Here is a 57,671-nt window from a genome sequence, read left to right as displayed (position 1 = left end):
CATATGGGTATATCATTGTCAAAACGCTGATTACTAAGGTTGAACCTGATGCTGAAGTAAAACAATCAATGAATGAAATTAACGCGGCTCAACGTAAGAGAGTTGCGGCGCAAGAGCTTGCTGAAGCAGATAAGATTAAAATCGTGACCGCAGCAGAAGCTGAAGCAGAAAAAGATCGCCTACATGGTGTAGGGATTGCAGAGCAGCGTAAAGCAATTGTTGACGGACTAGCTGATTCTATCCAAGAGTTAAAGGGAGCCAATGTTGAGCTAACTGAAGAACAAATCATGTCTATCCTATTAACGAACCAGTATTTAGATACGTTGAATAATTTTGCAGATAAAGAGGGTAATAATACAATCTTCCTACCAGCAAATCCTAATGGAGTCGAGGACATAAGAACTCATATATTATCGGCTTTAAAAGCCAAATAAAAATATGCAGAATAATATAGTTGCAACGAATATATGTTTTTTTATTGACAAACGAAATAAAAACGTATACAATTAAGTATTGTAAAGAATAATTTAGGAGAAGAACATGGCTAAGTCGAACTTTGAAAAAGTAGAAGCAGTTGTTGGCTGGGTTCGTGATAAGAAAATCACAGGCTACCGTATCTCTAAAGAAACGAATGCGCGTGAAATGTCTATCATTGCTCTAGCACAAGGACGCGCAAAAGTTAAAAATATTTCATTTGAAACAGCTCTTGGTTTAATCGATTTCTATGAAAAAAATCATGAAAAATTTGAAGATTAAACTGTGGTCACAGGCAGATTCCTGAATCGAGTCTGCCTTTTCTTTACAATTACAAATTAAAAAGACTGCATTCTTTATGCAGTCTTTGTTTATTAGCTGAGATAGCGTTGAAGAAATTCTTTTGTCCGGTCTTCTTTAGGATTTGTAAAGAGTTCTTCAGGCCTGCCTTCTTCAGCAATGACACCCTTATCCATAAAGATGACACGGTGAGAGACATCGCGAGCGAATTCCATTTCGTGGGTTACGACGATCATGGTCAAGCCTTCTTGAGCCAAATCCTGCATAATTTTGAGGACTTCTCCAACCATTTCAGGGTCAAGAGCAGATGTTGGTTCGTCGAAGAGAATGGCATCAGGATTCATGGAGAGCGCGCGGGCGATAGCCACGCGTTGTTTCTGACCACCTGATAGTTGCTTCGGCTTGGCTTGCCAGTAACGTTCTCCCATGCCAACTTTTTCGAGATTCTCTTTGGCAATTTTTTCAGCTTCAGAGTGGTCGCGTTTGAGTACAGTCGTTTGGGCAACAATCGTATTTTCAAGGACATTCAGATTTTCAAAGAGATTGAAAGATTGGAAAACCATACCGAGTTTTTCACGATAATGGGTGAGGTTATAGCCTTTTTCTAAGACATTTTCTCCTCGATAGAGAATCTCTCCCTCTGTAGGTGTTTCGAGTAAATTAATTGAACGAAGGAAGGTTGATTTTCCACTTCCTGAGCTACCGATGATGGAAATAACCTCTCCTTTATGGACGGTGAGAGAAATGTCTTTTAGCACTTCGTTTTGCCCATATGATTTTTTGAGGTGTTTGATTTCAAGAATTGGTTGTGTCATTTTTTCAAATCCTCCGTTTGCATTTGGTTAGCACCTGTAGTGTAAGTATCCATGTCCATACGACGCTCGATGAAGCGTAGGATACGGGTCACAGTAAAGGTAAGGACAAAGTAAATCACGGCGATGATGGTAAAGGTCTGGAAGTATTGATAGGTTTGTGTTGCTACAGTATTTCCTGAGAAATAAAGCTCAACAACTGAAATAACGTTCAATACAGAGGTATCTTTGATATTGATGACAAACTCATTACCAGTAGCAGGTAGAATATTACGGACAACCTGAGGTAGGACAATCTTACGCATGGTTTGATTGTGGGTCATACCAAGAGCAGTTGCGGCTTCAAATTGTCCCTTGTCAACTGCTAGAATACCACCACGAACGATCTCTGTCATGTAGGCACCCGTGTTGATTGAGACGATGAAGATAGCGGCTAGTGTGCGGTCAAGGTTAATACCGAAAGCTTGGGCAGTTCCATAGTAGATAACCATGGATTGAACAATCATTGGTGTACCACGGAAGATTTCGATATAGACATTGAGAATCCAACCGACTAGTTTCTGTAGGGCGTACATTGCCTTGTTCTCAGATAGTGGAGCGGTACGGAAGACCCCAATCGCAAGTCCGATAAGGAGACCTGTGATGGTTCCGATAATGGAGATTAAGAGTGTGATACCAGCACCACGCAAGAGTTGTTGCCAGTTTTCAGAAAGGATCTTAGCGACTTGGCTAAAGAAACTACTTTCTTCCTCCGTTGTTGTAGACTCCACAGGTTGCTCTTTGATCATACGATCCATGAGGGCTACTTGCTCATCCTTTGAGATGGTTTCGATACTCGCATTGATTTGGCTGATACGGCTGTCATCTTTACGAAGTCCAATAGCAATAGCTGTATCTTCTTCGCCAGTTTTGAAACCTGGTTGAGGTTGGATCATTTTGAACTTAGCGTTAGCAGACTCAGCGGTCATTGCTTCAGGTCGTTCAGAAACATAGGCATCAATAACACCAGCCTCCAGAGCTTGACGCATTTGGGCGAAGTCACCCATAGCTGTTTCTTTTTTGGCACCTGGAATTTGGGAAATCAGGTCATAAAGATAAACACCTTGTTGAGACGTGATTTTTGCTCCGCTGAAATCCTCCAAAGAGTTGGCATTCGCGTAGGCAGAGTCCTTTTTTACCAATAGAACGGGTTCGCTTGTATAGTAACTGCTTGAAAAAGCAATTTGTTGTTTGCGTTCAGCGGTTGGGCTCATACCGGCAATGATCATATCGATTTTGCCAGAAGTAAGGGCTGGAACAAGTCCTTCCCATTTGGTTTTCACAACCAAAGGTTCCTTACCAAGGTCTTTGGCAATCTTTTTAGCGATTTGAATATCGTAGCCGTTGGCATATTGGTTGGTACCGTCGATTTTGACGGCGCCGTTACTATCGTCGTCTTGAGTCCAGTTGAAGGGAGCGTAAGCTGCCTCCATCCCGATGCGTAAATATTCGTCGGCTTGGACTTGGCTAACTAGTCCTAAGGTAAGGGCTAGGCTAGCAAGGATAGATAAGCATAATTTTTTCATGTTTTCTCCTATTTCTAGTCTAAAAATGACTCCCTCTATTGTATCTAAAAATAGTGAGATTTTCAATACAAGTAAGCCTTTACTTATAAAAAATGATATAATGGTAAAAAGATTGAAAGGGAACCGATTATGAAAAAAAGATGGCTGTTGGCTTTGGTATTTACTTATTTATTATTTATACCGAACCTGGTTTTTGCAGTAGACTTTGATATCTTATCCTATCAGGGTGATTTGAATATTCATGCAGATAATACTGCAATTTTTAAGGAAACAATTACCTACCGCTTTGGAGATGATTATAATGGTCAGTTAGTTGGACTCGGGAAAGCTGGGAAAATGCCAGAAGGATTTGACATTGATCCCGATCCGACCGTTCAGGTCTCTAAAAATGGAAGAATTGTTCAAAATGCTTCCTTCTATACTATGGAGGAAGAGGACGGTTACAAGGTAAAAATTTACAATGCTGGATATGCTGGAGATACTGTTCGGGTAACGGTTACCTGGAAACTAACAAACCTTCTCTTCTTATATAAGGATATCGCAGAGCTAAATTGGCAACCCTTGACCGATAGTACTGGAGACATCAAAGAGATTGAGTTTAAGGTCAGCTCTGATACTCCAGCAGAGAAACTCTATTTTCATGCAGGCCAACTCCTAAGGGACTCGAGTATTGAAAAAGTAAATAATCTCTATCATGTCAAAATGAAAGACCTTCCTAGAAAACGACAGATCGAATTACATGCTTACTGGCCGAGAAGTGCTTTTGCAGAAGCTCCAGATCAAGGATTAGAGGAAGAACGTTTAACCGATTTTAACCGGATTGAAAGCAATATAGCAACAGAAAAAGCGCAAAGTGAGATTTTGATGAAATGGGTATTTCCCGTCATTTTTATGAGTCTCTTACTTCTAGTTCCTCTCTTCTATAGGAAGTTCCGTCAGAGTACAAGCATTAAAAAGGTCTTTCCAAAAGATCATCGACTCTACGAACCACCGATGGATTTGCCTCCAATGGTTTTAGCAGAAGCAGTGTATTCAACCTCCTTAGAGGAAGTCAATCCCCTAAACAAATCAGGGTTTGGTAAATTTACTTTTGAACGTTTGATTCAGGCAACCTTGTTGGATTTAGTAGATCGAGGCCATTTATCTATTTTCCAAGGGGATGAGGAACCTTATGTGCGCATTATCAGTGAAAAGGGTTTGTCCAATTTTGAGAAGGAATGCCTGCGCATGACTTTGTCAAATAAGAAAGAATTGGCTATTTCAGAGCTCTTCCCTGATTACCAAGTTTCATCTTCCCTTTACCGTGGTGCCAAAGAGTCAGATGAAAAACATATCCGAGAAACAGGCTCGCGTCTTAAACGCTCTTTTGAAGGAAGACTTCAACGCATTCAGTCTTGTGTCAAGGATAAGGTCCATGTACTTCGTATCCCAAGCTATTATCGTCCTTTGACAGGTGAGGAACGCCGCCTTGCTCTCGGGATGCGGGTCTGTTCAGCTATAACAGCTCTAGGTGGATTGCTTTTCTTTTATTATAGTTGGCAAACACATGGCTTCTTTTCGATCCCGTTTCTACTTTTAGGATTGACAGGATTAGGGGCTAGTTTCTGGGTTTATCTTGCCACGCGAGGAGCCTATCGCGATGGAGTTCTAACAGAGGAAGGAGCGGAGATCTTCTATCTCTGGACGAGTTTTGAAAATATGCTTCGGGATATCGCTCATCTGGATCAGGCCGAGCTAGAGAGCATCGTCCTTTGGAACCGTCTACTGGTCTATGCGACTCTCTTTGGTTATGCCAAGAAGGTGAGCAAGTTAATGAAAGTCCGCCATATTCAGCTTGAAAATCCAGATTTGAATCTTTATGTAGCCTATGGTTGGCACTCACAGTTCTACACCTCAACTGCACAAATCAAGCAATATACTGCTGTCGCAAATACAGCTAGCAATTACTCTGTATCTTCTGGAAGTGGAAGTTCAGGTGGAGGATTCTCAGGAGGAGGTGGCGGTGGTAGCATCGGCGCCTTCTAAAAAACCTATCGCAACATCCGAAATTATGCTATAATAGAGGACAGAAAAAGGAGTAATGTATGTATTTTATTGAAATTTTGAAGTCAATCTTTTTTGGGATTGTTGAAGGAATTACAGAATGGTTGCCCATTTCAAGTACTGGCCACTTGATCTTGGTTGAAGAATTTGTACAATACAAGGACCAAAATGAAGCCTTCATGTCCATGTTTAATGTTGTCATTCAGCTTGGTGCCATTTTAGCAGTTATGGTCATTTACTTTAATAAGCTTAATCCCTTCAAACCTGGTAAAACTAAGGTAGAAGTTCGTAGAACTTGGCAATTGTGGTCAAAAGTCTTCGTTGCGACCTTGCCTTTGCTATTGGTTTTTAAATTAGATGATTGGTTTGATGCCAACTTCCATAACATGGTTTCAGTTGCAATCATGTTGATTATCTATGGTGTTGCCTTTATCTACCTTGAAAAACGAAATAAGGCGCAAGCCATTGAACCAACAGTAACAGAGCTTGACAAGCTGCCTTATAAAACAGCCCTTTACATTGGGCTCTTCCAAGTCCTCGCTCTTTTCTCAGGAACGAGCCGTTCAGGTGCGACGATTGTTGGTGGTTTGTTAAATGGAACGAGCCGCTCTGTCGTAACAGAGTTTACCTTCTATCTCGGAATTCCTGTTATGTTCGGAGCTAGTGCTTTAAAGATTTTCAAATTTATCAAAGCAGGTCAACTCTTGAGTTTTGGACAACTGTTCTTGCTCTTGGTTGCTATGGGTGTTGCCTTTGCGGTCAGCATGGTTGCCATTCGTTTCTTGACCAGCTATGTGAAGAAGCACGACTTTACACTCTTTGGTAAATACCGTATCGTACTCGGTAGTGTCTTGTTGCTCTATAGTTTTGTGCGTTTATTTGTATAAGTTAAAAATAAAATAGGATAGTTCGCCAAAAAAACATTTGGGGAACTATCCTATTTTTTTATAATCGTTTAGTTTATTTTTTATTACATCATTATATCGTCTTGTCCTACGTTTATCCACGGCTTTAAAAGTAAACGAAAAGATTGTATTTAATTTGATTGACTTAAAATTTCTTGGATCAAAGATTCATCAAAAATATCTAGTCCGAGGGATTGAAGCATAAATTGTAAAAAATAGATACGATCAACTATTTTTTCGGAAGAATTTTCAAAAATACTTCCTTCTACCCAAAAGTTAGTCAAAAGCAAGATTGTCTCGGCCGCTTCATTAGGGAAGGGGATGGGTTGAATGGACTGATCTTCTATTCCTTTTTTTATAATATCTGCAATAAGGGGAGTTCCTATACGCAGATTGTAACGGATAATAGTCAGCATGAACTCTGCATCAAGAGGCGCGTGATTCAACATTTCGTAGTTAGTTTTCTGACTTTTTAAACTAAACTGAAAGATTTCTTTGAGCTGTTCTCTTCCAGTTAAATGACTGGTGGATTCAAGCCAGTCTAGCAATTCCTTTTCCATCAATTGATAACGCTGTTTTAAAACTGCAAAAAAAATGTCATCTTTTGATTGAAAATGGTGATAAATGGCTCCTTTTGAAATACTAGCTGTTTGCGCTATGTTTTGTACACTTGTTTTTTCATAGCCGTTGTGAATAAAAAGCTGTGAAGCTGTTGATAAAATTTTTTCAATCATTGCTTGAGATTTTTCTGTTTTTGCGACCATTGAGTTCCTTCTCTCTGTTTTATTAAATTTATTTTATCAAAAAAAGAAGAAAAGGTAATATTTGAGCGTCTAACAAGCCTCCTTCTTAAGAAAACCACTCTACTTTTTTAATTTTGCTTCTATACGTTTGATGTGATACAAGTTTGAGAGAACTGAAATCCCACCGATGGTCATTATTCCTAAACCATTCCAAGGACTAAACAAAGTAGTGATGAGCCCACCAGTGATTGTAGCATACCCACATTTCACTCCCAAACGAGAAAGTCGGATACCACTCTCTCCTTGTGATAATCGATCAAACAGTTTTATTTGCAGTTTTATTTGCTTTTTTATTTGCTTTTGAATGGTTTCGTGATGACGTATTTGTTGTTGACGTACTCGTTGATTTTGTTTTTCAATAGAATCGATTGTTTTTTCTAGCATAGTTTTTTTCATGTTAAGTCCTTTCTTTTAAAAAAACCGACCAGATGGTATTTTTTATATTTTCTAGTTTAACAAATAAAAATGAAGGCGTCAACAGCTAACACTTATGAGAAAAAGTTTTTTAACTAGGAACTATTTGAAATCTATCTCACATTTTTAGTTTTAAGTGTTGGAGTTAATACTTAATTAAAACCAACTGTTCCTTTTCATTAATAAATTGTCAAATAATATTGTAGTCCAAGTATATATCCTTGTACAAATGCGGTAGGACATCAAACTAAACTATAACTCCTAAAAGCATTCAGTTTTCTAATAAAAGAGAGAGGGAATAAGAGGAAGAGGCTTTCTTGAATTAGGAATTATTAGAGTCTAAAAGGGGAATAATACTGATACAGTCTGCTGAATGTTGGTCAGCAATTTAAGATAGTACCTCAGACTGTCTTAGTGGTTAGCTATCACGATCTAAGAATTATTTTTAAAACAGAATGAGGCTGAAACACTTTTGTTCCAACCTCATTTGATTAAACCAATGCTCCCTCCGAGGATTTAAAATCCTGTCACCGTAATTCCTAGTAAACGGACACCTTTTTCTTTTTCAGCTAGCTCTTCGTAGAGTTGAAGGGCAGTTTGAGAAATCTGACTAGCGTCCTGTGTTGTTTGTGGAAGGCTTTTTCGTCTAGTCAGAGTGGAGAAGTCAGCATATCGTATTTTTAGGATAATGATTTTTCCAGCTTTGTCCTGCTTACTGAGATTGTGAGCTACTTTTTCAGAGAGAAGAGTCAGCTCTTTTTTGATATCTTCTTCATCCTGGAGAATTTTACCATAGGTTTTCTCCTTCCCGATTGATTTGCGGATGCGATTGGACTTGACTGGAGAATTGTGAATACCACGAGCTTTTCTATAAAGGTCAAAACCGAGTCTGCCAAAGCGATCGATTAAAGTAACTTCTGAGACGTCCAATAAGTCTGCACCAGTATAAATGCCCATTTCATGAAGCTTTTCTACTGTTTTCTTACCTACACCATGAAATTTAGCAATATCCATTTGTTTGAGAAAGTCTTGGGCTTGGTCAGGTAAAATCACTGTCAAACCATGTGGTTTTTTATAGTCACTAGCCATTTTAGCTAAGAATTTGTTATAAGAGACGCCTGCAGAAGCAGTCAGATGTAGCTCCTGCCAGATATCTTGTTGGATGAGGCGAGCTATTTTAACAGCTGACTTGATACCGAGTTTATTATCTGTCACATCCAAGTAGGCTTCGTCAATACTCATGGGTTCAATCAAATCAGTGTAGCGTTTAAAAATAGCTCGAATCTCAAGTCCAACTGCCTTATACTTTTCATAATTCCCGGAGATAAAGACGGCTTGGGGGCAACGCTCATAAGCTTCTTTAGAACTCATGGCAGAGTGAATACCAAAGGCTCGTGCCTCGTAGCTACAAGTAGAAACAACTCCTCGTCCGCCAGTTTGTCTAGGGTCGCTTCCAATGATGACAGGTTTTCCTTTTAATTTAGGATTGTCTCGCATTTCCACTGCAGCAAAAAAGGCATCCATGTCGATATGGATGATTTTTCTTGACAGATCATTAATCAATGGAAATATGAGCATTCCAATCCCTTTCTAGTGTCGTTTTCTATTTATTATACCCTTTTTTCTGAAAAAGTGGAAAAGTCTAACCTGACTTTCAAAAATATAATACAGATAAGGACGAAAAAGAGACTGTATTATAAAAGAAAGCGTCTAAAATGCCGGTTTTCTCTTGTTGAAATCGGTTACTGTATGGTATACTTGACTCATGAATGTAACAGATGGCTGTTACTAGAAAGAAAAATGAGGACATTAACATGGTTGTTAAGACAGTTGTTGAAGCACAAGACATTTTTGATAAAGCTTGGGAAGGCTTCAAAGGCGTAGATTGGAAAGAAAAAGCAAGTATTTCTCGCTTTGTTCAAGCTAACTACACACCTTATGATGGAGATGAAAGCTTCCTTGCTGGACCAACAGAACGTTCACTTCACATCAAAAAAATTGTAGAAGAAACTAAGGCTCACTACGAAGAAACTCGTTTCCCAATGGACACTCGTCCAACATCTATTGCTGATATTCCTGCCGGATTTATCGACAAAGAAAACGAATTGATCTTCGGTATCCAAAATGATGAACTCTTCAAATTGAACTTCATGCCAAAAGGTGGTATCCGTATGGCTGAAACTACTTTGAAAGAAAATGGATACGAACCAGATCCAGCTGTTCACGAAATCTTTACTAAATATGTAACAACAGTTAACGACGGTATCTTCCGTGCCTACACTTCAAACATCCGTCGTGCTCGCCACGCTCACACTGTAACTGGTCTTCCAGATGCATACTCACGTGGACGTATCATCGGTGTTTACGCACGTCTTGCTCTTTATGGTGCAGACTACTTGATGCAAGAAAAAGTAAACGACTGGAACTCAATCGAAGAAATCGATGAAGAGACAATCCGTCTTCGTGAAGAAATCAACCTTCAATACCAAGCATTGCAACAAGTTGTTCGCTTAGGTGACCTTTACGGGGTTGATGTTCGCAAACCAGCGATGAACGTGAAAGAAGCAATCCAATGGGTTAACATCGCTTTCATGGCTGTCTGCCGTGTGATTAATGGTGCCGCTACATCTCTAGGTCGTGTTCCAATCGTATTGGACATCTTTGCAGAACGTGACCTTGCTCGTGGTACATTTACTGAATCAGAAATCCAAGAGTTTGTTGATGATTTCGTTATGAAACTTCGTACAGTTAAATTTGCTCGTACAAAAGCTTATGACCAATTGTACTCAGGTGACCCAACCTTCATCACAACTTCTATGGCTGGTATGGGTAACGACGGTCGTCACCGTGTTACTAAGATGGACTACCGTTTCTTGAACACTCTTGACAACATCGGTAACTCACCAGAACCAAACTTGACAGTTCTTTGGACTGACAAATTGCCTTACAACTTCCGTCGCTACTGTATGCACATGAGCCACAAACACTCTTCTATCCAATACGAAGGTGTAACAACAATGGCTAAAGACGGATATGGTGAAATGAGCTGTATCTCATGCTGTGTGTCACCACTTGACCCAGAAAACGAAGATCAACGTCACAACATCCAGTACTTCGGTGCTCGTGTAAACGTTCTTAAAGCCCTTCTTACTGGTTTGAACGGTGGTTACGACGATGTTCACAAAGACTACAAGGTATTTGACATCGATCCTATCCGTGACGAAGTTCTTGAATTCGAATCAGTTAAAGCCAACTTCGAAAAATCTCTTGACTGGTTGACTGACACTTACGTAGATGCTTTGAACATCATCCACTACATGACTGACAAGTACAACTACGAAGCTGTTCAAATGGCCTTCTTGCCAACTAAACAACGTGCTAACATGGGATTCGGTATCTGTGGATTTGCTAACACTGTTGATACATTGTCAGCTATCAAATACGCTACCGTTAAACCAATCCGTGACGAAAATGGATACATCTACGATTACGAAACAATCGGTGAATACCCACGTTGGGGTGAAGATGACCCACGTTCAAACGAATTGGCAGAATGGTTGATCGAAGCTTATACAACTCGTCTACGTAGCCACAAACTTTACAAGAACGCTGAAGCTACAGTATCACTCTTGACAATCACATCTAACGTTGCTTACTCTAAACAAACTGGTAACTCACCAGTCCACAAAGGTGTGTACCTCAACGAAGATGGTTCTGTGAACTTGTCTAAACTTGAATTCTTCTCACCAGGTGCTAACCCATCTAACAAAGCTAAAGGTGGATGGTTGCAAAACTTGAACTCACTTGCTAGCCTTGACTTTGGTTACGCAGCTGACGGTATCTCATTGACAACTCAAGTTTCTCCACGTGCTCTTGGTAAGACTCGCGACGAACAAGTTGATAACTTGGTAACAATCCTTGATGGTTACTTCGAAAACGGTGGACAACACGTTAACTTGAACGTTATGGACTTGAACGATGTTTACGAAAAGATCATGTCAGGTGAAGACGTTATCGTACGTATCTCTGGATACTGTGTAAACACTAAATACCTCACTCCAGAACAAAAAACTGAATTGACACAACGTGTCTTCCACGAAGTTCTTTCAATGGATGACGCATTGAGCTAAGATTCAATTAGAATAATAAGAAAGCCAGTCTATAGGATTGGCTTTTTTCTACATATCATATGAAAAATACTGAGATATTTTGTTCATTATGGTGACAATGTGTTGAAATTTAAAAGTAAAATATTATAAAAACCCTATTTTCTGGTTATTAAACTTGAATAGATTGTATTGAAATGTTATAATATAATAGATAAACTCTAGTTAGTGATGGGGATTGTCAAAATGGTATGATGTAATCTCTTAGGGAGATTAGAAATAAAAATTTCATATAGAAAAGAGGAGAAGAAATGTCGAAAAGCAAAGTGTTAAAAATGCTTTCTAAATTTTCTGCGTTAGCTTTTGCTATTTTAGGGCTAGCATCTGTTTTGGTAGGCATTGTTAAAGCAGATAATCCTGTTTCAAAAGAATTAACACAAGTAATTACAGGCATTGATCTGTTAGATGCTTCAGATACTAAGCAAAATGTGAGTTCAGAAGGAGATTTCTCGCTTCGTACGAATTTAGCATATAAGCTTCGCGTGACCTTTGATCTCAAACAGTATAATGAACATCTGAATAATGGAGATTATTTTACCTTTGATATACCTGCTCCTATGGCAGTTTATGAGGGGAGTCAGGATTTAATTGATCCAACAACAAAAGTTACTATTGGAGAAGCTGAAGTGACTTCAAATGGTACTGATCAAGGTGGGAAAGCAAAAATCACCTTGAAAAATTTGGATAAATACCTAGAGAAAACTGGTGGAGATAAGGTAAAGGATGTGTCAGGGAATTTTTCTGTTACTTTTAGATTCTTAAAGGATCAGAATAAAACCCGCATAAACTTTAATTCATCCTCATTGAAGCAAGAAGTGACTCACATTTATTCCTCAAAAACAATCGATGGTCCCAAAGTTGGTACTGAAAATTATGCTAAAATTGGGGGTCGTGCTGCCCTTGAAAGTTGGAACTCTCCAAAACTGGCTGAGATTGGTTCGGTTAGCAAGGGAGATGCATGGTCTACCTGGCGTGTACGTGTAAATACAGAGAAACAAGACTTAGGACAAAATATTGTATTACATGATACTATACCAAATGATGATACTAGTTACACTCCTGCACAGTATATTCCTGAGACTCTAAAAGTGTATAAGGCAAATATCACTGTTGGGACTTCTGCTGTTCCAGATGATGCAGTTTTGTTAACTGAGGGACAAGACTATACCGTTTCGTGGAACGAAAACTATACTTCATTTGATATCATTTTTAAAGATGGAACGACCTCTTATATAGTCTCTTATAACACAACAACTCCTAATGATGGAAGTAAAGTAGGAAATAGGGTTGCTCTGTCATTGGCTGACGGGACTAAATTAGCACAGAATACAAGTCGTCCGGGAGCACTTGATATGACAGCTGAGGCGACATCTTTGATTTCTGGTACGATTGTAGCATCTACTGCTTATCAAATTAAGATTCATAAGACTGATGCCTTCACTCTTGCTCCAGTTTCGGGTGCGGTATATACTGTGACAGCAGCAGATGATGCAAGTGAAACAACAGAAGTGACTACGAATGAAAAAGGAGTAGCGCTTACGAAAACTTATGACCAGAAGTGGGAAGGTAAAACGTTTAAGATCAAAGAGAAGATTGCTCCAGCAGGTTATAAACTAGATGAAAAAGAGTATACAGTCAAACTCGGTGCTGCGGGTTCTACTATTCATCTTAAAGACGAACCTGTTCCAGCTGTATTCAATGTGACGGCTAAGAAAGTAGTAGAAGGACGTGCAGATAAGCTTCCAAAAGCAGATGAGTTTACCTTTAACTTGTTTACTGCAGAGAACTTGAAGGATCCAGTAGCCACAGCAAAATCAAAAGCTGATGGGACGATTACCTTTGAGAATCTCCAAGTAAAAGGCGCGGGAACTTATCACTACATCATCAAAGAGGACACTTCAACAGCAGTTGCAGGCGTTACATTTGATACAGAAGCCAAGGAAGTTACTGTAGCAGCAACTTTCCAAAGTGGAGTTTTAACAGCAACTGTCACATCTGCAGAACCAACTTTCACTAACACCTATAAAGCAACTCCAGCAAAAGAAATTATCAAAGCTACTAAAGTCTTGAACGGTAAAGAGCTTGAAGCTGATAAATACGAATTCGAGCTTAAAGAAGGTGACAAAGTCGTTGCGACAGCTAAAAACGCTACAGACGGTACTGTTACTTTCAAAGAAATCGAATACAATGAAGCAGGCGACCACACTTACACTATCTCAGAAAAAGCAGGTAGCGAAGCAGGTGTGACATACGACACTGCTACACATGAAGTGACAGTAAACGTTACAGATGACGGGCAAGGAAAACTTGTTGCAACTGTTACAGGTAACAACCCAACCTTCACCAACACATATAAAGCAGCTCCAGCAAAAATTGCTATTGAAGCTAAAAAAGTTTTGAACGGTAAAGAGCTAGAGATAGATGAGTTTGAGTTTGAACTGAAAGAGGGTGATAAGGTTGTTGCGACAGCAAAGAATGCTGCTGGTGGATTGATTCGTTTTTCTGAAATTAGCTATTCAACAGCAGGAGTATATAACTATACTATTACAGAAAAGGCTGGCAATAAACTTGGTGTAACTTATGATAAAACAGAACACTCAGCAACTGTAGAAGTCAAAGATAATGGCTCAGGTCAACTTGTCGCGACAGTTACAAGTGAAACACCAGTTTTCGTTAATGACTATAAAGCGGAACCTGCGCAGGCTACAATCAAGGCTAAGAAAGTCTTGAAAGGTAAAGCGCTTGAAGCTGATGCTTACACATTTGAACTGAAAGAAGGTTCAGACCTTGTAGCTACGGCTAAGAATACTGCCTCAGGAGAAGTTGTCTTCAACGTCACTTTCTCAGCAGCAGGCGATTGCGCTTACACTATTACTGAAAAAGCTGGTGACGATAAAACAATCACTTATGATCAAAATGCGTATGAAGTGTTCGTCACTGTTGCGGATAACGGTCAAGGTCAATTGGTTGCGACTGTAGAAGATGCGGATACAGAACGTGTCTTCACTAACACTTATACAGCACCAGTTCCACCGGCTCCAACAGCTACATCAGCAACACTTGAGTTTACGAAAGAATTGACTGGTCGTGCTTTGGTTGATGGTGAATTCCAATTTGAATTGTATGAAGGTACAGAATTACTTGATACAAAATCAAACCAAGCTGGAAAAGTAACATTTAAAGCAATCAACTATGATGCAGAAGGTGTTCATACTTATACTGTAAAAGAAGTGAATGCTGGAGCAACTGGTATTACTTACGACACAGAAAAGACTGCGGTGGTAAAAGTAACCAAAGATGCAGCAACCAACGCCTTGAAGGCAGCTGTTGAATATCCAGCAGGTAATGTCTTCAAGAATAGCTTCAAAGCACCAGCGGTAGAAGCTACGATTGAAGCAACTAAGAAACTTGAGGGTAAAGAACTTGTGGCTGACGCTTATACTTTCGAATTGAAAGAGAAAGGCGCCGTTGTAGCTACAGCTAAGAATACTGCCGAAGGTAAAGTAGCCTTTGTTCGTTCATTCGAAGAAGCAGGTACTCATACTTATACCTTGGTTGAAAAAGTTGGTACTGAAGAGGGTATTGAATACGATAAGACTGAGTACACTGTAACAGTCACTGTAGTTGCGGATGGTCAAGGTCTCTTGACTGCAAAGGTTTCGTATGCCGATGGTAAAGAAGTTGTATTTACAAATAAATACACTGTTCCAACACCAACACCAGAACCAAATCCAAATCCAGCTCCAAATAATCCAGGAACAACGCCAGATCCAGCACCAACACCAGATCCAACGCCAAATAATCCAGGAACAAATCCAACTCCAGGAACAGAACCAACTGATCCAGGACAAAAAGAGGATCCAAAACCAGCACCTCCAGCTACTGAGAATAAAGGTAAAGCTGAACTTCCAAACACAGGTGAAGCAACATCTATCTTCTCAGCAATTGGATTTGTAGTATTGGCATTGAGTGGATGGGTATTCTTCGTAAAACGTAAAGCTTAAGCTTTTGTAGAAGAAACATGAAACTTGGTCAGTGAGAATTCTACTTCTCTCTTAAACTTGATAGAGAAAGTCTCTAGAAAATTCGTTTTCTAGGGGCTTTTTTGTACTTCAAAAAATTTTTTAAAAAATAGTCAAATTTGGTCAAAAAACTATTGACTTTTACTGACCAATGTGATATAGTAGGAGCATAAGGAAAATGAATTCCTTAGAAAACTTCATTTTCAATGATTCTATTTCTTGAAAATGTACGATAGATACCCTAGAAAGGGGTGAGGCCTATGTTAAATCTAACAGATTTTGAAAAGAAGATGATAAAAGGCTTATTTAAGAAAGAAAAACCAGAAATTATACGTAGGGTAGCTAGTTAGCTAGTCTAAAATTTTTAAAATAAAGGTCAAAGATAGTCAATATCAGAGATCGCATATAATTAAGAATAAACGAGGTAAAGAATATGAACAACAACTTTAACAACATGGATGATTTATTTAACCAATTGATGGGTGGTATGCGAGGATATAGTTCTGAAAATCGTCGCTACTTGATTAATGGACGTGAAGTGACACCTGAGGAATTTGCTCACTATCGTGCAACTGGTCAATTGCCAGGAAATGCAGAAGTTGATGGACAAATGCAACAACACGCTTCAGGTATGAAACAAGACGGTATCCTTGCTAAACTAGGTCGTAACTTGACAGCGGAAGCTCGTGAGGGCAAGTTGGATCCTGTTATCGGACGAAACAAGGAAATTCAAGAAACATCTGAAATCCTCTCACGTCGTACGAAAAATAATCCTGTTCTAGTCGGAGATGCAGGTGTTGGTAAGACAGCCGTTGTCGAAGGTCTAGCACAAGCGATTGTGAATGGAGATGTTCCGGCTGCCATTAAGAACAAGGAAATTATTTCTATTGATATCTCAGGTCTTGAGGCTGGTACTCAATACCGTGGTAGCTTTGAAGAAAACGTTCAAAATCTAATCAATGAAGTAAAAGAAGCAGGGAATATTATCCTCTTCTTTGATGAAATTCACCAAATCCTTGGCGCTGGCTCAATCGGAGGTGATAGTGGTTCTAAAGGTCTTGCGGATATTCTCAAGCCAGCTCTCTCTCGTGGTGAGTTGACAGTGATTGGGGCAACGACTCAAGATGAATACCGTAACACCATCTTGAAAAATGCAGCTCTTGCTCGTCGTTTCAACGAAGTGAAGGTCAATGCTCCTTCAGCAGAGGATACCTTTAAAATCCTTCAAGGGATTCGTGACCTCTATCAACAACATCACAATGTTATCTTGCCAGACGAGGTCTTGAAGGCAGCAGTGGATTATTCGATCCAATACATTCCTCAACGTAGCTTGCCAGATAAGGCTATCGACCTTGTCGATGTAACGGCAGCTCACTTGGCAGCTCAACATCCTGTAACAGATGTGCATGCTGTTGAACGGGAAATTGAGGCAGAAAAAGACAAGCAAGAAAAAGCAGTTGAGGCAGAAGACTTTGAAGCAGCTCTCAATGCCAAAACACGCATTGCTGAATTAGAGAAAAAAGTCGCAAACCACACAGAAGACATGAAAGTGACTGCAAGCATCAACGATGTGGCTGAATCTGTGGAACGAATGACAGGTATTCCAGTGTCACAAATGGGAGCATCAGATATCGAACGTTTGAAAGATATGGCTCATCGCTTGGAACACAAGGTAATTGGCCAAGATAAGGCAGTAGAAGCAGTAGCTCGTGCTATCCGTCGTAACCGTGCTGGTTTTGATGAAGGAAATCGCCCAATCGGTAGCTTCCTCTTTGTAGGTCCAACTGGGGTTGGTAAGACCGAGCTTGCTAAGCAATTGGCACTGGATATGTTTGGAACTAAGGATGCTATCATTCGTTTGGATATGTCTGAATACAGTGACCGCACAGCTGTATCTAAGTTGATCGGTACAACAGCTGGTTATGTGGGGTATGATGACAATAGCAATACCTTGACAGAACGTGTTCGTCGTAATCCTTACTCTATCATTCTCTTGGATGAGATTGAAAAGGCTGATCCTCAAGTCATTACCCTTCTCCTCCAAGTCTTGGATGATGGTCGTTTAACTGATGGTCAAGGAAATACAGTGAACTTCAAGAACACTGTCATTATCGCAACATCAAATGCTGGATTTGGCTATGAAGCCAACTTGACTGAAGATGCGGATAAACCAGAGTTGATGGATCGTTTGAAACCATTCTTCCGTCCAGAGTTCCTTAACCGCTTTAACGCAGTTATCGAGTTCTCACACTTGAATAAGGAAGACCTTTCTAAGATTGTGGACTTAATGTTGGAGGAAGTCAACCAAACCTTGGCTAAGAAAGACATTGATTTGGAAGTTAGTCAAGCAGCTAAGGACTTTATCACAGAAGAAGGTTATGACGAAGTTATGGGTGTTCGTCCTCTCCGTCGCGTGGTTGAACAACAAATTCGTGATAAGGTGACAGATTTCCACTTGGATCATCTAGATGCCAAACATCTGGAAGCAGATATGGAAGATGGCGTTTTGGTCATTCGTGAAAAAGCCTAACTCAAGATTTTGAGAATAAAAAAAGAAGGAACTAGCTAAAAGCTGGTTCCTTTTGTGTTTAGATGACATGGCGTTCAAAGGCATCATCTGAGATTCCTTGTTCCAGGATGAGTTTTGCCCATTCTTTAGCAGAAAAGAGGCTGTGGTCCTTGTAGTTTCCGCAAGATTCGATGGTTGTTCCAGGAACATCTTCCCAAGTAGTGGTTTCAGCAATTTCCTTGAGCGAATCCTTAATAACAGCAGCAATTTCAGCACTGGTATGGCGTCCCCACATAATCATGTGGAAGCCTGTACGGCAACCAAATGGGGAACAATCAATCATCCCGTCGATTCGAGTACGGATGAGTTTGGCCAAGAGGTGCTCGATAGTGTGAAGGCCAGCGGTAGGGATTGAGTCTTCGTTCGGTTGCACCAAGCGAATATCAAAGTTGGAGATGACATCTCCCTTTGGCCCCGTTTCTTCCCCAATCAAGCGAACATAGGGTGCTTTAACAATGGTGTGGTCAAGTTCAAAACTTTCAACAATAACTTCTTTTGACATGGTAGTTCCTTTCAGTTTTCTTCTTTCATTATATCATAAAGGGTGCTGTTGATGGAGTTTGATAAATGACTTTTTGGTACTAGAATGATAATAAAGTCTCTATACATAAACCTCAGAATTATAAAGAAAGAATGGAGAGAAGAATACCTTGTGAAAGAAAAGTTTAGTTTTTCTAGTGGAACTAAGGTGACTTTTGAAAAGTGGATCAACTTTTTCTGAAATTTCTGTTTAATCTCTGAACTAATTCTGAACTAGATTGGGTATACTGGAGAAAATAAAGATAAAGGAGTTCAGTATGGAACATATTGTAAAAATTGATCGTGTTTCTAAAAAATATGGAGACAAGCAAATTTTAAAGGATATTTCTTTTACAGCTAGGAGTGGTCGCATTACGGCTTTTCTAGGACATAATGGTGCAGGAAAAAGCTCGACCTTGAGGATTCTCTTGGGCTTAGATCGGGCGACAGCGGGAACTGCGACTTTTGATGGACAAACCTATCAGTCAATGATTTATCCTCTCAAAACAGTAGGTGCAGCTTTTGACGGTATTGGAGGTCTGCCAAATAGAAAGGTTTACGACCATCTGCATATTATTGCTGCAAGTAATGCTATTCCGAAGTTTCGGATTGATGAGGTATTGGATATGACTGGGATCGCTCATAAGAAAAAGGATTTCTTATCAAGCCTGTCTCTAGGAGAGGGGCAGCGCCTGGGGTTGGCAGTAGCTTTACTAGGTGATCCCCAGTTTTTAATATTAGATGAGCCGACCAATGGACTGGATCCAAGTGGGATTAAGTGGTTTAGAAGGTTCATTCGCCAGCAGGCTGATTTTGGGAAAACCGTCCTTCTATCCTCTCATATCCTGTCTGAGGTACAAATGGTAACAGATGATGTAGTCTTGATTCATCATGGGCAAATTATCGAACAGGGGACGCTAGAAGATGTATTACAAGGAACAGATAGTTTAGAAGAGCTCTTCTTCGAATTAACAGAGGAGGTTTAAGATGAAAGAGACGATGTCTTTATTGCATTCAGAGTGGTTGAAAATCCAATCAACCAAGGCTTTCAGGGTAAGTGTGGTCTTTATGCTGTTATTGGTACCTGTTGTGTCATGGCTAGAGGGACGTCAGTATCTGTCTATCGGTTTAGATGCGACCCCTGAGACGGTTCCCGGTCTGGCAGAAGCTATTGATCCGCTTGAATATCTAGGTCTTAATGGCGCTTCTATGGGTGGTATGGTTTTAGTCATCTTAGCTGGAATTTTGGGAGCAACGGAATTTCAGTCTCATAGCTTGCGAACCAGTCTATTGGCTTGTAATAACCGCTTGAAGCTACTTATGGGGAAAATATTGACCTTTGGTTTGTTTTCACTCATCATTAGCTTGTTATCCATTTATTTGAGCTATATTGTCATGCACTTGGCTTTAGGAAAAGAAGGGCTACATCCAATTTTACTTAATCAAGCTGCTTGGAGTCATCTTTTATGGAAGGCACTAGCTACTGCATTGCTAGGTCTCTTGTCCTTTTTATTGGGATTGCTTGGGCGGACGATGTTGCTTCCCTTACTCTTTCTTGTGCCCCAGCTCTATAATCTGGGAAACTACTTGGCAGCTCATACGAGTTGGGGTGCTTATCTGCCACAGCCCGCAGGAGAGTTATTTGTTGCAACGCCGACTTCCCAATATGCCAACAATCCCTTGCAAGGACTCTTGATACTAAGCGTATGGTTGCTAATCATCGGCGTCATGGCCTCTCTGCGCTTTTTGAAGACGGATTTAGGAGGGCGATACTGATGATAATAGCTCTGCTTAAAAGTGAATGGATTAAGTTCCGTTCTTACTATCTCGCTCTTGGTGCAGCCTTGGTGGCTCTGGTAGTTGTTCCATTTTTTCTAATGAATCTTGACTACAGTCAGACAGCAGTTGGTCAGACGAAGGCTCTGAGCGAGGTTTTGCATGCCCTCTATCTGGCGCAGCCTGTCATCGTCATCTTTACTTCCCTCTATTTTGCCCAGGAGTTTGTCAAGTCTGGGATGCGAACGAATTTTCTAACCGTATCAAATAGAAAGGCTTGATTGGCTGGGAAATTCCTTTTTCTGGCCGTTCTGCTCTTGGTTCTCTACAGTGTCATGATAGGCAGCTGTTTCTTTGTTATGCTGGCTCGATTTGACCTAGACTTTAGCTGGCCCTTACTGGGGAAATTCCTCTATTACAGCTCTTTTGGTCTTCTCAGCAATCTTTTTCTGGCTCTTTTAGCTGCTGGTCTCGCTTTGCTCTTTCAATCTTGGGTTGTGCCGGTGTCGGTGCTATTTCCTCTCTTGATTGGTCTTAGCCGTTTATTGGCAACTTTTATCAAAGAAGCAAAGTACCTGCCCGATCTGGCTACGCTAAATCTTTTTGAGTATGAAGGGCTTCAGCATTCAATAGATCTATCAGGGTTGGGAATACAGCTGTTCTGGCTAGCTTTGATTTGGAGCTCTGTTATATTCTTGACCTTGAAACGAGATGTTCGCTAGAGGTATGCTATAATGGAAATCATGAGACAGTATCGTATTTTGGTGGTTGATGACGACCGGAGCATTTTAAAGCTGGTGAAAAACGTCCTAGAGCTCGATGCTTATGACGTGACGACGCTTGATCGGATAGAAGAGCTAGAACTGACGGATTTTGTAGGATATGATTTGATTCTGCTAGATGTGATGATGGAGCCTGTTAATGGTTTTGAGCTGTGTTCCTACATTCGTCCACATCTTTCGTGTCCAATTATCTTTCTGACAGCTAAGGAGTTAGAGGCGGACAAGGTGGAAGGACTCTTTCGCGGAGCAGATGACTATATTGTCAAGCCTTTTGGGACCAAAGAATTGCTGGCGCGTGTCAGAGCCCATCTTCGGCGGGAGGAAAGACGGGAGGAGCGATATTCTGAAATTGCTTCTTGTCAATTTTATCCAGAGCGCTATGAAGTTTCCTATTTTGGTAAAGTCTTGAAATTTTCAGAGCGAGAGTTTAAGTTGCTGCATTTACTAGCTAGCAATCCCAAGCAGACCTTTTCAGCTGAACGCCTGCATACCTTGCTTTATCCAGAAAGCTCAGAAACACAGCTTCGCTCCATCTCAGAATACGTATATCAGATTCGTCAAAAATGCAAACAAGAAGGGCTGCAAGCAATCGCAACAGTGAGAGGAGTAGGCTATAGATGGCAATTAGAACCCGAAATTTCAAAAGCCTAGTCTGGACAACCAGTTTAAAAATCGTCTTTTTTCATGTTTTGATTTTTGTGCTTATAGGCTATGAATTTACGCAAGGAAGTGATTACGTTCTTTTCACCTTGTTCTTTTGGGCGGGGAGCTTGCTGCTGATTACTTTTTATCATATTTTGAAATTGCTCCGAAAAATCGACAGGGAAATAAAAATGCTAAAGAGCGAGAAGCTTTTAGAAGAAAATCAAAGTCAGCTTTTTCGGATTGAGGAAATGCTAGAAGTTTATAGCGATTTACGGAGCAGCCACCAAGAAAATGCTCGTCTTCTAGAAAGAGAGCAGCAGCATAATCAGGAGTTGATTTTACAGCTATCAGCGACATCGCACGATTTGAAGACGCCCCTAACTGTGATTAAAGGGAACGCTGAGCTCTTGGAATTGGCGCAGTTGGGCCATCCACAGGCAGACTATGCTGCTGAGATTTTGCAGGCTAGTCACAAGATGGAAGAGTATTGTGGCTCTTTGATTGATTACGCTAAGACTTTTCAGATTGATTCTAATCAGTTCATTCAGCTTTCCTTAGGGGACTTTTTGGCTTATCTACAGGATGATTGGGCACTGTTCAGCAAACAGGAAAGCCATCGTTTCTACCTCCAAGAAGATTGTGAGCTTAGTCTGATTTTGTCAATTCATTTGGACTATCTCAAGCGAGCTTTGCTCAATATTTTACTGAATGCGCTTGAACATGCTAATCAGGACCAAAAGGAAGTGAAGCTGATGGTATCAGTGCAACAGGACCAGTTGGTTTTTGCTATCTGGAACAACGGCCCTGCATTTTCAGAGGAGATGCTGCTAGGAGCGGAACGGCTCTTTTATCAGAGTGACCAAAGCCGCAATTCAGCTAATCCCCATCATGGAATCGGCTTAGCCTTTTCTAAACAGGTAGCTCTCTTGCACGGTGGTCGTCTGACCCTGCTCAATCTAGACCAAGGAGGAGCCTCTGTCGAGTTGACAATTTCATTGAAATAAATGAGAATGGAAAATCATAAAAACGCATAATATCAAGTCTTTTGGACACTTGGTATTATGCGTTTGATTTTTTTATTATGTAAAGATTTACTGGATTTTTATCTCAAATTGAGTTTTTGTCCAGCCTTGTTTATTTATTTGCGATACAAGCGATCGTATTGGTAGAATGGGTCAAAGGTTACGTTGATACCTAGTTTGCGAAGGACGTTCTTGTCTTCATCGGTCAAGATGATGGTTGAATGAGCTTCGCTTCCTTTGAGATTCCCAAGTTCTTCCATGGCACGCGCAGCATCAGGATTTTCCATAGCTGTGATGGCAAGTGCAATCAAAATTTCATTTGAGTGAAGGCGAGGATTGCGGCTACCTAGGTGATCGATTTTAAGACCTTGAATTGGTTTGACGACTTCAGGCTCGATTAGTTTCACTTCCTTAGCGATGTCAGCTGATTTTTTGATGGCATTGATCAAGGCAGCAGCTGTAGGACCAAAGAGTTCAGAGTTTTTACCAGTTACGATTTCCCCATTTGGCAATTCAAGGGCTAGGGCAGGTCCACCAGTTTCTTCCGCCTTTTGACGTGCTGCGACAGCAACCTTACGGTCTGCAGGTGTGATTCCAAGGTCGTTCATGAGAAGTTCAATCTTCTTGACAGCAGTTTCTCCGACTTTTTCAGCTTTAAAATCAAGAACAGTCTGATAGTAGCGACGGATGATTTCTTGTTTTGAAGCTTCGATAGCAGCTTCGTCATCAGTAATAGCGAAACCAACCATGTTGACACCCATGTCTGTTGGTGAAGCGTATGGAGATTCACCGAGAATGCGCTCCAACATACGTTTGAGCACCGGGAAAATTTCGATATCACGGTTGTAGTTGACAGTGGTTTCTCCATAGGTTTGGAGATGGAAGGGGTCAATCATATTGACATCATCAAGGTCTGCGGTGGCAGCCTCATAGGCCAAGTTGACTGGATGATGAAGGGGTAGGTTCCAAACTGGGAAGGTTTCAAACTTAGCGTAACCAGACTTGATGCCATTGAGTTGGTCGTGGTACATATTGGACATACAAGTGGCCAATTTTCCAGAACCAGGTCCAGGAGCGGTTACGACAATTAAGTTGCGACTGGTTTTGATGTAGTCGTTTTTCCCCATACCTTCTGGAGAAATGATGTGGTCCATATCAGTCGGGTATCCTTTGATTGGATAATGAAGATAGGAATCAATCCCGTTTTTATCTAACTGGTTGCGGAAGGCATCTGCAGCAGGTTGGCCAGCGTACTGTGTGATGACAACCGAACCAACAAAAATTCCCAGCTCATTGAATTTGTCAATCAAACGAAGAACTTCTTGGTCATAAGAAATGCCTAGGTCGCCACGCGCTTTAGAATGCTCGATGTTGCTGGCATTAATGGCGATCACAACTTCAACCTGCTCTTTCAATTCTTGCAAGAGCTTGATTTTATTGTCAGGCTCATAACCAGGAAGGACTCGAGCAGCGTGGAAATCTTCTAACATTTTGCCACCAAACTCCAAATAGAGCTTGCCGTCAAATTGGTTGATGCGCTCCAAAATGTGGTCGCGCTGTAGATTCAAATATTGTTCAGAACTAAAAGCTTGTTTTTTCATTTTTTTACCTCTGACCTCTATTATAATAAAAAATTGGAAGATAGGAAACTACGGAGCCAAAAAAGAAATCAAAAAGATTAGGCAAACGCTTGCACAAAGTTTGAAAAAGCGCTATCATAGACTATAGATTATTAAAATAATGAGGTAAGAAGATGCAAGAAAAATGGTGGCACAATGCCGTAGTCTATCAAGTCTATCCCAAGAGTTTTATGGATAGCAACGGAGATGGAATTGGCGATTTGCCAGGAATTACTAGTAAGTTAGACTATCTAGCCAAGTTAGGAATCACAGCGATTTGGCTTTCTCCTGTTTATGATAGCCCTATGGATGATAATGGCTACGATATTGCTGATTATCAAGCGATTGCAGCTATTTTCGGGACCATGGAGGACATGGACCAACTCATCACAGAAGCTAAGAAGCGTGATATCCGAATTATCATGGACTTGGTGGTCAATCATACCTCGGATGAACACGCATGGTTTGTCGAGGCTTGTGAGAATCCTGATAGCCCTGAGCGTGACTACTATATCTGGCGGGATGAGCCTAATGATTTGGAGTCTATCTTTAGTGGATCTGCTTGGGAATACGATGAAAAGTCGGGTCAATACTATCTCCACTTTTTCAGTAAGAAACAGCCGGATCTCAACTGGGAGAATGAAAAACTGCGCCAGAAAATTTATGAGATGATGAACTTCTGGATTGATAAAGGAATTGGTGGTTTCCGTATGGATGTCATTGATATGATTGGCAAGATTCCTGATGAGAAAGTAGTCAATAATGGTCCCATGCTCCATCCCTATCTCAAGGAGATGAACCAAGCCACCTTTGGTGACAAAGATCTCTTGACAGTGGGAGAAACTTGGGGGGCAACGCCAGAAATTGCCAAGCTTTACTCGGATCCAAAAGGACAAGAATTGTCTATGGTCTTCCAGTTTGAACACATCTGTCTTCAGTATCAGGAAGGGCAACCTAAGTGGCACTACCAAAAAGAGTTAAATGTAGGGAAGTTAAAAGAGATTTTCAACAAATGGCAGACAGAGCTGGGAGTTGAGGACGGCTGGAATTCCCTCTTCTGGAACAACCATGACCTTCCTCGCATCGTCTCTATCTGGGGAAATGACCAAGAATACCGTGAAAAACCTGCTAAAGCCTTTGCAATCCTGCTTCATCTCATGAGAGGGACACCTTATATTTATCAGGGTGAAGAGATTGGAATGACCAACTATCCGTTTGAAACACTGGATCAAGTAGAAGATATTGAATCCCTCAACTATGCGCGTGAAGCTCTTGAAAAAGGCGTTCCGATGGAAGAAATTATGGACAGTATCCGTGTTATTGGTCGTGACAATGCCCGTACTCCGATGCAGTGGGATGAAAGCAAAAATGCTGGCTTCTCAACAGGTCAACCTTGGTTGGCAGTTAATCCAAACTACGAAGAAATCAACGTTCAAGAAGCACTGGCAAATCCAGATTCAATTTTCTATACTTATCAAAAACTCGTTCAAATCCGTAAGGAGAACAGCTGGCTGATTCGAGCTGATTTTGAATTGCTGGATACAGCTGATAAGGTCTTTGCTTATATCCGTAAGGACGGTGACCGTCGTTTCCTAGTTGTGGCTAACTTGTCCAATGAAAAACAAAACTTTTCAGTAGAAGGAAGAGTTAAGTCAATCTTGATTGAAAACACTGTGACTCAAGAAACAGTTGAAAAACAAACCTTGGCTCCATGGGATGCTTTCTGTGTGGAAGTAACGGATTAAAATAAGTGAACCTCAAGCCTTTAATGCTTGAGGTTCTTTTACTAAAAATTATATAGAAAAGCCTTTAAAAAATATTTGTTAGAATTTTCTAAAAAATCTGGCGAAAGTCCTTGCTTTTATGAAAAAATAGGGTATAATGGTGAAAACACTATCTTTAAGGAGATTACTTATGAAATCGAAAAAGTGGCTCTTAGGAGCAGGTGCTGTTTTGAGTGCAGCCCTACTGTTAACTGCTTGTGGGCAAAGTGAAAAGAAGGCTGATGCCCCCAAGACATTCTCTTATGTCTACGCTATGGATCCATCTTCTTTGGACTATAGTGTGACGAGCAAGAGCTCAACCTCTGACGTTATAGCAAACGTTGTTGATGGTCTTTTGGAAAATGATAAGTATGGGAACTTAATTCCATCGCTTGCAGAAGACTGGTCTGTTTCAAAGGATGGTTTGACTTACACCTACAAACTTCGTAAGGGTGTAAAATGGTATACTTCTGATGGAGAAGAATACGCTGAAGTTAAAGCTAAAGACTTTGTTACTGGGCTTAAACATGCTGCTGACGGAAAATCAGATGGTCTTTCTTTGATTCAGGATTCTATCAAAGGTTTGGCAGAGTATGTTAGTGGTGAGAGCAATGATTTCTCTACTGTAGGAGTTAAGGCTGTTGATGATTACACGGTAGAATACACGCTCAACAAACCAGAAAGTTTCTGGAATTCTAAGGTTACAACTGCTACCATGCTTCCAGTTAATGAAGAATTCTTGAATTCTAAAGGGAGCGACTACGGTGCGCCAACACCATCAAGTATTCTTTATAACGGTCCTTACCTTTTGAAATCATTGACTTCAAAATCAGTCATTGAATATGAAAAGAATCCAAACTATTGGGACAAGGACAATGTCAAGATTGACAATATTAAACTAACCTTCTATGATGGTTCCGACCAAGAATCCTTGATTCGAAGCTTTACGCAAGGTGCCTATACAACAGCTCGTCTCTTCCCAACAAGCTCAAACTTTGAGTCAACTAAGAAAGAGTACGGAGATAAGATTGTCTACAGTCCCCAAGAAGCGACAAGCTACTATCTCACTGTTAACGTAAACCGCCAGTCTTACAATAAAACAGCTAAAACAGACGAGGCTCAAAAAACTTCAACAAAAGAAGCTCTTCTCAACAAGAATTTCCGTCAGGCCTTGAACTTTGCCCTTGACCGTCATTCTTACACGGCTCAGTTGAATGGTGAAGAAGGTGCGGATAAAATTATCCGTAATAGTCTAGTACCTCATGACTACGTTCAAGTAGGTGAAAAGACATTTGGAGAGTTGGCACAAGCAGAGCTGGTTTCTTATGGAGATCAATGGAAAGATGTAGCCCTTACAGATGGTAAGGATACGATTTACAGTCCTGAAAAAGCTAAGGCGGCCTTTGCTAAAGCCAAGGAAGAATTGCAAGCCAAGGGTGTTACCTTCCCAATCCATTTGGATATCCCGGTTGAACAAACAGATGTAATCGCGGTTCAACAAACCAACTCACTCAAGCAGTCTATCGAATCATCACTTGGTACGGAGAATGTCATTGTTGATGTCCTTCAAATGACCGATAATGAAAAATTGAGCATTACTTCTCAAGCTAAGGTTCCAGCACAAAAAGACTATGACTTGAATGGAACTGGTTGGGGACCAGACTATCAAGACCCAGCTACCTACCTCAACATTCTTGATGCTAAGAAGGGTTCTGCCCTTAAACACTTGGGGATCAAGCGCGGAAATGATCCAGAAGTGATGGCTCAAGTTGGACTGGACGAATACAAGAAACTCTTGGATGATGCCGCAGCTGAAACAAGCGACCTCAATAAGCGTTACGAAAAATACGCTAAAGCGCAAGCCTGGGTATCGGATAGTTCGCTCTTGATCCCAGTTGCTTCTTCAGGTGGTTCTCCAACGGTTAGCCGTACTGTACCATTCACAAAAGCATACTCTCAAGTCGGGATCAAGGGAGACCCATTTGTATTCAAAGGATTGGAGTTGCAAAATGACGTTGTAACTGCAAAAGAATACGAAGAAGCCTTCAAGAAATGGCAACAAGAAAAAATCGAAACAAATGCCAAATACCAAAAAGAACTTGAAAAACACGTCAAGTAATCTATAAACAGAAAAGGAAGTTGCAGGAAACTGTGCTTCCTTTTTTGTTTTGAGACACCAGTTGTCATAAAAGCAGTAACTTTACATTTTTGAATAAATTTGATAAAATATGGTTATGTTATAAAAAGTGACATAAAGGAGTGGATGATGATTAAACTGAAAAAAAGACTAATCGGGACAGGCCTTGTCTTAGCGACAGGGATTTTGCTCTCGGCATGTGGACAGTCCAACACAGATACTAGCACTTATTCATCAACATTTAGTGCGAATCCGACAACTTTTAACTATCTTCTAGATTATTATGCAGATAACACTGCCGTTATTACCAATCTTGTAGATGGTTTGTTAGAAAATGACAGCTATGGAAACCTCGTACCTGCTCTTGCGGAGGATTGGTTTGTTTCATCAGATGGTTTGACCTATACCTACAAGCTTAGAAAAGATGCCAAGTGGTATACGGCTGACGGTGAGGAATATGCTTCAGTCAAAGCTCAGGATTTTGTCACTGGGATCAAATATGCTGCGGACAACAAGGGGCAAGCTATGGATCTGATCCAAAATTCAATCAAGGGATTGAATGACTATGTGACGGGTGTGACCAATGACTTTTCAACTGTTGGTGTCAAAGCCTTGGATGACTATACGGTTGAGTACACTTTGACACGACCAGAACCTTATTGGAACTCTAAGACAACCAATAGTATTCTTTTCCCAGTCAACGAAGAGTTCTTGAAATCAAAGGATAAAGATTTTGGTACCTTGACACCAGACAGTATCCTTTATAATGGTCCCTATCTGTTAAAAGATTTTACATCAAAATCTTCGATTGAATATGTGAAGAATCCACACTATTATGACCATGACAAAGTAACCATTGAAAAAGTTAAGTTAGCTTACTTTGATGGGTCAGATCAGGAGATGACCATTCGAAACTTTGAAAGTGGTGCTTACTCGATTGCAGGAGTCTATCCAAATAGTTCGAACTATGCTAAGACAAAAGAAAAATACCAAGACAATATCGTTTATAGCTTGCAAGACAAGACATCTTGGTACTTTAACTTTAACGTCAACCGCAAAACCTATAATCATACCGCTAAAACAACGGATGAACAAAAGAAATCAGCTCAAACAGCTATCTTAAATAAAAATTTCCGTCAGGCTATCAACTTTGGTATTGATCGAACAGCCTACTCTGCTCAATCTAACGGTGAAGAAGCAGCGAGTAAAACCCTTCGTAATACTCTAGTTCCTCCAACATTTGTCCAGGTGGGAGATAAGACCTTTGGAGAAGTAACAGCTTCTAAGCTTGTGAACTACGGAACTGAGTGGTCAGGTATCAATTTGGCAGATGCTCAAGATGCCTACTTTAACAAGGAAAAGGCCCAAGCAAAATTTGCGGAAGCTAAAAAGGAATTGGAAGCCCAAGGCGTGACTTTCCCAATCCATTTGGATGTCCCTGTTGATCAGACGAATAAAAATGCGGTCTCTGGTATGAACTCGGTCAAACAAACCCTTGAAACAGTACTAGGTTCTGACAATATCGTCATTGATGTTCAACAGCTTTCTACAGATGACTTTGGAAATGTTGCCTTCCTAGCACCAAATCCAGCAGCTCGTGACTACGACCTAAACTTTGATGGTTGGGTTGGTGATTACCAGGATCCATCAACTTATCTAGATCCCTTCAATGCTGAAACTGGCTTCTATCTCAAGATTTTTGGTCTTGATGCCAAGGAAGACCAAGAGCTCATTAAGAGTTTGGGGCTCGATATCTATACGAAACTTCTAAAAGAAGCAGATGCTGAGAATAAAGATGTCGCTAAGCGTTATGAAAAATACGCTGAAGCTCAAGCTTGGATGATTGACAATTCTCTAGTTATGTCTGCTATGTCAAATGGTGGTACAGCCTCTGTAACCAAAGTAACTCCGTTTACACGTGCCTACTCCCTAGTGGGAATCAAGGGTGACGGAAATAATTATAAGTACATGAGATTACAAAAAGACCCTGTTACCAAGAAACAATTTGATGAAGCCAAGGCTAAGTGGGAAGAAGAAAGTAAAAAAGCTATCGAAAAGAGCCAAAAAGAGTTTGAAAACCACGTAAAATAAGATTACAGACAAGGTTGCCCCTGAGCGCCTTGTCTTTTTGTGCAGAATGGCATTTGGAACTTTGCTTATATTTTAGAGCAACTTAAGAGAACAAAAGCGAATGAAAACGCTGAAAATAGCAAGGATGGATGGAATTTCCATCATGATTGTGATATAATATTTATAACTATTAACGTGTATAGGGGATTATCATGAGTAGACGTTCAAAGAGAGCTCGTTTAGGGAATGTGAAACGAAATATTAATATAGTTTTAGCAACCATTTATTTATTATTGAGTGGTTTTTTGCTGTTCTTAATTTTTAAACATAATATCTTAGCTTTTCGGTACCTCAATATCCTTACGGCGGTTCTTATTTTTATTTCTGCTGTAATTGCAATCCTTCTGATAGTGTATAAAAAAGCCGAGAAGTTTACGGTTTTCTTTTTGACACTTGCTATCGTAGTTAGCTCCGTTTCTCTCTATGCTTTGCAACAGTTTGTCGGTTTTACCAATCATATCAATGCGACCTCAAACTACTCAGAGTATTCGATGAGTGTGGTCGTTTTGAAAGATAGTGAAATCAATAATGTGACCCAGTTGGATAGTGTAACAGGTCCGACTGAAACAGATAATGATAATATCCAAAAGTTGGTGGCGGATATTAAGACGACACAGAGTAAAGACTTGACAGTTGAACAGAGTACTTCTTATCTAGCAGCTTATAAGAGTCTGCTTTCTGGCGAAACGAAAGCAATTGTCTTAAATAGTGTCTTTGAAAATATCATTGAAGCAGAGTATCCAGATTATGCTTCAAAAATCAAAAAAATCTATACAAAACAATTAACTAAGGATGTTGCGGCACCAAAGGTATCGAAGAATAAAGCTTTCAATATTTATGTGAGTGGTATTGATACCTATGGTCCGATTAGTTCCGTTTCGCGTTCGGATGTGAATATTCTAATGACTGTGAACCGAGATACCAAGAAAATCCTTCTGACTACAACGCCTAGAGATTCCTATGTTCCGATTGCGGATGGGGGAAATAATCAAAAGGATAAATTGACCCACGCTGGAATCTATGGAGTGGACTCGTCGATTCATACTTTGGAAAATCTCTATGGGGTGGATATTAACTACTATGTTCGCTTGAACTTCACTTCTTTCTTGAAGTTGATTGACCTTTTAGGTGGTGTTGATGTCTATAATGATCAGGATTTCACTTCTTTGCATGGCAAGTACCATTTCCCTGTTGGGAATGTTCATTTAGACTCTGAGCAAGCTCTTGGTTTTGTCCGTGAGCGCTACTCTCTAGCAGATGGAGATCGAGATCGTGGTCGGAACCAACAAAAGGTTATTGTAGCTATTATTCAGAAGTTGACGTCAACTGAGGCTTTAAAAAACTACGATAACATCATCCAAGGATTGCAAGATTCTCTTCAGACCAATATGCCTTTGGAAACCATGATGGATCTGGTTAATACTCAATTGGAGAGTGGCGGGAATTACAAAGTCAACTCTCAAGACTTGAAGGGAACTGGACGCACGGATCTTCCTTCATACGCTATGCCAGATAGTAACCTCTACATGATGGAAATTGATGAAAGTAGCTTGGCCGCTGCCAAAGCTGCTATCAATGATGTGATGGAGGGCAAGTAGCATGATAGATATCCATTCGCACATCGTTTTTGATGTGGACGATGGTCCAAAGTCGATAGAGGAGAGTAAAAAACTTCTTAGAGAGGCCTATAGTCAAGGAGTGCGGACAATCGTTTCAACATCGCATAGACGAAAAGGAATGTTTGAAACTTCTGAAGAAAAAATCGCAACCAACTTTCTGAAGGTACGAGAAATGGCTAAGGAAGTTGCTGATGACCTAATCATTGCCTATGGGGCAGAAATCTACTATACGCCAGATGTTGTTGAGAAGTTAGAAAAGAAATTAATCCCAACCCTTAACGATAGTCGCTATGCTTTGATTGAGTTTAGTATGAATACAGCTTATCGAGATATGCATAAGGGATTGAGTGATATTCTAATGCTAGGCATTACACCCGTCATTGCCCACATTGAACGTTACGATGCTTTGGAAAACAATGAAAAGCGCGTGCGAGAGCTGATTGATATGGGATGTTATACTCAGGTCAATAGTTCTCATGTTTTGAAACCAAAACTCTTCGGAGAAACCTATAAATTTATGAAAAAGAGAGCCCAGTATTTCTTGGAACGAGATCTGGTTCACGTGATAGCAAGTGATATGCACAACTTGGATCACAGACCTCCTCATATGGAGGAAGCCTATGATATCATTGCCAAAAAATACAGTGAAGATAAGGCTAAGGAACTTTTTAAGGATAATCCCCGAAAAATAATAATGGATCAATTGATTTAGGAGAAAAAATGAAAGAACAAAATATGATGGAAATCGATGTATTTCACTTACTTAAAATCCTTTGGAAACGAAAATTGTTAATTGCTTTGGTAGCATTCGTGACAGGGACAGTAGCATTTGCCTACAGTAGTTTTATTGTGAAGCCGGAGTTTACGAGTACGACCCGAATTTATGTGGTCAATCGCAATCAGGGAGATAAGCCTGGCTTGACTAACCAAGACTTGCAAGCAGGATCTTATTTGGTAAAAGACTATCGCGAAATCATTCTCTCGCAAGACGTTTTAGAGAAGGTTGCGACTGATTTGAAACTAGAACTCCCTCCAAAAGGTCTAGCTAGTAAAATCAAGGTAACAGTTCCAGTGGATACGCGTATTGTATCTATTTCTGTTACAGACCGTGCACCTGAGGAAGCTAGCCGTATCGCCAACTCTTTGAGAGAGGTTGCGGCTCAAAAGATTATCAGCGTCACTCGCGTTTCGGATGTGACAACGCTTGAAGAAGCACGCCCTGCAACATCGCCATCTTCACCAAATATTCGTCGCAATACCCTGGTTGGATTCCTTGCGGGGGCGGTTGTAATGGTTGTCACAGTTCTCCTAGTTGAGCTCTTGGATACACGAGTGAAACGTCCAGAAGATATTGAGGACGTGATGCAAATAGCACTATTGGGAGTAGTTCCAAATTTGGATAAATTGAAATAGGAGAGAAAAATGCCAACGTTAGAAATTGCACAAAAAAAATTAGATTTGGCAAGAAAAGCAGAAGAATACTACAATGCCCTTCGCACCAATATTCAATTGAGTGGGAATAACTTGAAAGTGATTTCCATTACCTCTGTCAAACCAGGAGAAGGAAAATCAACAACTTCTACCAATATTGCTTGGGCTTTCGCTCGTGCGGGCTATAAGACGCTGTTGATTGATGCGGATATCCGTAATTCAGTCATGTCAGGTGTCTTTAAATCACGGGAAAAAATTACAGGTCTAACAGAGTTTTTGTCAGGTACAACAGACCTATCACAAGGTTTATGTGAAACCAATGTTGAAAATTTGTTTGTCATTCAAGCGGGCTCTGTATCACCAAACCCAACAGCTTTGTTACAAAGTGAAAATTTTGCGACCATGATTGACACCTTACGCAAGTACTTTGACTACATCGTTGTAGATACTGCTCCGATTGGAGTTGTTATCGATGCAGCGATTATCACGCAGAAGTGTGACGCTTCTGTTTTAGTAACTGCTGCTGGTGAAACAAATCGTCGTGATGTCCAAAAAGCTAAAGAACAACTCGAACAAACAGGCAAACCATTCTTAGGAATTGTGCTTAATAAACTCAATACTTCAGTTGAAAAATATGGCTCCTATGGAGCATATGGAAACTATGGGAATTATGGCAAAAAATAATAAATAGTTTAGGGAAGATATTATGGAAGAAAAGGGATTGAAGATTACTTTGGCGACAATCCAGAGTTTTCTTGTCATTTTATTAGCTTATTTACTTAGTTTTGTTAAGGAAACAGAGATTGTAAATACTTCTGTTATTATCTTGTTCATTCTTCATTTTTTTATTTTTTATATCAGTGATTATGGGCATGATTTTTTTAAAAGGGGTTATTTAGCAGAGTTTATCAACACGACAAAGTATATCGTGTTCTTTGCTTTAGCTATCAGTATTTCGAATTTTTTCTTAGAAGATCGTTTTAGTATCTCTAGACGAGGAATGATTTATTTTTTGACAATACACTCTATTCTGTTGTATTTGTTGAATCTATGCATTAAACGCTATAGAAAAAGCATCTTTCCAAATCTCAAGGGGAGTAAGAAGATATTCTTGATAACAGCGACCTCTAGGGTTGAAAAAGTCATCGATAGGCTGATAGAGTCGGGAGAAATTTTTTGGAACTTGGTGGCAGTCAGTGTTTTAGACCAGCCTGATTTTCAGCATCAATCCTTAACGGTTGTACCTGCTGAGAATATCTTAGACTTTGCTACTCATGAAGTTGTCGATGAGGTCTTTATCAATCTACCAAGTGAAGAGTACGACATCGGGGAGTTTATCTCACTTTTTGAGACAATGGGAATTGATGTTACAGTTAATCTGAATGCTTTTAATAACTATCTAGGTAGTGATAAAAAGATTCGTGGGATGGCAGGGCTGAATGTTATCACGTTTTCTACAAAATTTTATAAGACCAGTCATGTCATTGCTAAACGGTTCATTGATATTGTCGGTTCGATTGTCGGCTTGATTATTTGTGGTTTGGTGAGCATTGTTTTGGTTCCGATGATTCGACAAGATGGTGGGCCAGCGATTTTTTCTCAAACGCGTATTGGAAAAAATGGTCGACATTTCACTTTCTATAAATTTAGATCTATGTGCGTGAATGCTGAGCAGCGGAAACAAGAACTTTTGGCGCAAAATACTATGCAGGGGGGCATGTTTAAGGTCGATGATGATCCTCGTATCACTCCAATTGGTCGCTTTATTCGTAAGACCAGCCTAGATGAGTTACCGCAGTTTTGGAATGTTTTAATGGGAGATATGAGTCTGGTCGGAACCCGTCCCCCAACAGTGGATGAGTATGAGAAATATACTCCTGAACAAAAACGTCGATTGAGTTTTAAACCTGGGATAACAGGCTTGTGGCAAGTCAGCGGGCGAAGTGAGATCAAGGATTTCAATGAAGTTGTTAAATTAGATGTGGCCTATATTGATGATTGGACTATTTGGAAAGATATTGAAATATTGTTAAAGACCGTTAAAGTTGTATTTATGAGAGATGGGGCGAAGTAATTTCTGCCCTTCAGTCCTGTTAGGAGAGAAATGAAACAGTCAGTTTATATTATTGGTTCAAAGGGGATTCCTGCTAAGTATGGAGGATTTGAAACCTTTGTTGAAAAATTAACCGAATATCAAAAAGACAGCAACATACAATACTATGTTGCTTGTATGCGTGAAAATTCTGCTAAGTCTGGCATTACGGAAGACCAGTTTGAGCACAATGGAGCCATTTGCTTCAACATCGATGTACCCAATATCGGCCCGGCCCGCGCCATCGCTTACGATATTGCAGCGGTCAACAAGGCTATTGAATTGGCTAAGGAGAACAAGGACGAGGCTCCCATTTTTTACATTCTAGCTTGTCGCATCGGTCCTTTTATTTCTGGACTTAAGAAAAAAATTCGTGCGATTGGTGGCTCTTTGCTGGTGAATCCTGATGGTCATGAATGGTTGCGAGCAAAATGGAGCCTTCCAGTTCGTAAGTACTGGAAATTTTCAGAGCAGCTCATGGTCAAACATGCAGATTTACTGGTCTGTGACAGTAAAAACATTGAAAAATATATCCAAGAGGATTATAAGCAGTACCAACCAAAAACCACCTATATTGCCTATGGGACAGATACAGCTCCTTCAATCCTGAAAGCAGAAGATGCCAAAGTTCGAGATTGGTATAAGGAAAAAGAAGTTAGCGAAAATGGCTATTATCTAGTAGTGGGACGATTTGTTCCTGAAAATAACTACGAAGCCATGATTCGTGAATTTATCAAGTCCAAGTCCAAAAAGGACTTTGTTCTCATCACAAATGTGGAGCATAATAAATTTTACGACCAGTTGTTACGGGATACTGGTTTTGACAAAGATCCTAGGGTCAAATTTGTCGGTACTGTCTATGACCAAGAGTTGCTCAAGTACATCCGTGAAAATGCCTTTGCCTATTTCCATGGGCATGAGGTTGGAGGAACCAACCCTTCTCTACTGGAAGCTTTAGCATCCACAAAACTAAATTTGTTGCTAGATGTTGGTTTTAACCGTGAGGTTGGTGAAGACGGGGCCATTTATTGGAAAAAAGATGAGTTGGCACGCGTCATTGAGGAAGTAGAGGGATTTGATCAGGTAGTGATAGCTGACTTGGATTTCAAGTCAAGCCAAAGAATTATCTCAGCTTTCACATGGGAAAAGATTGTGTCAGATTATGAAGAAGTGTTTAAAGGATAGGGAATGAAACGGATTTTATACTTGCATGCTGGTGCAGAAATGTATGGAGCAGATAAGGTTTTATTGGAATTGATAAAAGGATTGGATTCCAAAGAATTTGAAGCTCACGTCATCTTGCCAAATGACGGTGTTTTAGTCGAGGCTTTGCGCCAAGTTGGAGCTAAGGTCAGCGTGTTGGATTATCCGATTTTACGTAGAAAATACTTTAATCCTAAAGGCATTGCCGACTATATTCGCTCTTATAATTTCTATGCTAAGCAAATCGCCCTCTATGCTCGAGAACACAGTATAGATATGGTTCACAATAATACAGCGGCTGTTTTGGAGGGCATCTATTTGAAACGCAAGCTCAAGCTGCCTTTGATTTGGCATGTTCATGAGATTATCGTCAAACCCAAAGCTATTTCTGACTTTATCAATATGCTCATGGGACGATATGCAGACAAGATTGTGACGGTGTCCCAAGCGGTCGCTAATCATATCAAGCAGTCTCCCTTTATCAAAGATAGCCAAGTGGAAGTGATTTATAACGGTGTCGATAATGCTGTCTATTATCCAATGGATGCGTCTTCTATTCGTGAAAAATTTGACATTGCGCAAGATGCACTTGTGATTGGCATGATTGGTCGGGTCAATGCTATTAAAGGACAAAATGATTTCATAGAAGCAGTCGAGCCACTTTTGGAAAAGAATGAGCAAGCGGTGGCTTTCCTGGCTGGAGGTGTTTTTCCTGGTGAAGAATGGCGCTTAGAAGAACTAGATAAGAGAATAGCTTCTTCATCTGTTGTGTCACAAATTCATCGTATTGATTACTACGATAAGACTTCTGAACTTTATAATATGTTTGATATCTTTGTCTTACCAAGTATAAAACCTGATTCCCTACCTACAGTAGTCCTAGAAGCCATGGCTTGTTCAAAACCAGTTGTTGGTTATAACAATGGGGGAATAGCTGAAATGGTAGTAGATGACAAAAGTGGTTGCTTAGTCAAACCAAATCGTCCTCAAGAACTTTCTAATGCCATTTCTCTCTTACTAGATAGTTCTGAAAAAAGAGAAAAATTTGGGCGAGTAGGATATCAGAGACAAAAAGAGCTGTTTTCTTTGGAGAGTTACATCAAGAACTTCTCGGAGTTGTATAAAACAGATAGAAAAGATTAGTTATGAATAAAATAGATTTTGTTGTTACTTGGGTTGATGGTGGAGATCCAATTTGGCAAGCCAAGAAAGCTAAATATTCTGGAGCTGTGGATACTTCTAAAAACAGCATGAATTCTGTGAAAGCCTACCGTGATTGGGGAACTTTTAAATACTGGTTTAGAGGGGTTGAAAAGTTTGCACCATGGGTTAATAAGGTCTACCTCGTGACCGACCAGCAAAAGCCAAGCTGGTTAGATATAAATAGTGAAAAATTGGTGTTGGTAGATCATACAGAGATTATCTGTAATGACTACCTGCCAGTTTTTTCTGCCAATCCTATCGAAAGTAACATCCATCGAATCCCTGGTCTCTCTGAGCATTTTGTTTTTTTTAATGACGATATGTATTTGACAGCTCCAGTCGAGCCGACAGATTTTTTCTCAGAGGATGGTTTACCCAAATATAATACGGCTCTTTCACCGATTATTCCTGAGCGATATGGAACGGGGAATTTTCAGGTAAATGACATGGAGATTGTCACTAGCTATTTCAGTCGAAATGAAATTTTGAAGAATGGCCAATTCTTTGATCCAAAGCAGGGATTAAAAAGTATCGTTAAGTCGCTACTATACAGAAATAGTCAGTTTATCTGTGGTTTCTGGGAGAGTCATCTGCCCTATCCTCTACTAAGATCAACGATGAACTTGGTATGGGAAAAGGAAAAAGCTGTCTTGGAAAGAACCTCGGCTAGTCGCTTTAGAAATCCTTCTGATACCAATGTTTGGCTCTTTAAGTATTGGCAGATTGCCAGTGGTAAATACGCTATCGGAAATCCTAAGTTGGGAGGACTCTTTTCTTTGGATAATGCCGGACCAGATTTTTGGAAGATACTAAATTCTGGCAAATACCAAATTATGTGTATCAATGATGGATTTAACATTCAAGACGAGGAGCAGGTGATGACAGACTTTATCAAGGCTATGGATCAACTGCTTCCAGATAGAAGTTCATTTGAGATTTAAACTGTAAAACTAAGTAAGAGAAAGAAAAGAAAATATGATTTCGGTAATTGTGCCTGTTTATAATGTGGAGGACTACCTTCATTATGCCATGGAGAGTTTGGAACATCAGACTTACAAGGATATGGAAGTCCTCTTGATTGATGACGGCTCGAGTGATGGCTCAGGACACTTGTGTGACCAGTATGCCCAGCAATATGATTGGGTGACTAGCTACCATAAGGTCAACGGTGGCTTGTCTGATGCTCGGAACTATGGGGTCTTGAAAGCCAAGGGTGACTGGATTACTTTCCTAGATCCAGACGACTATCTGGAACCCTGCGCCTTGGAACTGCTAGCAGAGCTACAAAGTCGTACCCAAGCAGATATGGTGAGTGGCAAAGTAGAGCCAACAGCTCACTATCATCGTTTTCAAAATTTTCACTTGGATCAGCTTGATTTAGACCAAGTTAAGGTCTATGACAAGGCAAAGGCTCTGACTGAGATGCTTTATGGAGACCTTGTAACGGTCTCTGCTTGTGGGAAACTCTATCGGAAAGAACTTCTTGAGAAAGCTCCCTTCCCCAAGGGGCGCATCTACGAAGACCTCTATGTTATCAGTGAGCATCTCAACCAAGCCCAATCCGTGGCCTTGTACCATCTTCCGATTTACCATTATTACCATAGACCTGGTAGCATTACTGCCTCGGCTTTCACGCCAAAACAATACGAGTTTTACGAAGCAATTGATCATTTAAAAGAGGTTGTGAATGCAACCTATCCTGAGAGTTCAGAACTCCAAGAAGCCATCATTTCACGCTTCTTTACAGGAAGTCTTCTTATCTTTACGATGATTAAGGATGGGGATTCGGTAGAATTCAAGAGACTTCAGGAGAAAACCAGGCCTTATTTGCCTCTTGTCTTGAAGAATGCTAGAGTTAGCAAGAAACGTAGGATCCTCTATGTTTTAATTACTAAGTATCCGCGGCTCTATTATCAATTTAAAAAGTTAAAAAAATCCTAAGTAAGAGTTAGGGATGAAAGAAGAAAAGGAAAAAGAAAATGTTAAAGTTAGAACGTGATAAATTGCTAATTGCAGCAGTTTTAATAGTGGTTGTCTCCATAGATATGATCAATACGTCTATGTTAGCTCCTGTTTTACCTAATATTCCTAATGTAGTTCCTTTTTTTGCGGTCCTGTTACTTGCTATGCGATTTGCTTATATTCATCACTACTCTATAAGCTATCTCATCTTTGCACCAATTCTTCTTTTTGCTGGGGGCATGGTTTACTATAAGACTGGGAACCTTAATGCATTGATGTATATGTTTCTGCTTGTCTTTCTTTACAAGGCTGAGATGGAAAGTGTACTTAAAATATACTCTGTTGTAGCCTTGTTTTTTATTGTATTGATAGTGTTCTTGGCCGTGATTGGTGCTATTCCAAACTTGCAATTTGTCCAATCACGATCTGCGGGAGTCGTTGTTCGAAATTCATTTGGCTTTATTTATCCAACTGATTTTGCTTCTCACTGTTTTTATCTATATACAGCTATATCGTATATCTTTAGAAAGAAATTCATTGTTTTACGGACTGCCTTAGGATTTGGTCTGGCTTATTTCATTATTCGATATTGCGATGCGAGGCTTAATGCCGCTTCTATTACTGTAATGGCGCTCATTTTTCTGTACTTTTATTTCCGAAATGATAAACAGCGACGGCTTTTTGCTTTACTTCCTTTATCGGCTGGTATAGCGTCTTCAATAATGATTTATCTCTCTTCTAAATTTACCTGGTCTCATCCAATGTATGTGGCTCTAAACAATTTTTTTAGTATGAGATTACACCTAGGACATGAGGCACTAAAAAAATATGCAGTGCAGTGGTTTGGGATTCGGGGCATATCATTTGTCGGTTATGGGGGGCGTACAGAATCCGTTTTGAGCTACGACTATGTAGACTCTTCCTACGTTCAGATGCTCTTTACCTATGGGATGATTCCAGTTCTCTTATTGGTCGTGTTATACATAGTTAGGTCTTGGTCACTTTATCGCAAAAAGAATTATTTGCTATTGACGGCCTTATCCTTAATAGCAGTCAACTGTATGTTTGAGGCCTTCTGGGTTCGCCCGTCTTATAATATTTTTATGTTTACTCTATTTGCAACCTTGCCAGTTATTGAATTTGAATCGAAGAAATCTACAACGAGGAACTCCTTGTGAAAGTATTAAAAAATTATTTATATAATCTTTCTTATCAGCTGTTAGTAATCGTTTTACCAGTCATTACTACACCCTATATTACTCGGGTTTTCTCATCCAATGACTTAGGTTCCTATGGGTACTACAACTCAATAGTAACTTACTTTATACTCTTAGCGAAACTTGGGGTGGCCAATTATGGGACTAAGGAAATTTCCGGCCATCGTAAGGAAGTTGAAAAGACCTTCTGGGGTATTTACAGTTTACAAGTCCTTTCAACCTGTTTAGCGGTTATACTTTATATAATTGTTTGTTTGCTTGTACCGTCAATGAACAATCCAATTGCTTATATTCTTGGCTTTAGTTTGCTGTCTCGTGGTTTTGATATCTCTTGGCTCTTTCAAGGGTTAGAAGATTTCAAAAAAATCACTGCTCGTAACACAATGGTCAAACTTCTAGGTGTTGTATCGATATTCCTATTTGTTAAGAAACCATCTGACTTGTACTTGTATATCATCCTCTTGGTTGCCTATGATCTACTAGGTCAGTTGAGTATGTGGCTTCCTGCTCGGGAGCACATTCGCAAGCCGCATCTGGATATAGCCTATGCCAAAGAGCATATCAAACCAGTCATTCTCTTGTTTCTGCCACAGATTGCCATTTCGCTCTACATCACGCTAGATCGCACTATGTTAGGTGCCTTGTCTTCGACCAAGGATGTCGGGATCTATGATCAAGCCTTGAAATTATTGAATATTTTGTTGACCTTGGTAACTTCGCTAGGTAGTGTCATGTTGCCTCGGGTCTCCAATCTCCTCTCATCAGGCAATCAAAAGGCGGTTAACAAGTTACATGAAATGTCTTTCTTAGTGTATAACTTGGTTATCTTCCCGATGATTGCGGGGATTTTGATTGTTAACAAAGATTTTGTTAATTTTTTCCTGGGGCAAGACTTCCAAGATGCTCGCTATGCGATTGCCATCATGGCCTTTAGAATGTTCTTTATTGGCTGGACCAATATCATGGGAATTCAAATCTTGATTCCTCACAATAAGAATCGTGAATTTATGCTATCAACAACTATTCCAGCTGTTTTTAGTGTGGGCTTGAATCTCCTCTTAATCCCGCCTCTGGGCTATATTGGAGCTTCAATTGTATCTGTTGCGACTGAAGGTTTGGTCTGGCTGATTCAACTCTACTTTACACGTTCGTATCTAAAAGAGGTCAAGATTCTACCATCCATGCTAAAAATACTTCTAGCAGCACTACTGATGTACGGCGCCCTGTATTCTGCACAAGCTTTCATGCACTTCTCGTCTGTTGTGAATGTCTTAATCTATGCTGTACTTGGTTTCCTAGTCTATGGTGGCTTGATTTTGCTCTTACGTGTCTTGGATTTTCAAGAACTAAAAAGTGTTTTAAAGAAATAAGGAGATTTTATGTACGATTATTTGATTGTCGGTGCTGGCTTGTCAGGTGCAATCTTTGCCTACGAAGCTAACAAACGTGGCAAGAAGGTGAAGGTGATTGATAAACGAGAACACATTGGTGGGAATATCTATTGCCAATCTGTTGAAGGAATCAATGTCCACAAGTATGGAGCTCACATCTTCCATACATCCAATAAAGAGGTCTGGGATTATGTCAATCAGTTTGCAGAGTTTAACAATTACATCAATTCTCCTATTGCCAACTATCAAGGACATCTTTACAATCTGCCTTTTAACATGAATACTTTCTATGCTTTGTGGGGGACAAAGACACCCCAAGAAGTCAAGGACAAGATTGCTGAGCAGACGACACACATGCAAGATGTTGAGCCTAAAAACTTAGAGGAACAAGCCATTAAGTTGATTGGTACGGATGTCTATGAAAAGCTAATCAAGGGCTACACCGAAAAGCAATGGGGGCGTTCTGCTACTGAACTACCACCCTTTATCATCAAGCGTTTACCAGTTCGATTGACTTATGACAATAATTATTTCAACGACCGTTACCAAGGGATTCCAATTGGTGGTTACAATGTCATCATCGAAAAGTTGTTGGAAGGAATCGAAGTAGAGCTCAATACAGATTTCTTTGCTGATCGTGAGAACTTGGAGGCTTCAGCAACTAAGATTGTCTTCACAGGGATGATTGATCAGTTCTTTGACTACAAGTTTGGTGAACTAGAGTATCGTAGTCTCCGTTTTGAGCATGAGATTTTGGATCAAGAAAATTATCAAGGAAATGCTGTAGTCAACTATACTGAACGTGATATTCCCTATACGCGAATCATCGAACACAAACATTTTGAGTTTGGGACTCAAGCCAAGACCGTTATTACTCGTGAATATCCAGCAGATTGGAAAAGAGGAGATGAACCTTACTATCCAATCAATGATGCCAAAAACAATGCAATTTATGAGCAGTATCTAGCAGAAGCTGAGAAAAATGGGCGAGTTATTTTCTGTGGGCGCTTGGCAGATTATAAATACTATGATATGCACGTGACTGTTGAACGTGCATTGGATGTGGTAGAAGAAGAACTAGGGAGTATCTAAGAACATCACGGATAAAGGGGAGAAAAGGTGAAATATTATCTGAAAGATTCATTTCTGCATAATGCACACGAAAAGAATGCAGGGAGTAAGGCACGAAATGACGTGGAAGCTATTCTAATCTCAGAGGGTTATGAGGGCTTGGAGCTCAAGGTTGAGAATTGGTATAAGATGAATTTCTTTAAAGCTCAACAACACAAATATCGTGCGACCAAGTCTGTGTTTGATCAGTTGGGAGCTGGAGATGAATTGGTGATTCAGTTCCCTATTATCCACCATACATTTTTCATCTCACAACTCATCAAGCAGGCGCAAAAAAGAGGAGCAAAATTCTATCTGTTGATCCATGATATTGAAACCTTGCGTCATGCAGCAGGTTCGGAAGTGAAATTCCGTCATAAAGTGCGCAATTACTTCCAGGAAAAGAAAGCTTTGATGTCAGTGGATGGCATTATCGTTCATAACGATATCATGAAGAAAGTTCTGGTAGGTCAAGGAGTGCCAGCAGATAAAATGGTTAGTTTGGAGATTTTTGACTATCTGATTCCTAACTTTGAGGTACAAACTCTTCCTCAAAAAGACCAACCTATTATCGTAGCTGGAAATTTGAATCCTGCAAAGTCAGGTTATCTTTATAACTTGCCAGACCAGCCCGCCTATAACTTGTATGGGGTGGGCTACGATGAAAGTCGTGCATTGAAAAACACTAGCTACTTTGGTTCCTTTATGCCAGATGACCTCCCCGCTGCTCTTGAAGGTAGTTTTGGTTTGGTATGGGACGGAGACAGCTCAGAGACCTGCCAAGGTTCTTACGGAAACTATCTACGCTTTAACAACTCGCACAAGGCCTCTCTCTACTTAGCTTCAGGTTTTCCCCTAATAGTCTGGAAAGAGTCGGCTCTCGCACATTTTGTTCTGGATAAACAGTGTGGTCTAGCAGTTGATTCTCTACACGACCTCCAAAAAGTACTAGATGATTTGACACTTCAAGACTACAAGGAACTTTCAGAACAAGCTAGGAAAGTTGGAGCTGCTCTTCGAGACGGAGCCTATTTAAAAGCTGCCTTATCCAAATTGAAGTAAATTCCTTAGGGAATTTGGGACAAAATGAAATATAATATAGGATAGGTAATTAGCCAGAAAGGAAGCCTATTATGAAAGGTATTATTCTTGCGGGTGGTTCGGGAACGCGCCTGTACCCACTTACTCGAGCTGCGTCAAAACAGCTGATGCCAGTTTATGATAAACCCATGATTTACTATCCTTTGTCAACCTTGATGTTGGCTGGGATTAAGGACATTTTGATTATCTCAACACCACAGGATTTACCCCGTTTTAAGGATCTGCTCTTGGATGGCTCCGAATTTGGGATCAAGCTTTCCTATGCGGAACAGCCTAGTCCCGATGGACTTGCTCAGGCTTTTCTTATCGGTGAAGAATTTATCGGCGACGATAGTGTTGCTTTGATCTTGGGCGATAATATCTATCATGGGCCTGGTTTGAGCAAAATGCTTCAAAAGGCAGCCAAGAAAGAGAAGGGTGCGACTGTGTTTGGCTACCAAGTGAAGGATCCAGAGCGTTTTGGTGTGGTCGAGTTTGATACAGACATGAATGCTATTTCCATAGAAGAAAAACCGGAGAATGCTCGCTCTAACTATGCAGTGACAGGTCTTTATTTCTATGACAATGACGTTGTGGAGATTGCTAAACAGATCAAACCAAGTGCTCGTGGCGAGTTGGAAATCACAGATGTTAACAATGCTTATTTGAAGCGTGGGGATTTGTCAGTTGAAGTTATGGGGCGTGGTTTTGCCTGGCTGGATACAGGGACGCATGAGAGCCTGTTAGAGGCCTCCCAATATATCGAAACGGTTCAAAGGATGCAAAATGTTCAGGTTGCCAACCTGGAAGAAATTGCCTACCGAATGGGTTATATCAGCCGCGAAGATGTGCTGAAGTTGGCGCAACCTCTCAAGAAGAATGAATACGGGCAATACTTGCTTCGTTTAATTGGAGAAATCTAGATGACAGATAATTTTTTCGGCAAAACACTTGCAGTGCACAAGATTGATGCCATTCCAGGTATGTTAGAGTTTGACATTCCAGTTCATGGAGACAATCGTGGCTGGTTTAAGGAAAATTTTCAGAAAGAAAAGATGCTACCGCTTGGTTTTCCTGAAAGCTTCTTTGCTGAAGGAAAACTGCAAAATAACGTCAGCTTTTCTCGTAAAAATGTTCTTCGAGGACTCCATGCTGAACCTTGGGACAAGTACATCTCAGTAGCAGATGGTGGCAAGGTTCTGGGTTCTTGGGTTGACCTACGTGAAGGTGAGACTTTTGGAAATGTTTATCAGACCGAGATTGATGCAAGTAAGGGAATCTTTGTCCCTCGTGGCGTGGCCAATGGTTTCCAAGTCCTCTCGGATACAGTTTCTTATAGCTATCTGGTCAATGACTACTGGGCACTTGAACTCAAGCCTAAATATGCCTTTGTCAACTATGCAGATCCAGCCTTGGGCATCCAGTGGGAAAACCTAGCAGAAGCAGAAGTTTCGGAAGCAGATAAACATCATCCACTGCTTAAGGATGTCAAACCACTAAGAAAAGAAGATTTGTAAAAAGGTTAAGGAATAAAAATGACTGAATACGAAAATATCATCGTGACGGGTGGAGCAGGATTTATCGGTTCTAACTTTGTTCATTATGTTTATAATAACTTTCCAGACGTCCATGTGACAGTACTGGACAAGCTGACTTATGCGGGTAATCGTGCCAATATTGAAGAAATTATAGGTGATCGTGTTGAGTTGGTTGTTGGAGATATTGCTGATGCAGTCTTGGTAGACAAGCTGGCAGCTGAAGCGGATGCTATCGTTCATTATGCGGCAGAAAGTCACAATGACAACTCGCTCAATGATCCGAGTCCCTTTATCCATACCAACTTCATCGGGACCTACACTCTTTTGGAAGCAGCACGTAAATACGACCTTCGTTTCCACCATGTTTCGACTGACGAAGTCTATGGGGACCTGCCTTTGCGTGAAGATCTGCCAGGTCATGGAGAAGGTCCAGGTGAGAAATTTACGGCTGAAACCAAGTACAATCCCAGCTCTCCTTACTCATCAACCAAGGCGGCTTCAGACTTGATTGTCAAAGCTTGGGTGCGCTCATTTGGTGTCAAAGCGACTATTTCCAACTGTTCAAATAACTATGGTCCTTACCAGCACATCGAGAAGTTCATCCCGCGCCAGATCACCAATATCTTGAGCGGTATCAAGCCAAAACTCTACGGTGAAGGTAAGAATGTCCGTGACTGGATTCACACCAATGATCATTCATCAGGTGTTTGGACGATTCTAACCAAAGGTCAAATCGGGGAAACCTACTTGATTGGTGCGGATGGTGAGAAGAACAATAAGGAAGTCCTAGAACTCATCCTCAAGGAAATGGGGCAACCAGCTGATGCTTATGACCATGTGACAGACCGTGCCGGCCATGACCTTCGCTATGCTATCGACGCTAGCAAGCTTCGTTATGAACTAGGGTGGAAGCCAGAGTTTACCAATTTTGAAGCAGGTCTCAAAGAGACCATCAAGTGGTACACGGATAACCAAGACTGGTGGAAATCAGAAAAAGAAGCAGTCGAAGCTAACTATGCCAAGACGCAACAAGTGATTAAATAATCAGATACTAAAAAGCAAGAGAATTTAAAGCCTCTTGCTTTTTATATATGTCATAAACTTTTATTTTCTTACTTCTTGTTTATAAAATTCTTTAAGGGCATCTTGCCAGGTTGGAATGACGAAACCTGTGGTCTTCGCTTTGGCTAAACTCATGGTTGAGTTGAGGGGGCGTTTAGCCTTGGCAGGAAACTTGCTGGAGTCTACTGGAATCACTTCAACATCACTGTCCTTAAGAATCTCGACAGCGAAGTCATACCAAGTGGTATCTTCAGTGGAGTCATTTGATAAGTGGTAGTAGCCATACTCTTTTTGATTATCAGTCAGGTAGGTCATGAACTCAGCCAAGGTACGTGTCCAAGTTGGGCGGCCGTGTTGGTCGTTGACAACAGTGAGAGTTTTATGGGTTTTAGCAAGATTTTGCATGGTAAAGACAAAGTTTTTGCCATAATTTCCAAAGACCCAAGCAGTGCGGATGATATAATGCTGTGACGTAAGGTTTTCAACGAGTTCCTCACCCATTCGCTTGGTACGCCCGTACTCTGTCTGCGGACCAGGTAGGTCATCGACTTCCCATTCTTGTCCTACTGGTTTTTTCCCATCAAAGACATAGTCTGTCGAGATATAGACCAGAGTAGCTCCGTATTTCTCAGAGGCCTTGGCTACATTTTCAGTTCCAGTTACGTTGATGGCAAAATCCAGTTCTTTTCCCTCATCTTCTGCCGCATCAACAGCAGTATAAGCTGCACAATGATAGACCAGAGTTGGATTAACCTCGGCAAAGACTTTCTCAACCATTTCAGCATTGGTGATATCCATTTCGGCCACATCCACGGCAACATAGTCCACATTTCGTTCATCTAGTAAATAACGTAGTTCGGTACCGAGTTGACCATTTGCACCTGTAATTAATATCATTGTCTTCTCCTTAACTTTTCTTCTATCTAATCATAGCAAAAAAATGATAAAAAATCTGATTTTCGGTCCTTGTTTTGCTGGTTTAAGATATAAAAATATAGTATTAGAGAATCATAATTTTATAATAGAAAACTTATTTTTCAGAATTTACCAAATTAATTCAAAAATTCTGAAAATTATATTGACATGTTTCTGAAAAGGGACTATAATGGGGTGAAAGTTTTAAAGGAGAAAACAATGAAAAGTTCAAAACTACTTGCCCTTGCGGGTGTGACGTTATTGGCAGCTGCGACTCTTGCGGCTTGCTCTGGATCAAGTTCAAATGCTAAAGGTGAGAAAACATTCTCATACATTTACGAAACGGATCCTGATAACCTAAACTATTTGACAACTGGTAAGGCAGCTACAGCAAATATTACTAGCAACGTTATTGATGGCTTACTTGAAAATGACCGCTATGGGAATTTTGTACCATCTATGGCTGAGGATTGGTCTGTATCTAAGGATGGATTGACTTACACGTATACACTCCGAAAGGATGCAAAATGGTATACATCTGAAGGTGAGGAGTATGCAGAAGTTAAAGCTCAAGACTTTGTAACTGGTCTTAAGTATGCTGCTGATAAGAAATCAGATGGTCTTTACCTGGTTCAGGAATCTATCAAGGGATTGGATGCCTATGTCAAAGGAGAAATTACAGATTTTTCTCAAGTAGGAATCAAAGCTCTTGATGATTATACCGTTCAATACACATTGAACAAGCCAGAAAGTTTCTGGAATTCTAAGACAACAATGGGTGTTCTGGCTCCTGTTAATGAAGAATTTTTGAACTCTAAAGGGGATGACTTTGCTAAAGGTACGGACCCAAGCAGTATTCTCTATAATGGACCATTCTTACTCAAATCAATCGTAGCCAAATCATCAGTCGAGTTCGAAAAGAATCCAAACTATTGGGACAAAGACAATGTCCATCTTGATAAAGTGAAATTATCCTTCTGGGATGGTCAAGATACTAATAAGCCAACTGAAGCTTTCAAAGACGGTAGCTTTACAATGGCTCGCCTCTTCCCAACAAGTGCTAGTTACTCAGAGACTGAAAAAACATTCAAAGACAATATCGTTTATACCCAACAAGATTCTACTACTTATTTAGTAGGCACAAATATCGATCGCCAGTCTTATAAGTACACTTCTAAGACAACAGATGAGGAAAAAGTATCAACCAAGAAGGCACTTTTGAATAAGGACTTCCGTCAAGCTATTGCATTTGGTTTTGACAGAACAGCCTACGCTTCTCAAGTAAATGGTGCAAGCGGGGCTACTAAACTGCTTCGTAACTTATTTGTTCCTCCTACATTTGTACAGGCAGATGGGAAAAACTTTGGGGAATTAGTTAAGTAAAAATTGGTGACCTATGGAGATGAGTGGAGCAACGTAAACTTGGATGATGCCCAAGATGGACTCTACAATCCTGACAAAGCCAAAGCAGAGTTCGCTAAAGCTAAGGCGGCCCTTCAAGCGGAAGGTGTGAAATTCCCAATCCACTTGGATATGCCTGTAGATCAAACCAATACAACAAAAGTTCAACGTGTTCAATCTTTTAAACAGTCAGTTGAAGAAAATCTAGGATCAGATAATGTGGTTATCGACATCCAACAGCTCCAAAAAGATGATGTTCAAAACATTACCTACTTCGCTGAAACTGCGGCTGGAGAAGACTGGGATATCTCAGATAACGTGGGTTGGTCTCCAGACTATATCGATCCATCTACTTATCTTGATATTATCAAGCCTTCTGTAGGAGAAAATACGAAAACATATCTAGGATTTGATTCTGGGACAAACAACGCTGCGGCTAAGCAAGTTGGTTTAGAAGATTACGAAAAAATGGTTGTGGAAGCTGGTGAAGAAACCACTGATGTTTCAAAACGTTATGAGAAATATGCTGCTGCCCAAGCTTGGTTGACAGACAGTGCCTTGCTCATCCCAACAACTTCTCAAACTGGTCGTCCAATGTTGTCTAAGATGGTATCATTTACACTTCCATTTGCATACTCTGGTAACAAGGGTATGAGTGAAGCCCTTTTGTACAAATATCTAGAAGTACAAGATAAGGCAGTGACAACAGAAGAATACCAAAAAGCTCAAGAAAAATGGTTAAAAGAAAAAGAAGAGTCAAATAAAAAGGCCCAAGAAGAACTCGCAAACCATGTGAAATAACTTTAAAAAAGTAAAGGATTTAGCCATCGATATGATGGTTAAGTCCTTTTTTATCTTGGTATAAGTCCCTGAATGATTAGAGATAGGATTTTTCAGAAAAGAGAAAATTTTAGTGAATTTTACCTATTTCCTATTGCTTTCTGCCCTTTTATTTGTTATATTAAAAGTACAATTATTTTTTATTTATAACAGTTAAGCTTAGCACTTTCAGAGAAAGGAGTATTTTTTAAAAAAGAAATGTAAACGCTTACTGGAAAATGAAAGGATTTAGGAGTTCATGGATAAACGATTTTTTGAAAAACGCTGTAAGTTCAGTATTCGTAAATTTACGCTTGGAGTAGCTTCGGTGATGATTGGAGCGACTTTCTTCGCAGCTAGCCCAGTATTAGCTGATCAAGCAAGAGTTGGTTCAACAGATAATTTGCCGAGTGAACTAGCTGATTTGGATAAGAAGGCTAGTGATGAGGGGCACGATTTTGACAAGGAAGCTGCCGCTCAGAATCCTGGTTCAGCTGAAACTACTGAAGGCCCTCAAACAGAAGAAGAGTTGTTGGCTCAAGAAAAAGAAAAGTCTGAAAAGCCAAGCAATCTGCCAAAAGAATTAGAAGATAAGTTGGAGAAAGCTGAAGACAATGGGCGCGAAGTTGACAAGGATCAATTGGCCCAAGATACTGGAAAGCTCGTCCCAGAAGATGTGGCTAAAACGACCAATGGAGAATTAAACTATGGCGCGACTGTTAAGATCAAGACGCCATCAGGAGAAGGTAGCGGTATTGTCGTTGCTAAAGACCTTGTCTTGACGGTTTCTCATAACTTTATCAAGGATAGCCAAGACGGCAATATCCGTAAGGTTGTGGATAATGACCAGGGGGATGGAGATATCTATAGCATCTCATATCCAGGATTGCCAGATGTCAAGTTTAGCAAGAAAGATATTATTCATTGGGATCGTGAAGGCTATCTGAAAGGATTCAAAAATGATTTGGCCCTTGTGAGATTGCGTACAGTTCTAGAAAATACGCCTGTTGAAGTAACTAAAAAGCCAGTTGTTAAGAAAATCGGAGATAAGCTTCATGTCTTTGGTTATCCAGAAGGGAAATTGAATCCGATTGTCAATACTACAGTTGATTTTGCGGAACCATACGGGGAAGGTGTCCAAGGGATTGGTTACCAGGGAGGAAAACCGGGTGCTAGTGGCGGCGGTATCTTTGATACAGAAGGAAAACTAGTCGGTGTGCACCAAAATGGTGTAGTTGGAAAACGGAGCGGAGGCATTCTCTTCTCACCAGCTCAACTAAAATGGATCCAAGACCATATGCAGGGAATTTCAAGTGTGAAACCAGCCGACTTGGAAGAGAAAGAGAAACCGGCTGAAGAAAAACCAAAAGAGGATAAAACTGCAGCTGCTAAACCTGAAACACCTAAGACAGTGACTCCTGAATGGCAAACAGTAGCGAATAAAGAGCAACAAGGAACAGTCACTATTCGTGAAGAAAAGGGTGTTCGCTACAATCAACTGTCTTCAACGGCCCAAAATGACAATGATGGCAAACCAGCCTTGTTTGAAAAACAAGGATTGACAGTTGATGCTAATGGAAATGCGACGGTTGATTTAACCTTCAAAGATGATTCTGAAAAGGGCAAATCACGTTTTGGTGTCTTCTTGAAATTTAAAGATACCAAGAACAATGTTTTTGTTGGTTATGATAAAGATGGCTGGTTCTGGGAGTATAAATCTCCAACCGATAGCACCTGGTATAAGGGGGGACGTGTAGCAGCGCCTGAGACAGGATCAACTAACCGCCTATCAATTACCCTCAAGTCAGATGGACAACTCAATGCAACGAATAATGATGAGAAACTCTTTGATACGGTCACTTTGCCAGCAGCTGTTAATGAAACTCTCAAAAATGAGAAGAAAATCGTCCTAAAAGCTGGTTCCTATGGCAATGAGCGTACGGTTGTCAGCGTTAAAACAGACAATCAAGAAGGTGTAAAAGCGGATGATACTCCTGCCCAGAAAGAAACAGGTCCGGCTGTTGATGATAGCAAGGTGACTTATGATACGATCCAGTCTAAGGTCCTCAAGGCAGTGATTGACCAAGCCTTCCCTCGTGTCAAGGAATACACCTTGAATGGACATACTTTGCCAGGACAGGTGCAACAGTTCAACCAAGTCTTTATCAATAACCACCGAATCACTCCTGAAGTCACTTATAAGAAAATCAATGAGACAACAGCAGAGTACGTGATGAAGCTTCGCGATGATGCTCACTTAATCAATGCGGAAATGACAGTTCGTCTGCAAGTTGTGGATAATCAATTGCATTTTGATGTGACCAAGATTGTCAATCACAATCAAGTCACTCCAGGTCAAAAGATTGATGACGAAAGAAAATTGCTCTCTACGATTAGTTTCCTTGGCAATGCTTTAGTCTCTGTTTCAAGTGATCAAGCTGGTGCTAAGTTTGATGGGGCAACCATGTCAAACAATACCCATGTCAGCGGAGATGATCATATCGATGTAACCAATCCAATGAAGGATTTGGCTAAGGGTTACATGTATGGATTTGTTTCTACAGATAAGCTTGCTGCAGGTGTTTGGAGCAATTCTCAAAACAGCTATGGTGGTGGTTCGAATGACTGGACTCGTTTGACAGCCTATAAAGAAACAGTTGGAAATGCCAACTATGTCGGAATTCACAGCTCTGAATGGCAATGGGAAAAGGCTTATAAGGGCATTGTTTTCCCAGAATACACGAAGGAACTTCCAAGTGCCAAGGTTGTTATCACCGAAGATGCCAATGCTGACAACAAAGTCGACTGGCAAGATGGTGCCATTGCTTATCGTAGCATCATGAACAACCCTCAAGGTTGGGAAAAAGTCAAGGATATCACTGCTTACCGTATCGCGATGAACTTTGGTTCTCAAGCACAAAACCCATTCCTTATGACCTTGGATGGTATTAAGAAAATCAATCTCCACACAGATGGTCTTGGGCAAGGTGTTCTCCTTAAAGGATATGGTAGTGAAGGTCATGACTCTGGTCACTTGAACTATGCTGATATTGGTAAACGTATTGGTGGTGTTGAAGACTTCAAGGCCTTGATCGAGAAAGCGAAGAAATATGGAGCTCATCTAGGTATCCACGTGAATGCTTCTGAGACTTATCCTGAGTCTAAATACTTTAATGAAAGTATTCTTCGTAAGAATCCAGATGGAAGCTACAGCTACGGCTGGAACTGGCTAGACCAAGGTATCAACATTGATGCTGCTTATGACTTGGCGCATGGACGTTTGGCTCGCTGGGAAGACTTGAAGAAAAAACTTGGTGATGGACTCGACTTTATCTATGTGGACGTTTGGGGAAATGGTCAATCAGGTGATAACGGTGCCTGGGCTACCCACGTTCTTGCTAAAGAAATTAACAAACAAGGCTGGCGCTTTGCGATCGAGTGGGGTCATGGTGGTGAATACGACTCTACCTTCCAACACTGGGCAGCTGACTTGACCTATGGTGGCTACACTAATAAAGGTATCAACAGTGCCATCACACGCTTTATCCGCAACCACCAAAAAGATTCATGGGTTGGGGACTACAGAAGTTACGGTGGTGCAGCCAACTACCCACTTCTAGGTGGCTACAGCATGAAAGACTTTGAAGGCTGGCAAGGACGAAGCGACTACAATGGCTACGTGACTAACCTCTTTGCCCATGACGTCATGACTAAGTACTTCCAACACTTCACTGTAAGTAAATGGGAAAATGGTACACCAGTTACCATGTCTGATAACGGTAGCACCTATAAATGGACTCCAGAAATGAAGGTTGAGCTAGTCGATGCAGCAGGTAACAAGGTTGTTGTGACTCGTAAGTCAAACGATGTCAATAGCCCGCAATACCGCGAACGTACAGTAACGCTCAACGGACGTGTCATCCAAGATGGTTCAGCTTACTTGACTCCTTGGAACTGGGATGCAAATGGTAAGAAACTTCCTACTGATAAGGAAAAAATGTACTACTTCAATACGCAAGCTGGTGCAACAACTTGGACACTTCCAAGCGATTGGGCAAATAGCAAGGTTTACCTTTACAAGCTAACTGACCAAGGTAAGACAGAAGAGCAAGAACTAACTGTAAAAGATGGCAAGATTACCCTAGACCTTCTAGCAAATCAACCATACGTTCTTTACCGTTCAAAACAAACCAATCCTGAAATGTCATGGAGCGAAGGCATGCACATCTACGACCAAGGATTTAACAGTGGAACTTTGAAACACTGGACCATTTCTGGTGATGCTTCTAAGGCAGAAATTGTCAAATCACAAGGCGCAAATGAAATGCTTCGTATCCAAGGCAATAAGAGCAAGGTCAGCCTTACTCAGAAACTGACTGGCTTGAAACCAAATACCAAGTATGCGGTTTATGTTGGTGTCGATAACCGTAGTAATGCTAAGGCAAGTATCACAGTGAATACTGGCGAGAAAGAAGTGACTACTTATACTAATAAGTCACTCGCTCTCAACTATATCAAAGCATATGCTCATAACAATCGTCGTGAAAATGCTACAGTTGATGATACAAGTTACTTCCAAAATATGTATGCCTTCTTTACAACAGGTTCAGATGTATCAAATGTCACTCTGACATTGAGTCGTGAAGCTGGTGATGAAGCAACATACTTTGATGAAATTCGTACCTTTGAAAATAATTCAAGCATGTACGGAGACAAGCATGATACAGGTAAAGGAACCTTCAAACAAGACTTTGAAAATGTAGCTCAAGGTATCTTCCCATTTGTAGTAGGTGGTGTCGAAGGTGTCGAAGACAACCGCACTCACTTGTCTGAAAAACACGATCCATATACACAGCGTGGTTGGAACGGTAAGAAAGTTGATGATGTTATCGAAGGAAATTGGTCATTGAAGACCAATGGACTAGTGAGCCGTCGTAACTTGGTTTACCAAACAATCCCACAAAACTTCCGCTTTGAGGCAGGTAAGACTTACCGTGTAACCTTTGAATACGAAGCAGGCTCTGACAATACCTATGCCTTTGTAGTCGGTAAGGGAGAATTCCAGTCAGGTCGTCGTGGTAGCCAAGCAAGCAACTTGGAAATGCATGAATTGCCAAATACTTGGACGGATTCTAAGAAAGCCAAGAAGGCAACCTTCCTCGTGACAGGTGCAGAAACAGGCGATACTTGGGTAGGTATCTACTCAACTGGAAATGCAAGCAATACTCGTGGAGATGCTGGCGGAAATGCCAACTTCCGTGGTTACAATGACTTCATGATGGACAATCTTCACATCGAGGAAATTACGCTAACAGGTAAGATGTTGACAGAAAATGCTCTGAAAAACTACTTGCCAACGGTTGCCATGACTAACTACACGAAAGAGTCTATGGATGCTTTGAAAGAGGCGGTCTTTAACCTCAGCCAAGCAGATGATGACATTAGCGTAGAAGAAGCGCGTGCAGAGATTGCCAAGATTGAAGCCTTGAAGAATGCTTTGGTTCAGAAGAAAACAGCCTTAGTAGCAGAAGACTTTGAAAGTTTGGATGCGCCATCTCAACCAGGTGAAGGTCTAGAGAATGCCTTTGATGGCAATGTGTCTAGTCTATGGCATACATCTTGGAATGGCGGAGATGTAGGCAAGCCTGCAACCATGGTCTTGAAAGAACCAACTGAAATCACAGGACTTCGCTATATTCCACGTGGCTCAGGATCGAATGGTAACTTGCGTGATGTAAAACTGGTTGTGACAGATGAGTCTGGTAAGGAACATACTTTCACTGTAACTGATTGGCCAGATAACAACAAGCCAAAAGACATTGATTTTGGCAAGACAATCAAGGCTAAGAAAATTGTCCTTACTGGTACCAAGACTTACGGAGATGGTGGCGATAAATACCAATCTGCAGCGGAACTCATCTTTACCCGTCCACAGGTAGCAGAAACACCACTTGACATGTCTGGCTATGAAGCAGCTTTGGCTAAGGCGCAGAAATTAACAGACAAAGACAATCAAGAGGAAGTAGCTAGCGTTCAGGCAAGCATGAAATATGCGACGGATAACCACCTCTTGACGGCAAGAATGGTTGCCTACTTCGCAGACTATCTCAACCAATTAAAAGATTCTGCTACGAAACCAGATGCTCCAACAAGTAGCAAGGGTGAAGAACAACCACCAGTTCTTGATGTACCTGAGTTCAAAGGCGGCGTCAATGCAACAGAAGCAGCTGTACATGAGGTTCCTGAGTTCAAGGGCGGCGTTAATGCGGTTGAAGCAGCTGTACATGAAGTCCCTGAGTTCAAAGGCGGCGTTAATGCGGTTGAAGCCTTGGTTCACGAATTACCAGAATACAAAGGTGGAGTCAATGCGGTCCAAGCCTTGGTAAACGAGAAACCAGCCTACACAGGTGTATTGGCTACTGCTGGAGAACAAGCAGCTCCAACAGTTGAAAAACCTGAGTACCCGCTCACTCCAAGCCCAGTAGCTGATGCTAAAACTCTGGAAGATAAAGAAGGGAAACTTCCTGCTACAGGAGAACATGGTTCAGAAGCAGCCCTCTTCTTGGCAAGTGTGAGCATCGCTTTATCTGCTGCAGTTCTTGCGACAAAACGTAAAGAAGATTAATGAAATTTGATTTCAGCAGTTCAAAGCAACTTGAATCAAAAAGGAACAAACAGCCGGAGAGGACCTCTTGGTTCTCTCCTTTTTCAAAGGAGAAATGATACCGCTTACTCATGTATGCGGATGAAAGGAATAGGAGAAAGATGGATAGACATTTTTTTGAGAAACGCTGTCACTTTAGTATAAGAAAATTTGCAATCGGTGCAGCCTCCGTTATGATTGGTGCTAGTATCTTTGGCGCCAATATGGTTCAGGCGGCAGAAACAGCAACACCTTCAGAGACAGAGGGAAGTATCACTCATGTTCAAGCCCTGGATAAGTTACCAGATGATTTAGCCGCTGCGCTTGAAAAAGCGGATGCAGAAGCTGCAACAGAAGCAAGTCATGAAGAAACTCCAGCGACTGATGAGGGAACCAATCCTGCAACAAGTGAAGAGGCAAAACCAGAGACAAGTCCTGCAAGTCCCAAACCAGCAGAAACGCCGAAACCGGTTGAAACACCAAAGGCAGATAAACAAGCTGCGGAAACCCCTACACCAG

General features: G+C 40.7%; 40 protein-coding genes and 2 pseudogenes (2 of these 42 cut by a window edge). 34 read left to right on the top strand and 8 right to left on the bottom strand.

The window, feature by feature from the left end; all coding sequences use genetic code 11:
• Both KX728_RS07935 and KX728_RS07930 read left to right on the top strand, forming a co-directional pair.
• Window positions 1-434, top strand: the final stretch of a protein-coding gene (locus KX728_RS07935) for an SPFH domain-containing protein (RefSeq protein ID WP_000244062.1). The gene continues 463 nt to the left of window position 1, outside the view; 434 of the gene's 897 nt are visible here — the last part of the coding sequence; the start codon falls outside the window, past its left edge; its stop codon occupies window positions 432-434.
• A gap of 106 nt (window positions 435-540) precedes the next feature.
• Window positions 541-756 (top strand): capsule biosynthesis transcriptional regulator, encoded by a 216-nt coding sequence (locus KX728_RS07930; protein ID WP_001130031.1) that lies wholly within the window; start codon window positions 541-543, stop codon window positions 754-756.
• A gap of 92 nt (window positions 757-848) precedes the next feature.
• Here KX728_RS07930 and KX728_RS07925 read toward each other — a convergent pair whose 3' ends face one another.
• Both KX728_RS07925 and KX728_RS07920 read right to left on the bottom strand, forming a co-directional pair.
• Entirely contained in the window at window positions 849-1,589 is a 741-nt protein-coding gene (locus KX728_RS07925; protein ID WP_045593084.1) for an amino acid ABC transporter ATP-binding protein, read from the bottom strand.
• Window positions 1,586-3,151 carry an ABC transporter substrate-binding protein/permease gene (locus KX728_RS07920; protein WP_215804325.1) on the bottom strand — a complete coding sequence of 522 codons (1,566 nt, stop codon included), beginning with the start codon at window positions 3,149-3,151 and terminating at the stop codon, window positions 1,586-1,588. The genes KX728_RS07925 and KX728_RS07920 overlap by 4 nt, the downstream gene beginning before the upstream one ends.
• A 129-nt stretch (window positions 3,152-3,280) precedes the next feature.
• On the opposite strand from KX728_RS07920, the gene KX728_RS07915 reads away from it, so the two are divergent.
• Both KX728_RS07915 and KX728_RS07910 read left to right on the top strand, forming a co-directional pair.
• Window positions 3,281-5,176, top strand: coding sequence for a DUF2207 domain-containing protein (locus tag KX728_RS07915; RefSeq protein WP_215804326.1), 1,896 nt, complete (start codon window positions 3,281-3,283; stop codon window positions 5,174-5,176).
• Window positions 5,177-5,235: 59 nt separating this feature from the next.
• Window positions 5,236-6,081 (top strand): undecaprenyl-diphosphate phosphatase, encoded by an 846-nt coding sequence (locus KX728_RS07910; RefSeq protein ID WP_215804327.1) that lies wholly within the window; start codon window positions 5,236-5,238, stop codon window positions 6,079-6,081.
• Window positions 6,082-6,230: 149 nt separating this feature from the next.
• On the opposite strand, the gene KX728_RS07905 is transcribed toward KX728_RS07910, so the two are convergent.
• The 3 genes from KX728_RS07905 to dinB form a co-directional block, all read right to left on the bottom strand.
• Window positions 6,231-6,863 (bottom strand): TetR/AcrR family transcriptional regulator, encoded by a 633-nt coding sequence (locus KX728_RS07905; RefSeq protein WP_215804328.1) that lies wholly within the window; start codon window positions 6,861-6,863, stop codon window positions 6,231-6,233.
• Between the two features lie 99 nt (window positions 6,864-6,962).
• Window positions 6,963-7,298, bottom strand: coding sequence for a hypothetical protein (locus KX728_RS07900; RefSeq protein ID WP_215804329.1), 336 nt, complete (start codon window positions 7,296-7,298; stop codon window positions 6,963-6,965).
• A gap of 534 nt (window positions 7,299-7,832) precedes the next feature.
• Entirely contained in the window at window positions 7,833-8,894 is a 1,062-nt protein-coding gene (dinB, locus tag KX728_RS07895; protein ID WP_215804330.1) for a DNA polymerase IV, read from the bottom strand.
• Window positions 8,895-9,130: 236 nt separating this feature from the next.
• On the opposite strand from dinB, the gene pflB reads away from it, so the two are divergent.
• From pflB to KX728_RS07880, 3 genes are all read left to right on the top strand, one after another.
• The gene (pflB, locus tag KX728_RS07890; protein WP_215804948.1) at window positions 9,131-11,446 is read left to right on the top strand and encodes a formate C-acetyltransferase; all 2,316 of its coding nucleotides are present in this window, start codon (window positions 9,131-9,133) and stop codon (window positions 11,444-11,446) included.
• A gap of 287 nt (window positions 11,447-11,733) precedes the next feature.
• Complete coding sequence (locus KX728_RS07885; RefSeq protein ID WP_219108624.1) at window positions 11,734-15,486, top strand: Spy0128 family protein; 3,753 nt, start codon at window positions 11,734-11,736, stop codon at window positions 15,484-15,486.
• A 451-nt stretch (window positions 15,487-15,937) separates the two neighbouring features.
• Window positions 15,938-18,034 (top strand): ATP-dependent Clp protease ATP-binding subunit, encoded by a 2,097-nt coding sequence (locus KX728_RS07880; RefSeq protein ID WP_215804332.1) that lies wholly within the window; start codon window positions 15,938-15,940, stop codon window positions 18,032-18,034.
• 58 nt (window positions 18,035-18,092) lie between these two features.
• Here the strand turns inward: KX728_RS07880 and KX728_RS07875 are convergent, their stop codons facing one another.
• Window positions 18,093-18,575 (bottom strand): S-ribosylhomocysteine lyase, encoded by a 483-nt coding sequence (locus KX728_RS07875; protein WP_000032557.1) that lies wholly within the window; start codon window positions 18,573-18,575, stop codon window positions 18,093-18,095.
• Between the two features lie 295 nt (window positions 18,576-18,870).
• On the opposite strand from KX728_RS07875, the gene KX728_RS07870 reads away from it, so the two are divergent.
• The 5 genes and pseudogenes from KX728_RS07870 (at window position 18,871) to KX728_RS07850 (ending at window position 22,799) form a co-directional block, all read left to right on the top strand.
• Window positions 18,871-19,578, top strand: a complete 708-nt coding sequence (locus tag KX728_RS07870) for an ABC transporter ATP-binding protein (protein WP_215804333.1) — start codon at window positions 18,871-18,873, stop codon at window positions 19,576-19,578.
• A gap of 1 nt (window position 19,579) precedes the next feature.
• Window positions 19,580-20,368, top strand: a complete 789-nt coding sequence (locus KX728_RS07865; protein WP_215804334.1) for a lantibiotic ABC transporter permease — start codon at window positions 19,580-19,582, stop codon at window positions 20,366-20,368.
• A pseudogene (locus tag KX728_RS07860) lies at window positions 20,368-21,090 on the top strand (lantibiotic ABC transporter permease). The gene KX728_RS07865 and the pseudogene KX728_RS07860 overlap by 1 nt, the downstream one beginning before the upstream one ends.
• Before the next feature lie 12 nt (window positions 21,091-21,102).
• Entirely contained in the window at window positions 21,103-21,801 is a 699-nt protein-coding gene (locus KX728_RS07855; RefSeq protein WP_215804335.1) for a response regulator transcription factor, read from the top strand.
• The gene (locus KX728_RS07850) at window positions 21,768-22,799 is read left to right on the top strand and encodes a sensor histidine kinase (protein WP_215804336.1); all 1,032 of its coding nucleotides are present in this window, start codon (window positions 21,768-21,770) and stop codon (window positions 22,797-22,799) included. Before KX728_RS07855 ends, KX728_RS07850 begins: the two co-directional genes overlap by 34 nt.
• A gap of 134 nt (window positions 22,800-22,933) precedes the next feature.
• Here the strand turns inward: KX728_RS07850 and KX728_RS07845 are convergent, their stop codons facing one another.
• Window positions 22,934-24,418, bottom strand: coding sequence for a DUF1846 domain-containing protein (locus tag KX728_RS07845; RefSeq protein WP_215804337.1), 1,485 nt, complete (start codon window positions 24,416-24,418; stop codon window positions 22,934-22,936).
• Window positions 24,419-24,570: 152 nt separating this feature from the next.
• On the opposite strand from KX728_RS07845, the gene KX728_RS07840 reads away from it, so the two are divergent.
• The 19 genes from KX728_RS07840 to rfbB all read left to right on the top strand — a co-directional run bounded on the left by KX728_RS07840 (window position 24,571) and on the right by rfbB (window position 47,356).
• Window positions 24,571-26,181, top strand: a complete 1,611-nt coding sequence (locus KX728_RS07840) for a glycoside hydrolase family 13 protein (protein ID WP_215804338.1) — start codon at window positions 24,571-24,573, stop codon at window positions 26,179-26,181.
• A gap of 169 nt (window positions 26,182-26,350) precedes the next feature.
• On the top strand, window positions 26,351-28,318 hold the full coding sequence (locus tag KX728_RS07835; protein WP_215804339.1) for a peptide ABC transporter substrate-binding protein: 1,968 nt from the start codon (window positions 26,351-26,353) through the stop codon (window positions 28,316-28,318).
• Between the two features lie 147 nt (window positions 28,319-28,465).
• Complete coding sequence (locus tag KX728_RS07830; RefSeq protein ID WP_215804340.1) at window positions 28,466-30,427, top strand: peptide ABC transporter substrate-binding protein; 1,962 nt, start codon at window positions 28,466-28,468, stop codon at window positions 30,425-30,427.
• A 191-nt stretch (window positions 30,428-30,618) separates the two neighbouring features.
• Window positions 30,619-32,064, top strand: coding sequence for an LCP family glycopolymer transferase CpsA (gene cpsA / locus KX728_RS07825; protein WP_180833764.1), 1,446 nt, complete (start codon window positions 30,619-30,621; stop codon window positions 32,062-32,064).
• Between the two features lies 1 nt (window position 32,065).
• Window positions 32,066-32,797 (top strand): capsular polysaccharide biosynthesis protein Cps4B, encoded by a 732-nt coding sequence (gene cps4B / locus KX728_RS07820; protein WP_215804341.1) that lies wholly within the window; start codon window positions 32,066-32,068, stop codon window positions 32,795-32,797.
• 8 nt (window positions 32,798-32,805) lie between these two features.
• A complete protein-coding gene (gene cpsC / locus KX728_RS07815) occupies window positions 32,806-33,498 on the top strand; it encodes a capsular polysaccharide biosynthesis protein (protein ID WP_215804342.1) in 693 nt (230 codons plus the stop codon).
• A gap of 9 nt (window positions 33,499-33,507) precedes the next feature.
• Complete coding sequence (locus KX728_RS07810; RefSeq protein WP_061588742.1) at window positions 33,508-34,200, top strand: tyrosine-protein kinase; 693 nt, start codon at window positions 33,508-33,510, stop codon at window positions 34,198-34,200.
• Window positions 34,201-34,222: 22 nt separating this feature from the next.
• On the top strand, window positions 34,223-35,590 hold the full coding sequence (locus tag KX728_RS07805; RefSeq protein ID WP_049520844.1) for a sugar transferase: 1,368 nt from the start codon (window positions 34,223-34,225) through the stop codon (window positions 35,588-35,590).
• A 30-nt stretch (window positions 35,591-35,620) separates the two neighbouring features.
• Window positions 35,621-36,793 carry a beta 1-4 rhamnosyltransferase Cps2T gene (gene cps2T / locus KX728_RS07800; protein WP_215804343.1) on the top strand — a complete coding sequence of 391 codons (1,173 nt, stop codon included), beginning with the start codon at window positions 35,621-35,623 and terminating at the stop codon, window positions 36,791-36,793.
• 3 nt (window positions 36,794-36,796) lie between these two features.
• Window positions 36,797-37,954, top strand: a complete 1,158-nt coding sequence (locus KX728_RS07795) for a glycosyltransferase family 4 protein (RefSeq protein WP_000822224.1) — start codon at window positions 36,797-36,799, stop codon at window positions 37,952-37,954.
• Window positions 37,955-37,956: 2 nt separating this feature from the next.
• Window positions 37,957-38,955: a stealth family protein gene (locus tag KX728_RS07790; protein WP_061421395.1), complete on the top strand. Its 999-nt coding sequence runs from the start codon at window positions 37,957-37,959 to the stop codon at window positions 38,953-38,955.
• A 34-nt stretch (window positions 38,956-38,989) separates the two neighbouring features.
• On the top strand, window positions 38,990-39,955 hold the full coding sequence (locus tag KX728_RS07785; RefSeq protein WP_084849938.1) for a glycosyltransferase family 2 protein: 966 nt from the start codon (window positions 38,990-38,992) through the stop codon (window positions 39,953-39,955).
• A gap of 38 nt (window positions 39,956-39,993) precedes the next feature.
• On the top strand, window positions 39,994-41,154 hold the full coding sequence (locus tag KX728_RS07780) for a hypothetical protein (protein WP_061421393.1): 1,161 nt from the start codon (window positions 39,994-39,996) through the stop codon (window positions 41,152-41,154).
• Window positions 41,151-42,563 (top strand): flippase, encoded by a 1,413-nt coding sequence (locus KX728_RS07775; RefSeq protein ID WP_215804344.1) that lies wholly within the window; start codon window positions 41,151-41,153, stop codon window positions 42,561-42,563. The genes KX728_RS07780 and KX728_RS07775 overlap by 4 nt, the downstream gene beginning before the upstream one ends.
• Before the next feature lie 9 nt (window positions 42,564-42,572).
• Window positions 42,573-43,676 (top strand): UDP-galactopyranose mutase, encoded by a 1,104-nt coding sequence (gene glf / locus KX728_RS07770; RefSeq protein WP_215804345.1) that lies wholly within the window; start codon window positions 42,573-42,575, stop codon window positions 43,674-43,676.
• Window positions 43,677-43,703: 27 nt separating this feature from the next.
• Window positions 43,704-44,756, top strand: coding sequence for a glycosyltransferase (locus tag KX728_RS07765; protein ID WP_049477782.1), 1,053 nt, complete (start codon window positions 43,704-43,706; stop codon window positions 44,754-44,756).
• Window positions 44,757-44,827: 71 nt separating this feature from the next.
• Entirely contained in the window at window positions 44,828-45,697 is an 870-nt protein-coding gene (gene rfbA / locus KX728_RS07760; RefSeq protein ID WP_000676121.1) for a glucose-1-phosphate thymidylyltransferase RfbA, read from the top strand.
• Window positions 45,698-46,291 carry a dTDP-4-dehydrorhamnose 3,5-epimerase family protein gene (locus KX728_RS07755; RefSeq protein WP_215804346.1) on the top strand — a complete coding sequence of 198 codons (594 nt, stop codon included), beginning with the start codon at window positions 45,698-45,700 and terminating at the stop codon, window positions 46,289-46,291.
• Window positions 46,292-46,309: 18 nt separating this feature from the next.
• A complete protein-coding gene (rfbB, locus tag KX728_RS07750) occupies window positions 46,310-47,356 on the top strand; it encodes a dTDP-glucose 4,6-dehydratase (protein ID WP_049477780.1) in 1,047 nt (348 codons plus the stop codon).
• Between the two features lie 60 nt (window positions 47,357-47,416).
• Here rfbB and rfbD read toward each other — a convergent pair whose 3' ends face one another.
• Window positions 47,417-48,271 (bottom strand): dTDP-4-dehydrorhamnose reductase, encoded by an 855-nt coding sequence (gene rfbD, locus KX728_RS07745; protein ID WP_215804347.1) that lies wholly within the window; start codon window positions 48,269-48,271, stop codon window positions 47,417-47,419.
• A 237-nt stretch (window positions 48,272-48,508) separates the two neighbouring features.
• Here rfbD and KX728_RS07740 point away from each other — a divergent pair.
• From KX728_RS07740 to KX728_RS07730, 3 genes and pseudogenes are all read left to right on the top strand, one after another.
• Window positions 48,509-50,491 (top strand): annotated as a pseudogene (locus tag KX728_RS07740) (peptide ABC transporter substrate-binding protein).
• A 277-nt stretch (window positions 50,492-50,768) separates the two neighbouring features.
• Complete coding sequence (locus KX728_RS07735) at window positions 50,769-57,134, top strand: SpGH101 family endo-alpha-N-acetylgalactosaminidase (protein WP_215804348.1); 6,366 nt, start codon at window positions 50,769-50,771, stop codon at window positions 57,132-57,134.
• A gap of 140 nt (window positions 57,135-57,274) precedes the next feature.
• Window positions 57,275-57,671 carry the start of an SIALI-17 repeat-containing surface protein gene (locus KX728_RS07730; RefSeq protein WP_215804349.1) on the top strand. Its footprint extends 7,859 nt past the window's final position, so only the first 397 of its 8,256 coding nucleotides appear in the window; it begins with the start codon at window positions 57,275-57,277; the stop codon falls past the right edge of the window.

This window comes from Streptococcus oralis, assembly GCF_019334565.1.
Taxonomy (GTDB): Bacteria; Bacillota; Bacilli; order Lactobacillales; family Streptococcaceae; genus Streptococcus; species Streptococcus oralis_CR.
This window is presented reverse-complemented; position numbering and strand designations above follow the sequence as displayed.

Bases quoted from the DNA above. Each gene is read 5' to 3' on its own strand.
- KX728_RS07930 (WP_001130031.1), top strand. From the start codon at position 541: ATGGCTAAGTCGAACTTTGAAAAAGTAGAAGCAGTTGTTGGCTGGGTT.
- KX728_RS07925 (WP_045593084.1), bottom strand. From the start codon at position 1,589: ATGACACAACCAATTCTTGAAATCAAACACCTCAAAAAATCATATGGG.
- KX728_RS07920 (WP_215804325.1), bottom strand. From the start codon at position 3,151: ATGAAAAAATTATGCTTATCTATCCTTGCTAGCCTAGCCCTTACCTTA.
- KX728_RS07915 (WP_215804326.1), top strand. From the start codon at position 3,281: ATGAAAAAAAGATGGCTGTTGGCTTTGGTATTTACTTATTTATTATTT.
- KX728_RS07910 (WP_215804327.1), top strand. From the start codon at position 5,236: ATGTATTTTATTGAAATTTTGAAGTCAATCTTTTTTGGGATTGTTGAA.
- KX728_RS07905 (WP_215804328.1), bottom strand. From the start codon at position 6,863: ATGGTCGCAAAAACAGAAAAATCTCAAGCAATGATTGAAAAAATTTTA.
- KX728_RS07900 (WP_215804329.1), bottom strand. From the start codon at position 7,298: ATGAAAAAAACTATGCTAGAAAAAACAATCGATTCTATTGAAAAACAA.
- dinB (WP_215804330.1), bottom strand. From the start codon at position 8,894: ATGCTCATATTTCCATTGATTAATGATCTGTCAAGAAAAATCATCCAT.
- pflB (WP_215804948.1), top strand. From the start codon at position 9,131: ATGGTTGTTAAGACAGTTGTTGAAGCACAAGACATTTTTGATAAAGCT.
- KX728_RS07885 (WP_219108624.1), top strand. From the start codon at position 11,734: ATGTCGAAAAGCAAAGTGTTAAAAATGCTTTCTAAATTTTCTGCGTTA.
- KX728_RS07880 (WP_215804332.1), top strand. From the start codon at position 15,938: ATGAACAACAACTTTAACAACATGGATGATTTATTTAACCAATTGATG.
- KX728_RS07875 (WP_000032557.1), bottom strand. From the start codon at position 18,575: ATGTCAAAAGAAGTTATTGTTGAAAGTTTTGAACTTGACCACACCATT.
- KX728_RS07870 (WP_215804333.1), top strand. From the start codon at position 18,871: ATGGAACATATTGTAAAAATTGATCGTGTTTCTAAAAAATATGGAGAC.
- KX728_RS07865 (WP_215804334.1), top strand. From the start codon at position 19,580: ATGAAAGAGACGATGTCTTTATTGCATTCAGAGTGGTTGAAAATCCAA.
- KX728_RS07855 (WP_215804335.1), top strand. From the start codon at position 21,103: ATGGAAATCATGAGACAGTATCGTATTTTGGTGGTTGATGACGACCGG.
- KX728_RS07850 (WP_215804336.1), top strand. From the start codon at position 21,768: ATGGCAATTAGAACCCGAAATTTCAAAAGCCTAGTCTGGACAACCAGT.
- KX728_RS07845 (WP_215804337.1), bottom strand. From the start codon at position 24,418: ATGAAAAAACAAGCTTTTAGTTCTGAACAATATTTGAATCTACAGCGC.
- KX728_RS07840 (WP_215804338.1), top strand. From the start codon at position 24,571: ATGCAAGAAAAATGGTGGCACAATGCCGTAGTCTATCAAGTCTATCCC.
- KX728_RS07835 (WP_215804339.1), top strand. From the start codon at position 26,351: ATGAAATCGAAAAAGTGGCTCTTAGGAGCAGGTGCTGTTTTGAGTGCA.
- KX728_RS07830 (WP_215804340.1), top strand. From the start codon at position 28,466: ATGATTAAACTGAAAAAAAGACTAATCGGGACAGGCCTTGTCTTAGCG.
- cpsA (WP_180833764.1), top strand. From the start codon at position 30,619: ATGAGTAGACGTTCAAAGAGAGCTCGTTTAGGGAATGTGAAACGAAAT.
- cps4B (WP_215804341.1), top strand. From the start codon at position 32,066: ATGATAGATATCCATTCGCACATCGTTTTTGATGTGGACGATGGTCCA.
- cpsC (WP_215804342.1), top strand. From the start codon at position 32,806: ATGAAAGAACAAAATATGATGGAAATCGATGTATTTCACTTACTTAAA.
- KX728_RS07810 (WP_061588742.1), top strand. From the start codon at position 33,508: ATGCCAACGTTAGAAATTGCACAAAAAAAATTAGATTTGGCAAGAAAA.
- KX728_RS07805 (WP_049520844.1), top strand. From the start codon at position 34,223: ATGGAAGAAAAGGGATTGAAGATTACTTTGGCGACAATCCAGAGTTTT.
- cps2T (WP_215804343.1), top strand. From the start codon at position 35,621: ATGAAACAGTCAGTTTATATTATTGGTTCAAAGGGGATTCCTGCTAAG.
- KX728_RS07795 (WP_000822224.1), top strand. From the start codon at position 36,797: ATGAAACGGATTTTATACTTGCATGCTGGTGCAGAAATGTATGGAGCA.
- KX728_RS07790 (WP_061421395.1), top strand. From the start codon at position 37,957: ATGAATAAAATAGATTTTGTTGTTACTTGGGTTGATGGTGGAGATCCA.
- KX728_RS07785 (WP_084849938.1), top strand. From the start codon at position 38,990: ATGATTTCGGTAATTGTGCCTGTTTATAATGTGGAGGACTACCTTCAT.
- KX728_RS07780 (WP_061421393.1), top strand. From the start codon at position 39,994: ATGTTAAAGTTAGAACGTGATAAATTGCTAATTGCAGCAGTTTTAATA.
- glf (WP_215804345.1), top strand. From the start codon at position 42,573: ATGTACGATTATTTGATTGTCGGTGCTGGCTTGTCAGGTGCAATCTTT.
- rfbA (WP_000676121.1), top strand. From the start codon at position 44,828: ATGAAAGGTATTATTCTTGCGGGTGGTTCGGGAACGCGCCTGTACCCA.
- KX728_RS07755 (WP_215804346.1), top strand. From the start codon at position 45,698: ATGACAGATAATTTTTTCGGCAAAACACTTGCAGTGCACAAGATTGAT.
- rfbB (WP_049477780.1), top strand. From the start codon at position 46,310: ATGACTGAATACGAAAATATCATCGTGACGGGTGGAGCAGGATTTATC.
- rfbD (WP_215804347.1), bottom strand. From the start codon at position 48,271: ATGATATTAATTACAGGTGCAAATGGTCAACTCGGTACCGAACTACGT.
- KX728_RS07735 (WP_215804348.1), top strand. From the start codon at position 50,769: ATGGATAAACGATTTTTTGAAAAACGCTGTAAGTTCAGTATTCGTAAA.